At 69.6% G+C, this 57671-nt stretch carries 46 protein-coding genes (2 of these 46 running past the window's edge); 10 read left to right on the top strand and 36 right to left on the bottom strand.

The features are described 5' to 3' along the window. Positions 1-515 carry the 3' portion of an SDR family oxidoreductase gene (locus HCC61_RS17245; RefSeq protein WP_169136334.1) on the top strand. The gene continues 268 nt to the left of window position 1, outside the view, so the window shows 515 of its 783 coding nt (coding positions 269-783); its start codon lies beyond the left edge, outside the window; its stop codon occupies positions 513-515. Positions 516-838: 323 nt separating this feature from the next. Here HCC61_RS17245 and HCC61_RS17240 read toward each other — a convergent pair whose 3' ends face one another. The 8 genes from HCC61_RS17240 to HCC61_RS17205 all read right to left on the bottom strand — a co-directional run bounded on the left by HCC61_RS17240 (position 839) and on the right by HCC61_RS17205 (position 11743). Further along, positions 839-2017 (bottom strand): DNA cytosine methyltransferase, encoded by a 1179-nt coding sequence (locus HCC61_RS17240; protein WP_169136333.1) that lies wholly within the window; start codon positions 2015-2017, stop codon positions 839-841. A gap of 99 nt (positions 2018-2116) precedes the next feature. After that, complete coding sequence (locus HCC61_RS17235; protein WP_169136332.1) at positions 2117-3649, bottom strand: ATP-binding protein; 1533 nt, start codon at positions 3647-3649, stop codon at positions 2117-2119. A 147-nt stretch (positions 3650-3796) separates the two neighbouring features. Beyond that, positions 3797-4768 (bottom strand): DNA cytosine methyltransferase, encoded by a 972-nt coding sequence (locus HCC61_RS17230; protein WP_240969048.1) that lies wholly within the window; start codon positions 4766-4768, stop codon positions 3797-3799. A 115-nt stretch (positions 4769-4883) separates the two neighbouring features. Beyond that, positions 4884-7811: a Z1 domain-containing protein gene (locus tag HCC61_RS17225; protein WP_346777244.1), complete on the bottom strand. Its 2928-nt coding sequence runs from the start codon at positions 7809-7811 to the stop codon at positions 4884-4886. 424 nt (positions 7812-8235) lie between these two features. After that, positions 8236-8691 (bottom strand): very short patch repair endonuclease, encoded by a 456-nt coding sequence (locus HCC61_RS17220; protein ID WP_169136432.1) that lies wholly within the window; start codon positions 8689-8691, stop codon positions 8236-8238. Between the two features lie 113 nt (positions 8692-8804). Beyond that, positions 8805-9293, bottom strand: coding sequence for a hypothetical protein (locus HCC61_RS17215; RefSeq protein WP_169136331.1), 489 nt, complete (start codon positions 9291-9293; stop codon positions 8805-8807). Further along, positions 9277-10272 carry a hypothetical protein gene (locus tag HCC61_RS17210; RefSeq protein ID WP_169136330.1) on the bottom strand — a complete coding sequence of 332 codons (996 nt, stop codon included), beginning with the start codon at positions 10270-10272 and terminating at the stop codon, positions 9277-9279. Before HCC61_RS17210 ends, HCC61_RS17215 begins: the two co-directional genes overlap by 17 nt. Positions 10273-10525: 253 nt before the next feature. After that, on the bottom strand, positions 10526-11743 hold the full coding sequence (locus HCC61_RS17205) for an NAD(P)/FAD-dependent oxidoreductase (RefSeq protein WP_169136329.1): 1218 nt from the start codon (positions 11741-11743) through the stop codon (positions 10526-10528). Positions 11744-12142: 399 nt separating this feature from the next. Between HCC61_RS17205 and HCC61_RS17200 the strand changes: the two genes are divergently transcribed. Next, positions 12143-14746 (top strand): polysaccharide lyase family 8 super-sandwich domain-containing protein, encoded by a 2604-nt coding sequence (locus tag HCC61_RS17200; RefSeq protein ID WP_169136328.1) that lies wholly within the window; start codon positions 12143-12145, stop codon positions 14744-14746. A 202-nt stretch (positions 14747-14948) separates the two neighbouring features. Here the strand turns inward: HCC61_RS17200 and HCC61_RS17195 are convergent, their stop codons facing one another. The 7 genes from HCC61_RS17195 to HCC61_RS17165 form a co-directional block, all read right to left on the bottom strand. Then, on the bottom strand, positions 14949-16079 hold the full coding sequence (locus HCC61_RS17195) for an ABC transporter ATP-binding protein (RefSeq protein ID WP_169136327.1): 1131 nt from the start codon (positions 16077-16079) through the stop codon (positions 14949-14951). Continuing rightward, the gene (locus tag HCC61_RS17190; RefSeq protein WP_169136326.1) at positions 16076-16897 is read right to left on the bottom strand and encodes an ABC transporter permease subunit; all 822 of its coding nucleotides are present in this window, start codon (positions 16895-16897) and stop codon (positions 16076-16078) included. The genes HCC61_RS17195 and HCC61_RS17190 overlap by 4 nt, the downstream gene beginning before the upstream one ends. Further along, positions 16885-17817 (bottom strand): ABC transporter permease subunit, encoded by a 933-nt coding sequence (locus tag HCC61_RS17185; protein WP_169136325.1) that lies wholly within the window; start codon positions 17815-17817, stop codon positions 16885-16887. Before HCC61_RS17185 ends, HCC61_RS17190 begins: the two co-directional genes overlap by 13 nt. Positions 17818-17827: 10 nt before the next feature. Continuing rightward, positions 17828-18964, bottom strand: coding sequence for an extracellular solute-binding protein (locus tag HCC61_RS17180; protein ID WP_169136324.1), 1137 nt, complete (start codon positions 18962-18964; stop codon positions 17828-17830). Positions 18965-19058: 94 nt separating this feature from the next. Further along, entirely contained in the window at positions 19059-20492 is a 1434-nt protein-coding gene (locus HCC61_RS17175) for an aminobutyraldehyde dehydrogenase (protein WP_206322593.1), read from the bottom strand. A 13-nt stretch (positions 20493-20505) separates the two neighbouring features. Next, a complete protein-coding gene (locus tag HCC61_RS17170) occupies positions 20506-21732 on the bottom strand; it encodes a Zn-dependent alcohol dehydrogenase (protein ID WP_240969046.1) in 1227 nt (408 codons plus the stop codon). Beyond that, positions 21729-22931 carry a mandelate racemase/muconate lactonizing enzyme family protein gene (locus HCC61_RS17165; RefSeq protein WP_169136322.1) on the bottom strand — a complete coding sequence of 401 codons (1203 nt, stop codon included), beginning with the start codon at positions 22929-22931 and terminating at the stop codon, positions 21729-21731. Before HCC61_RS17165 ends, HCC61_RS17170 begins: the two co-directional genes overlap by 4 nt. Positions 22932-23025: 94 nt before the next feature. On the opposite strand from HCC61_RS17165, the gene HCC61_RS17160 reads away from it, so the two are divergent. Next, positions 23026-23814, top strand: coding sequence for an IclR family transcriptional regulator (locus HCC61_RS17160; RefSeq protein ID WP_169136321.1), 789 nt, complete (start codon positions 23026-23028; stop codon positions 23812-23814). 40 nt (positions 23815-23854) lie between these two features. Here the strand turns inward: HCC61_RS17160 and HCC61_RS17155 are convergent, their stop codons facing one another. The 3 genes from HCC61_RS17155 to HCC61_RS17145 form a co-directional block, all read right to left on the bottom strand. After that, positions 23855-25138 carry an FAD-dependent oxidoreductase gene (locus tag HCC61_RS17155; protein ID WP_346777243.1) on the bottom strand — a complete coding sequence of 428 codons (1284 nt, stop codon included), beginning with the start codon at positions 25136-25138 and terminating at the stop codon, positions 23855-23857. A 79-nt stretch (positions 25139-25217) separates the two neighbouring features. Continuing rightward, on the bottom strand, positions 25218-26522 hold the full coding sequence (locus HCC61_RS17150) for an MFS transporter (protein WP_169136320.1): 1305 nt from the start codon (positions 26520-26522) through the stop codon (positions 25218-25220). 101 nt (positions 26523-26623) lie between these two features. Further along, complete coding sequence (locus HCC61_RS17145) at positions 26624-27874, bottom strand: M24 family metallopeptidase (RefSeq protein ID WP_169136319.1); 1251 nt, start codon at positions 27872-27874, stop codon at positions 26624-26626. Positions 27875-28173: 299 nt separating this feature from the next. Here HCC61_RS17145 and HCC61_RS17140 point away from each other — a divergent pair, with 299 nt between their 5' ends. Then, complete coding sequence (locus HCC61_RS17140; protein ID WP_169136318.1) at positions 28174-29184, top strand: LysR family transcriptional regulator; 1011 nt, start codon at positions 28174-28176, stop codon at positions 29182-29184. A 23-nt stretch (positions 29185-29207) separates the two neighbouring features. Here the strand turns inward: HCC61_RS17140 and HCC61_RS17135 are convergent, their stop codons facing one another. The 8 genes from HCC61_RS17135 to HCC61_RS17100 form a co-directional block, all read right to left on the bottom strand. Further along, positions 29208-30386 (bottom strand): M20 family metallopeptidase, encoded by a 1179-nt coding sequence (locus tag HCC61_RS17135; RefSeq protein WP_169136317.1) that lies wholly within the window; start codon positions 30384-30386, stop codon positions 29208-29210. Beyond that, the gene (locus tag HCC61_RS17130; protein ID WP_169136316.1) at positions 30379-31047 is read right to left on the bottom strand and encodes a DUF1028 domain-containing protein; all 669 of its coding nucleotides are present in this window, start codon (positions 31045-31047) and stop codon (positions 30379-30381) included. Before HCC61_RS17130 ends, HCC61_RS17135 begins: the two co-directional genes overlap by 8 nt. Beyond that, positions 31044-31460, bottom strand: a complete 417-nt coding sequence (locus HCC61_RS17125) for a RidA family protein (protein ID WP_169136315.1) — start codon at positions 31458-31460, stop codon at positions 31044-31046. Before HCC61_RS17125 ends, HCC61_RS17130 begins: the two co-directional genes overlap by 4 nt. Positions 31461-31599: 139 nt before the next feature. Beyond that, entirely contained in the window at positions 31600-32865 is a 1266-nt protein-coding gene (locus HCC61_RS17120) for an NAD(P)/FAD-dependent oxidoreductase (protein WP_169136314.1), read from the bottom strand. Between the two features lie 102 nt (positions 32866-32967). Continuing rightward, on the bottom strand, positions 32968-33891 hold the full coding sequence (locus HCC61_RS17115) for a LysR family transcriptional regulator (RefSeq protein ID WP_206322592.1): 924 nt from the start codon (positions 33889-33891) through the stop codon (positions 32968-32970). Positions 33892-33959: 68 nt separating this feature from the next. Beyond that, a complete protein-coding gene (locus HCC61_RS17110) occupies positions 33960-35303 on the bottom strand; it encodes an MFS transporter (protein ID WP_169136313.1) in 1344 nt (447 codons plus the stop codon). 231 nt (positions 35304-35534) lie between these two features. Next, positions 35535-37178: a thiamine pyrophosphate-dependent enzyme gene (locus HCC61_RS17105; RefSeq protein ID WP_169136312.1), complete on the bottom strand. Its 1644-nt coding sequence runs from the start codon at positions 37176-37178 to the stop codon at positions 35535-35537. Between the two features lie 11 nt (positions 37179-37189). Beyond that, positions 37190-38140 carry a dihydrodipicolinate synthase family protein gene (locus tag HCC61_RS17100; protein WP_169136311.1) on the bottom strand — a complete coding sequence of 317 codons (951 nt, stop codon included), beginning with the start codon at positions 38138-38140 and terminating at the stop codon, positions 37190-37192. Between the two features lie 61 nt (positions 38141-38201). Between HCC61_RS17100 and HCC61_RS17095 the strand changes: the two genes are divergently transcribed. Beyond that, complete coding sequence (locus tag HCC61_RS17095) at positions 38202-38891, top strand: GntR family transcriptional regulator (RefSeq protein ID WP_169136310.1); 690 nt, start codon at positions 38202-38204, stop codon at positions 38889-38891. Positions 38892-38905: 14 nt separating this feature from the next. Here HCC61_RS17095 and HCC61_RS17090 read toward each other — a convergent pair whose 3' ends face one another. After that, complete coding sequence (locus HCC61_RS17090; RefSeq protein ID WP_169136309.1) at positions 38906-39664, bottom strand: ribonuclease activity regulator RraA; 759 nt, start codon at positions 39662-39664, stop codon at positions 38906-38908. Positions 39665-39874: 210 nt separating this feature from the next. On the opposite strand from HCC61_RS17090, the gene HCC61_RS17085 reads away from it, so the two are divergent. After that, the gene (locus HCC61_RS17085) at positions 39875-41278 is read left to right on the top strand and encodes an Nramp family divalent metal transporter (RefSeq protein WP_169136308.1); all 1404 of its coding nucleotides are present in this window, start codon (positions 39875-39877) and stop codon (positions 41276-41278) included. A gap of 97 nt (positions 41279-41375) precedes the next feature. Here the strand turns inward: HCC61_RS17085 and HCC61_RS17080 are convergent, their stop codons facing one another. Genes HCC61_RS17080 through HCC61_RS17070 form a run of 3 tightly spaced genes read right to left on the bottom strand, consistent with a single transcriptional unit; the run spans position 41376 to position 44505 of the window. Beyond that, entirely contained in the window at positions 41376-42290 is a 915-nt protein-coding gene (locus HCC61_RS17080; RefSeq protein WP_169136307.1) for a carbohydrate ABC transporter permease, read from the bottom strand. Beyond that, complete coding sequence (locus HCC61_RS17075) at positions 42290-43135, bottom strand: sugar ABC transporter permease (RefSeq protein ID WP_169136428.1); 846 nt, start codon at positions 43133-43135, stop codon at positions 42290-42292. Before HCC61_RS17075 ends, HCC61_RS17080 begins: the two co-directional genes overlap by 1 nt. A 50-nt stretch (positions 43136-43185) precedes the next feature. Next, positions 43186-44505, bottom strand: coding sequence for an extracellular solute-binding protein (locus HCC61_RS17070; protein ID WP_169136306.1), 1320 nt, complete (start codon positions 44503-44505; stop codon positions 43186-43188). Between the two features lie 202 nt (positions 44506-44707). Here HCC61_RS17070 and HCC61_RS17065 point away from each other — a divergent pair, with 202 nt between their 5' ends. After that, positions 44708-45787, top strand: coding sequence for a LacI family DNA-binding transcriptional regulator (locus tag HCC61_RS17065; protein ID WP_169136305.1), 1080 nt, complete (start codon positions 44708-44710; stop codon positions 45785-45787). Then, positions 45784-48090: a glycoside hydrolase family 3 N-terminal domain-containing protein gene (locus tag HCC61_RS17060; protein ID WP_169136304.1), complete on the top strand. Its 2307-nt coding sequence runs from the start codon at positions 45784-45786 to the stop codon at positions 48088-48090. The genes HCC61_RS17065 and HCC61_RS17060 overlap by 4 nt, the downstream gene beginning before the upstream one ends. A gap of 44 nt (positions 48091-48134) precedes the next feature. Here the strand turns inward: HCC61_RS17060 and HCC61_RS17055 are convergent, their stop codons facing one another. Continuing rightward, the gene (locus HCC61_RS17055) at positions 48135-49373 is read right to left on the bottom strand and encodes an MFS transporter (protein WP_169136303.1); all 1239 of its coding nucleotides are present in this window, start codon (positions 49371-49373) and stop codon (positions 48135-48137) included. A 69-nt stretch (positions 49374-49442) separates the two neighbouring features. Between HCC61_RS17055 and HCC61_RS17050 the strand changes: the two genes are divergently transcribed. Together HCC61_RS17050 and HCC61_RS17045 are read left to right on the top strand one after the other, a co-directional pair. After that, the gene (locus HCC61_RS17050) at positions 49443-49856 is read left to right on the top strand and encodes a MerR family transcriptional regulator (RefSeq protein WP_169136302.1); all 414 of its coding nucleotides are present in this window, start codon (positions 49443-49445) and stop codon (positions 49854-49856) included. Positions 49857-50800: 944 nt separating this feature from the next. Next, positions 50801-51565 carry a response regulator transcription factor gene (locus tag HCC61_RS17045; RefSeq protein WP_169136301.1) on the top strand — a complete coding sequence of 255 codons (765 nt, stop codon included), beginning with the start codon at positions 50801-50803 and terminating at the stop codon, positions 51563-51565. A gap of 121 nt (positions 51566-51686) precedes the next feature. Here HCC61_RS17045 and HCC61_RS17040 read toward each other — a convergent pair whose 3' ends face one another. The 5 genes from HCC61_RS17040 to rfbH all read right to left on the bottom strand — a co-directional run. Beyond that, positions 51687-53279, bottom strand: a complete 1593-nt coding sequence (locus HCC61_RS17040; protein ID WP_169136300.1) for an acyl-CoA carboxylase subunit beta — start codon at positions 53277-53279, stop codon at positions 51687-51689. A gap of 141 nt (positions 53280-53420) precedes the next feature. Next, a complete protein-coding gene (locus tag HCC61_RS17035; protein ID WP_169136299.1) occupies positions 53421-54179 on the bottom strand; it encodes a 4'-phosphopantetheinyl transferase superfamily protein in 759 nt (252 codons plus the stop codon). Continuing rightward, positions 54176-55219 (bottom strand): Gfo/Idh/MocA family oxidoreductase, encoded by a 1044-nt coding sequence (locus HCC61_RS17030; protein WP_169136298.1) that lies wholly within the window; start codon positions 55217-55219, stop codon positions 54176-54178. Before HCC61_RS17030 ends, HCC61_RS17035 begins: the two co-directional genes overlap by 4 nt. After that, a complete protein-coding gene (locus HCC61_RS17025; protein ID WP_169136297.1) occupies positions 55216-56625 on the bottom strand; it encodes an NDP-hexose 2,3-dehydratase family protein in 1410 nt (469 codons plus the stop codon). The genes HCC61_RS17030 and HCC61_RS17025 overlap by 4 nt, the downstream gene beginning before the upstream one ends. A gap of 169 nt (positions 56626-56794) precedes the next feature. After that, on the bottom strand, positions 56795-57671 hold the 3' portion of the coding sequence (gene rfbH / locus HCC61_RS17020; RefSeq protein WP_169136296.1) for a lipopolysaccharide biosynthesis protein RfbH. It continues 428 nt past the right edge of the window; the window shows 877 of its 1305 coding nt (coding positions 429-1305); its start codon lies off the right edge, out of view — the gene reads right to left on this strand; it ends in the stop codon at positions 56795-56797.

Raw genomic sequence — 57671 nt, 5'->3', positions numbered from 1 at the left:
TCAACAATGCCGGCCAGAGCCGGTCCATGCCGTCGGACCAGCTCACCGACGACATCTGGCAGGAAGACCTGGATCTGAAGCTCTTCGCGGCGATCCGCTTCGCCCGGCTCGTCTGGCCGGGCATGAAGCAACGCGGATGGGGCCGGATCATCAACGTGCTCAACACCGGGGCCAAGACGCCGCAGGCCAACGGCGCCCCCACGGTGGTGTCCCGTGCGGCCGGCATGGCCCTGATGAAGGTCCTCGCCGGCGAGGGCGCCCCGCACGGCATCCTGGTCAATGCCCTGCTCGTCGGCCAGATCGTCTCGGACCAGATCGCACGCCGCTACAAGACCGAGGACACGAACCTCTCCTTCGAGGACTACGTCGCCGAGGCCGGCGCCCACATCCCGGTCGGCCGCATGGGCACGGCCGAGGAGTTCGCGGCCATGGCCTGCTTCCTGTGCTCGGACCATGCGGGCTTCACGGCCGGCACGGCGATCAACATGGACGGCGGCGCCTCCCCGGTTCCCTGACGCGGCGGGCCTGCGGCGCGGCCGCGTGGTGACCCGCGGTCCAGCCGGCCGGCGCCGGACGCAGCCAGCCCTGCGCTGTGACCTGGCCCGTGAGTACGAGCCCTGGATCACCAACCGTCCGACAGGGAAGCCCAGTTCAGTGCCGTCGTCCCTCCCGAGCGACACACGACGCTTCATCGCATCGGTATTCTCGGCCTGCCACACCTACTGGAGGTGAGAACTTCGCACAAGAGTTCATCCATGCGGGAGGGGACGTACTGGGAGTCCGGCGCTCAGCTCGGACGCAGATGCTGTCAGTTCGAAGCCCGACCAGCCTGGGTCGCCTACGATCCCGCAGCGAGTTCTCCGTCTGTGCTCAGCTCGCCGGCCGGCTCCTGGCGCTGCTCGGGGACCCCGCAGCAGGGAGTGAGCAGTTCCTCGCCCTTGATCGGCGGCGTCCATTCGCGGAGTCGCTTCCACTCGACGTCGCCCGGCGGCGCCAAGCCGAGGGCGGCGCTGAGTACATGGATGCCCAGACGGGGCGGGACGGCGTTGCCGATCTGTTGGGCGATCTCTCTGCCCGACCACGGGTACGCGTCGGGGAACGTCTGGAGTCGGCCCGCTTCCTGATTCGAGAAGCGGGTCTCCTCGCCGTTCTCCATGATCACGCGATTCCGTGAGTTCTTGCCGGTGACCGTGAAGGAGGGCTCGCAGGAGAGTCGTACACCGCGGGCCTTGGGGTCGCCGCCGGTGCCGTAGTTCGAGATGACTTTGAACCGGCCTCGGGAGCGGAGAGCGGGCAACTCGTCCTCCATCGCGACCCACTTGGAGAGAACGAAGTCGCTGTCCTGCCGCCCCCCATCCTTGCGGTAGGGGTGATGCGTCGGCTGGGGAAGGTATGCCCTCCGGCCGTCCCGGCAGGCGATGAGAATCGCCCGCTTACGGGTCTGCGGGACACCGAACCGCTCTGTGCGCAGGATGCCGGTGTCGACCGAATAGCCGTTCTTCTCGAAGACCTCGCCGAACGCCTCCCAGACGGGCAGCACCGTCTGCACCTGCTCCAGCACGATGGCCTCGAACGGTCGGAGTTCGTTGGTGTCCAGGGCGTCCAGCACCCACCGAAGCGGCTGCAGAACCAAGCTGGTTCGGACGTCCATCTTCTTCAGGTCTTCGTCGATCTTCGCCCGGTCCTTGCGCTCGGCCAGCCGCGTCGTGAACTCCAGAACGCTATCCAGGGCCTCACGTCCCACGCCGTTGCCAGCGACGGAGAACGTCTGGCAAGGGGGGCCTCCAGCAAGGACGTTGGCATGGGGGAAGCACGCGGGACCGTGCTTGGTCACGTCCTCCCCGAGGGTCTTAAGCCCCGCCCGCTTACGCGTTTCGCACGCGTTCGCGTCCCACTCGACACCCGTCGACGGGATGCCGAGGACGTCCGCCGCCACGTCCAGCCCTCCGGGGCCCGCGAACAGATCCACGATACGGAAGTTCGCAGATGAGGACTGATGAGACGGTGTCACGTTCATGATGCGGCAGTCTATCCATCAGCTCTGACACTCGGTCCCGGGCGGGAGTTCGGGACATCGAGGGGACGGGTGGTGGGAGAGAGACGATCCGACGAGCAGTCAGGTTTCGCTCTCCGCGACGTGACCGAGTTCGGCGTGGGCCGCCGCCGCCAGGATCGACTGCAGCATCTGAATGTGGTCCCTCTGCTTCGCGCTCGGGCGTTCCGACTCGAAGAGCTTGTTGAGAAGCAGGTACGTCAGCGTCTTGATCAGCGGGGCGTCGTCGAGGGCCCGCTTCCGATCGCCCAACACCGCCTCGCGAAAGCGGCTGTTGAGGATGACGGTGCTCGTCTCACGGTCGATGTCGAAGAACACGTTCTGGTCGAGTTCCTCCCAGAGCACCGAGACCGGGTCGCCCCACTTCATGGGCAGTTCGGTCTCGATCGCCTCGCGAACCGCAGGAGCCAAGCCTTCTCCCGGCGGCAGCGTCTCGGGGCGTTGCACTCCTCCCGCTCGCTTGCTGCCCCTCCGGTATGCATCCTGAGCGTCTTTCAAGTACTGCCCGAATTCTCGCCCTTCGTCGTCCGTGGCCTTCTCCAGGGAGTCGGCGAAGGCGGGAGACGTCTCGACGCCGGACTTCTTCACCGTGAGCCGGAAGACGTCGTTATGCTTCGACGGCAGCTCGACGGCGACCCGGGCCAGCGCCAGGTGCTGTTCGGGCTGGCGGAAGCCGTTCCAGCCGCCGGCCTGGACGAGCCGGTCGTTCCGGTAAAAGTAGAAACCCTGCTTGTTCATGACAGTTCCGACGGCCTTGAACTCGGTCTTGCTCGACTTCGGAGGCCAGACCGCTGCTTCCAACTGCACGTCTCCGACGCCCTCGACCGGGGCGGTGAACCGACGCGGATAGTCCCGGTGTCCGCTGACCGGATGCGCGAACGGGTTCAACGGACCGACCCCGAACTGCATATAGACGTTCCTCGACCGCACGTCCTCGACGGCGATGGTGATGTTGAAGTCGTCGCGCTCCAGGAAGCGGTGCAGATGCAGGCCCAGGTGCAGGCCCAACTTGTTGAAGACGCGATTCAGGTACATATCGGTCTGGCGACTGTCCCCCGTCGACGGGAAGTCCTTCACGGCATCCCAACGCACGATCGTGCCGTGCCACAGGATGGGCTTGTCGTAGTACCGATCGACCAGCGACTGGGCGTAGTCCGGGTCGACGACGTCGCACTGGAAGTTGGAGCGAGCGCCTTCCATGGTCCAGCGACGGCCCACGGACCGAGTCGTCTTCGTGGTGGAGACGACGGTGACTGCTTCGGCGTGGGAGAGGGACGCGGACTTCAGGCCTGTGCCGAACATTCCCAGCGAGCTTTCCTCGTACGTACGTCGACCGCCGACGGTCATGGCGACGTCCAGTTGCCCCTCGTTCATGCCACAGCCGTCGTCGACGACCAGGAGCGAGACGAGCCGGGGCCCGTCGCGGAGGAAGTGGACGACGACGTCCCTGGCTCCCGCGTCGATCGAGTTGTCGATCAGGTCCGCGACTGCGACCTCGAAGGCGTAGCCCTGGCTGCTCAGTGCCTCTACGTAACGGGCGTCCGGGGGAAGATGTTTGGTCCCGGTGGTCGGTACGTCGAATCGCCAGTCGTTCATCCTGATCCTCCGCACCTGAAGGCTTTTGAGTCGATCGTACGTTCTCGCATCGATTCGGGATCGTGGAACCGACTTCTCCGCTCTGTCTGTTTCATAACGGTTGAGCACCGGCCCGAGCGCCGGTGCCCATTGGTGAGTCGACTGCCGTCAGTCTCCAGCCCCTTCGAGGGCGCGCACGAGCTGCCTGCCCACGGCCGCGGCCACGAGTGGGGGCAGTGCGAGGGCGACCTGGCGGTACGTGGATCCCTTCAGGCCGCAGAACTGCCAGTTCTGCGGGAAGCCTTGGAGATCGGCGGCCTGTCGGACGGTGATGTGCGGCAGGCCGTCCGACGCGAATCCCGGGCCCGGCACGTCGTTCCAGAGGCTCTTCCCCTCGACGCCGAGGCGGGCCCACTTCCGCTTCTGACCGGTCGGTCCCAGATCGGGACCGCCACGTTCCGCGGAGCCGCCGACCAGCGCGGGTGCGAGCGCGTCGGCACGGGCAGCCCACGCGTCGGCGCCGGGCCATCCCTTGGAGGCCATGGAGACTCTCAGGGTCTCCCCGAGCGTGGGCGCGGGATCCGCATTCGGGGCAGGCCAGTGGAAGGGTTCTGCGGCATCGTCTCGGAGGGCCACGAGGAAACCGTGGCTGCGGTCCTGTGGGACACCATGGTCGGCGGCGTTCAGGACGCCCCACGAGACCACGTATCCGAGCGCGGTCAGCGCCTCCCTCAACTCCTCCCGTATGCCGGCGAATTGATCGCTTTCGACGAGATCCGGCATGTTCTCGAGGAGTACCGCGCGCGGCCGGACGACGCGTGCGAGACCCGCCGCATCGCGGAGCACCCGCAACGGTTCGGCGTTGTCCACACGGGTCGCCGTCGCGGCGGACTGCACCCGCGGCAGGCCGCCGCTCAGCAGGTCGACCCCGCGGGTCTCTTCGAAGACGTAAGGATCGAACTCACCGATGTCGGCGTTCTCGACCCGCCAGGAACGGCGGTTCCACTTGAGCGTCCGACAGGGGTCGTCATCGGAGTCCACGAGCATCCGGGGGAAGAAACCCGCATGCTCCAACCCCGTCGCCTGACCGCCTGCGCCTGCGCAGATCTCCAGCGATACCAACACGCGTCTCTTGCTCAACCGTCCCCCATGTCAATGTTCGCAGTAGGGCCGAAGTGGGCTGTGTTGAACGTCCGTTGGACCCTTACGCTCTGCACGCGGATGTCAGTCGGGCTGTCACCATGGCGTCCTCCGCCTACGACGTGTCGATGGCCATGAAGCGCACCCACGGTTCGTCGTGTCGACGGGCCGACATCGGGCTGACGAAACTGAACGCGGTCACCATGCTCTTCGGGTCGAGTACACCCGTCTTCTGAGTCGTCTCCACGCTCTCGCCGGGCTTCTCGACCACGGGGTAGAGCAAGATCACTCCGCGACGGGAACGGACGAACGACTCTGTCGCGGAATCGTGGTAGTCGGTCGTCGCTCCGGCGATCCGCTCGGCGACAGGACGATGCCTGGGTTCGGTGATCTCACCGAAGGCGTCCCCGCGACCGCGACGGCGCTGCCGCTGGAACCACGAGAGCGTCCGATCTACTGCCTCCAACCGAGCGACGTTCCGAGTCGTCCTCTGGTGCTGTGGAGCTAGGACCAGCCAGTCGTTCAGCCTCTCCTCGGCCTCGGTCAGCTCCCGCAGATGCTGCAGATGCGGGGCGAAGTCGTGGTTGCTGAGCCACATGAGGTCCTTCGCGATGTCGAGGAACTCCTGTGGATCGATCACCGCGGTCAACGCGTCGAATGATCTGACGACGCCCTTGGTGTCCTGACCCGTGAACAAAGTCGCCTCGGACGAGAGGCGGTCGAAGACCGGCTCCCACTTCCGGGTGTTGTGAGCCAGCGCCGACTCCGTCTTCGGGAAGCACGTCAGAGTCGTGATCTTCCCGGGAGAGGCCTGGGACGCGACCTGCGTGTTGTACATCTTGTTCTTCGACGTCGGCCGCAGCCAGGGAAGGCGCTGCGACACCAACGGGGGGACCTGCGCAGGCGTGACCTGGGGCTTGCCGTTCACTGTCACCGAGTACTGGCGAAGCTGCTCGCGGAAGTCCTCTTCGTCCCGGCAGATGGCCTCGAACGCGCTGTAGAGGTCTACGTCTTCATGCTTCCTCTCGACGCTCCGGTCGATGTAGAGACGTACGAGATCCTGGTACCCCTTGCGGAACCCGAACCAGCGTCCCATCTGCATGAGCGTGGAACCGTTAGTGGCCAGACGACGGTAGTAGCTCACTGTCAGTCCTTCGACGGTGAACCCGCGAGAGAGCTTCTGCCCTCCGATGATGATCTTCCAGACATTGGTGCCCTCGAAGTCCACTTCACGATTCTCGATCTCCTTGTCGCCGTTGACCACGATGACCGGCTGATTGTCGGCGCCGATCTTCCGCCAGGCTTCACTGGCGTAGGGCTGGAGCTCGTCGTAGGACTCGGGGACCGGCAGTTCGCCCGCGCGAGCAAGCGAGACAGGTTTCAGGTCATCGTCGAACAGTCGCCGCAGGCGCTTCTGCCCTGCCTCACCCGTGTATTCGCTTCTCGTCCACAGCCTGCGGACGCGGACCAACAACTCCCTGTGGTCGTCCTGACGTTGGGACTCGTGGACGAGCATCGTGTGGTGCCGGAACGGCTTCAGCCCCGCCTTGCCTTCGCGATACAGCTTCATGGCTCCGCTGAGGACGAACATGTCCATCGCCTCGCGCAGTTCGGCGTCCTCGTCCACACGCCCGTCGGTGTTACGGATGTCCCTGACGTAGCACCGCTCGTTGGAGTTCTTCAGGGGGCGCTCATCCTCCGGACCCAGATGGAAATCGTGAAACTCCCTCGCCCCCATGTAGCCGTGCGGGCGGTCCAGGGAGACGATGAAGTCGCGGGGGAAGATGTCCTTATCGTCACTGGGATCCACAAAGACGTTGGCGTAGGGCGTCGCCGTGTAGCCGACATACTGCGCGCGCGGCAGCATTCCCAGCAGGGACGAAATATGTTGGTTGATCGCCGTGCGTTTGGAATCCCGATTCTTGCTCAAAGTCGTGTTCACGGACGCCTCGTCGGACTCGTCGTCGATGACGAGCACCGGCAGCTCCTGAAGCAGCTCGTCGCCGACCCGCTTAAGATCTTTGATCAGGTGTTGCAGCACGGTCGTGTGCTTCTTGACGACCATCAGCTGCGCGTTGCTGCTGTGCAAGTTCACGGGATCGTAGAGAGGTAGCGAGCGCTCGCGCTTGTCGCGTTCGAGCGCGCTAATGCCTTGGTTCAGCGCCCGGTAGTCGTCGTCACGTGTGGTGAGACGGATGATGTCGAACGCGCCCGCGTCGGACGGCTTCACACCGTGCTCCAGGAACTCGCCGTCTATCCAGTCCGTGTCGGCCGCATAATCCATCTCGAGCTCGTCGGTGACGTTACGGAGCAGGTTCTCGCGACCCACAAGCTCCTTGTCGATACGCCGCTGAGTCTGGGCACGGAGAAGGTTGAGCCTGCCTCCGAGAACGATCACGAGCCGGTAGCCGCCGTCCAGGGCCTTTGCGATCACCCCGGTGAAATTCGCCGTCTTCCCTGACTGCACGTACCCCACGACGAGGCCGCGGGACGCGTACGGCTTCGCTGCTGTCGGATCGGCCAGGTGTCGGACGACCCGCTCCGAAGCGCTGTCGAGGTTGCCGACAGAGTCGCTGTCCCACCCCTGCTGCTCTTCCAGGTACTCCTTGTACCGCGGCCAGTACCATTCGTGTCCGTCCCGCGATTCGGCGTCCCACACCGTGGGGGTATCACCACTGATGACGACCTCGCCCCTCACACGGGAGACCGGCGCCAGCTCGGTCAAGAGCTGGCGGGTCTCCGCTTCGAGGCCGAGCCGGTCATACACCTCAAACCGACGCTCGGCCGTGCGCGGCTCCGTCTTCGTCCAGGAGCCCTCCGCGATGTCCCACTGAAGCAATCGCGAGTTCCACAGCCGGAGGAGGGCACCCTCGCTCGGCTCCGTCAACGCCTTGCGGAAAGCGCCTTCCGAGAGATCGGCTCCGGGCTCGGCCTCTTCACCGTGGATGTCTACCAACGCGCGGAGCATTACGGGCCGCAGCAACCTACGCAGGGCGGCCTTGTGCACGGCGAGCAGGGATCGGTAGGTGGTGCCGTCAGTCACAAGACCTCGCTCAAGTGAATCGACATGTGCAGACGCCGGCAGCAGACGGCTGGCCGTACAGAAGCGGCAGTCGAGACCCGTCGAACGACATGCAGGGCCAGGGCCTCTCCGTCAGCCGAAGGCAACCCTCACCGACTGCGGTCTTCCGCCCGTCTGAGACTTCGCTGATCGCTCCCCCAGGTGCTTCGAGTATCCGCGGGTCGGAACTCCGGTGGGCAGCGCGGCAGGGAGGCGCTGCAAGCAACACCCTTGTTCTCGAACTCCCTTGATACTACTGGACGATGCGCTTACCAGACCGGACGTCACGCGAGGCCCTCGGAGCATTCACAAAATGTCTTGCAACAGCAACGGACAGTGTTCTCAAGCCGGTTAAGACTCTTCACGACAACGAGCCCATGCAAAAAGCGAATTGAGCAGCCGCTTACTAGTCTCCAAGCTCCATGCGGCTACGGTAGGCGTCCCGCACGCGAGCGGCGCAAACCGACGGATCTTCGTGCTCCCAGACTCGAAGAACCGTCCACCCCTCCGATGCCAGAAGGCCGTCGGTCTCGCGATCACGGGCTCGATTCTTCTCCACTTTCGCGGCCCAGTACTCGGCATTCGTCTTCGCGACCGTGTGGTGCTCCGGACATCCGTGCCAGAAACAGCCGTCCACGAACACGGCCAGACGGGCGCGGGTGAAGACCAGGTCGGCCGTGCGCCGAACCGATCGGATCGGCCGCATCGACACCCTGTACCGCATGCCCATCGCGTGGACTGCACGGCGCAGAGCGAGTTCGGGGCCGGTGTCGCGCCCCTTGTTGGACTGCATGCTTCGACGTGTGGCGGGCGAGGAGGCCCACGAGCCCGTCGAAGCGTGGCGATCGGAACGGTCAGTCATCGACTTCTGTTTCACAGGTGCATACGGGATGGGCGGTGGAGAGCCGCACGGCGACCGTCATGTTACGGGCCTCCGCAAGCGCCTCCGCTCGCATCCGGACAATCAGCTCCGAATCAACGGAAGTTGTTCAGGAACGCGGCTCTGATCCTACGCAGGATCATCATGAGCGTCAGAACGAAGTGTGCGAGCAGAGCGATCACGACTCCGCTCACCCAGCGGTCGATGCGTTCGACCCCCATCCCTGCCTCCACTCCCAAGACTACAACCGTGACAAGCGAGATCAGAAGCGCGTACGTCACCGTCGACTGGATCTGCTTGGCGAGCTCCAGCTTCAGCTCCGTCGAACTCGACTTCGCTTTGAGGGCGACATCGAAGAGAAGCACCAGGAGATTGAACAACAACCCGGCGAGCAGAGCGAAGGCGGCGAGGATGTTCCCCACTCCGTCCACCCTCCACTCCAGCAGAATCCCCAGAATTCCTAATGTGAGAGGCGCCCCGTAGAAAAGTGCCACGGCGTCCCACATGTATTTACCCGTACGCTGGCTACGCAGGTTGGAGAAATGGTCTTTGACGATCGGGACGACGTCAATCAGCGGACTCACCCGGGACCTCCAGTCGATAGTGATCCCAGTCGCTCGGCCAGTCGAAATTCCGGCGCATGACATCAGCGCTTATACCCATGCTCAGTGCGAGATCCTCGGCGTACTGCGCGGCCTTCCCATAGGCCCAGTCGTCCGTGAGTTCCACACCGTCCTTGTTGAGCTCTTCGTCCAGGTCGTACAGCATGGCAGGTGTTGTACCAGACGACACCGACACCGTTCGCATCGTGCCGCCGACCTTGACTTGCACCTTGACTTCGCTGTACTGCACGTCGCGCCACTGCAGGACGCTCGACACATCCCTGTCTCCGCTTAGGACGTCCTGAATCTTGTTCTTCCGGAAAGACTTGTTGCGCCGTGGCCTCAAGATCGTCTCCAGTGTGCCCATTTCTTCCTCTTCGACCTCGAAGACCGCAGCGAGGTCGTCCGGGATCGAAGTCCGCACCAGACGGATCGCCTTGATTTCGCCCTGCTCCAGGTACGTTTTGTAAGCTGCCTCGGACATCACGTTGTTGAACTCGATCGTGTAGCCCGGGTACTTCGCGTCGAACGCCTTCCGGAAGGAACTCTCAAGGACACTCCTTAGTCCTTGCCCGTGGAGGCGTTCCGTGAAGAGAAATCCTGTGTCGGCAGCCTCGGGCAGGATCAGATAGTTGCGTAGGTCGCTGAGATCCACGTGCTCTTCTTCCTTCTGGAAGAGAACCTCTCCTGTCTCCCTGTTCCGGATGCGCGATTGCTTGCCGTACGACCCGAGGGCGAGCTTCACACAGAGCCGCCTGTCCTTCCCGTCGATCGCATGAGCCTCGATCGACGCTTCCTGGGACTTGACGTCGTGCGGGCGCTCTTTGAGTTGAAGGAAGAATCCGTAGAACTCTTTCAGTAGATCCGCCCGCGCACCGTCGAAGTCATCGAGCGGCAGTTCTTCCTTTTCGCGAAGCCTGCGAACTTTGATCGCATAGCCTGCGAAAGCGTGCTTTGCCATGTCACCCCTCCTTGTGAGTCGGCGATGGTCTCACAAGCGACTCAGAGGACGACTTCGCGGACCCAAGACGTCAACTACCAACGTATTCGGGCCGGTACACGCCGAGGTACCCCTGAGGCCGGCCAATGGCAATGCGCAAGATTCTGCGATCCGAGCACGGCTGCGGCTCTGAGCGATGCAGCCTCTGAAAGCGGTCCGGGCGTCAGCTGCGCCATCCGCCCGACATCGCACTACGTTCCGCGATGCATCCTGCTCAGGGCTTGCCATACCCGGTGCGGATACGCGCAGCGGGCTCAGGCCCCGCGTATGGGCGACCGTGCTCAGGGGTGGGGAAGGATTTGTCGCCGAAGAGGACGCGGCGGGCCGCGGCTTGGCCGAGTGGTGTGCGGAGCAGCGTGAATGCAGCCGTCGCCATGGCCGGGGTACGCACGTGGGCCAGGCCTCTGCGGAGCATGAGCCGTCCCCGGAAGCGGGCGCGCAGGGCGGCTCCGTCGTAGCCGGTCAGGACGTCTCCCGGGTTTCGGGCCCGCAGCGCCTCGTCGAGGACCGCGGCCGCGTGCTCCGACAGCCGGAGGCACGGATCGAGGCCCCCGGCGGTGAGCGGCGAGACGGCGCCCGCCGCGTCTCCGACGAGAAGTCCGTCGGCGCAGCCGACGCGACGCAGCATTCCACCGACGGGAATCGGGCCTCCGCGCCGCTCCACCGCCTCGGGGCGTTCCACGCCGGCCAGCCCGGGCGCGGAGGCGCTGAACCGCTGCAACGCTCCGCGAAGCCCCGCCGGGAAGCGGTCCGCGTAGCCCGCGACGCCTACATGGGCGTGCTGCCCGTCGTTGACCACCCAGGCCAGGTAGCCGGGGGCGAGGGAGGGGTCGAGAACGCAGTGGAACGTCGGCGGCTCGTCCGTACCCGGCAGTTCGAAGACCTCTTCGGCGCCGACCAGCACGTGCCGGTTGCGGTCGAGCGCGAGGTCGCGGGCGACTCTCGAACGGGCTCCGTCGGCACCGACGACGAAGCGCGCCCGGACCGCGGTCGTGCCCTCGCGGCCGGTCAGCCGGAAGGTGCCGCCCTGCCGGCCCGCGTAGCTCGTGCCCATGGCCATCCGCACTCCGGCGTCGGCCGCGAGCTCTGCCGCTGCCGTATAGAGCGGCGCCATGTCACCCACGCGGTACTCGTCCCGGGCGCTGACCAGGCCGACCGGGCGGCGCATGCCAGGGGGGTAGAGCATCACTCGCCGGATCGGCGGCCCGAGGTGCTCCTGGGGCAGCGGGAAGTCGTCGAGCGTCTTCCGCACGAAGATTCCCGTGGTGCGGATCGCGTGGCCGAGGCTGGTCCGCCGTTCCACCAGGAGTACGTCGTGTCCTCGCCGGGCGAGGAGCGTGGCGGTGTGGAGCCCGGCCAGCCCTGCTCCGACCACCAGTACGTCGGTACTCGCCGTGGCACCGGGACGGCCGGAGGCGTCGGGTGTCCTCATCGTCTGCTCCCCACTGCGTCGCCGTAGCGTTCCGAAGGTCCAAGTGCCCGGGTCGTCGGGGCACTTCATGTGTGGCGCCGGTACGGACCGGCCTTCCGCCGGGTGGTCGCCGGACTCCCGGCGCACCAGGCCCCACACACCTCCCCCTCAATCGAACTACGATGGGAATCTATCGATATTCGATAGCAATGGCAAGGGTCGGGCCCGCGGAGAGGGACGGAGCCGTGGGGGCGCGGGGCCTCCGGACGGCCCCAAGTGCCCTGCCGATACCGCGAGTTCGGAACCGGTCATCCCGCTGTGCGGTGTCCTGCCGGTGGTGCTGACGCGTTGACACCACGGGGGCCCGTTGCTTGGATACGGCGTGCCTTTCCGGCATACGTCGCAAAGTTGGAGCCTTCCATGGAGCTGTCGCGCCGCGCCCTGCTGTCCATGGTTCCGGCGAGCGCGCTGCTCGTCCTCGCCGAGCCGCTGCGCGCACGGGCGGCAGCCGCCCCGTCCCCGCACGGCCAGCCCACCGCAGATCCGGCGGGAGACCTCGCCCGGCTCGTCGAGAACACCGTCGCCGTCCTGGCGGGCACCGCCGAGGTCGACGCACGCCCCGAGGTGGCCGCCAAGGTGGCCGCCATCACCGGTACGGCACGGGACCGGCTGGACGCGATGGACTCGGCCGGCGACGGCGAGCTGTTCCAGGGCCTCGGCGAACTCGGAGCCAGCGACGCGAACTTGATGAAGTCCTTCCAGTACCTCTACGAGATCGCGCTCGCCACCCGCACGCCCGCGGACGACAACCCGCTGCACGGCGACGAGGCCGTCCAGCGGCGCGTCATCGACGGTCTGGTCTGGCTCTACGACCACTATTACGGCGACCAGTCGAAGGGCTACTACGGCAACTGGTTCAACTGGGAGATCGGCATCTCCCAGCAGGTGAGCAGGATCCTGGTGCTGCTGAGGGACCAACTCGCCGAGTACCGACCGGACTTGGCCGCCACCTACGTCGCCGCGATGGACGGCTATCTGCGCAACGGCAAGAACGGCGACGTCGACCTCGACTCCCGCTTCCACACCGGCGCCAACCTCGCCGACATCACCACCGACCGGATCATGCAGGGCGCCGCCCTCGGCGACGACGCCCGGGTCAGCAAGGCCGTCGCCGACCAGCTCACCGTGCTCGCCACGATCGACCCGTACGACCTGCGGCACGGTGTCACGGACGGCTTCTACGCCGACGGCTCCTTCATCCAGCACGCCTCCGTCGCCTACACCGGCACCTACGGCACGGGGTTGCTCAGCCGCGTCGTACAGACCCTGAAGATCCTGGACGGCACGGCCTATCTGTCACAGGGCGACCTGGCCGGGGTGGCGCGGGGCTGGGTGGTGGACGGCTTCGCGCCGGTGATCTTCGAGGGCTGGATGATGGAGGCGGTCAAGGGCCGCGGGGCGTCACGTGAGAAGAGCGGATACGCCGACGCGACCACCGTGCTGGAGGCCGTCACCGACCTCGCCGCGCACTCCTCAGGCGACGACGCCCCGGCTCTGAAGGGGTATGTGAAGTTCGTCCACGAGGCCTCGAAGGCGCCACCGGACCCGACCGGGTTCGTCTCCCCCGTGACCGTAGCCCGCTACGCCGACATCCTCGCCGACGGCTCCATACCCGCCCGCGACCTCAAGGACGCCTCGTACACGGCGGCGTTCAACGCCATGGACCGCACCGTCCACCACCGGCCCGGCTGGGCGTTCGCCCTGGCCCGCAGCTCACGGCGGGTCAGCAAGTACGAGTACATGAGCGGCGAGAACCTCAGGCCGTGGTTCCAGGGCGACGGCACCCACTACCTGTATCTGTCGGGGCAGGACCAGACGCATGCCTTCGGCGTCGACTACTTCACGGCCGTCTCCCCGTACCGGCTGGCCGGCGTCACGGCCCCGGTGGAGACCCGCAAGACGATCCCCGAGCTATACGGCGAGGACTGGTACGACAACCCCGGCGCCGGATTCACCGCATCGTCCGAGAAGCAGAACACCTACGTCTATTTCCCGTGCGGCACCGGCTCCCACTCCGGCGGCGCCACGCTCGACGCGTACGGGACGGTCTCGCTGATCCAGTCCGACGACGCCGCCTGGGCGGCCAAGCAGGCCGGGCGGCTTCCGGACGACTTCGTGGCCTACCGCAACGCCCGCGCGACCAAGTCGTGGTTCCTGCTGGACGAGGAGATCGTGGTGCTGGCGGCAGGCGTGTACGACCCGGCGGGCCGGGCGGTGACCACGACGGTGGACAGCCGCATCGCCGCCGAGACCGACGCCGTCACCGTCACGGGACGCCTGCGCGACGGCACGCGCCTGCGCCGCCCCGGTACGGCGCCGCTCCCCGGTACGGCGCCCCTCGCCTGGCTGCGCTACGCCAACGCCGACGAGAGGACAGCCGTCGGCTACGTCTTCCTCGACGCTCCGGGGGCGCCTCGCGGGCCCCGGCCCACCGTCACGCTCGACACCGTCACCCGCAGCCGCCGGGACGTCAACGCCTCCAACCCCGACACCCGGATCACCAAGCAGGTCTTCGGCGTCGCCTTCGAGCAGCCGCCCGGCACGCCCGCGACCGCGCAGGCCTGCGCCCTGGTCCCGGGCGCCACCGAACGGCAGTTGGGCCGCTACGCGCACGGCGCGCCCGCCGTCCTCGCCAACACCACGGACCTCCAGGCGATCGTTCACCACGGCCTGGGGCTGCTCGCCGCCAACACCTTCGCGCCGGGCGCCCACTTCGCCGGGCCGCTCGCCGTCGACGGTCCCGCGTCGGTGCTCGTACGCCGCGGCGGCGACGGCATCACCGCCGTCGCCGTCGCGGATCCGACCACCGAACGCGACAAGGTGACCGTCACCCTGCACGGCCGCTCCCTCCGCCCGGTCTCCGCGGACGACGGTGTGCACGTCACCCGGCTTCCGGGCGCCACCCGTATCGAGGTCACCACCCGGCACGCGTACGGGCGGAGCTTCGTGGCCCGGCTGCGGTAGGAGCCGACTCCCGCGGGCGGGGCGGCAGTTGAAGGGCGAGCAGCCGAGCAGCCGCACCGCTCGACGCTCCGCCGGACCGTGGCGCGGTCGCCGGACCGTGGCGCGTCCGCGGGGGCGTGGCGCGGTCGCCGGACCAGGGCCGCGGTCGATCCCGGGGGGCGGTCGATCCCGGAAGCCCGGTGAGCCGAAAGGGAACGGAGACTCACCGCACCGCCCGCGTCGCGAGAGCCGGTGCGGCGGCCACGGTGACCCGTACCTGCGTGCCGGGCGGCAGGTGGGCGAGCTCGGCGCTGGAGACCTGGGCGAGCACCGTGGTGTCGTCATCGAGCCGGACCCTGACGGTGGACTGCGAGCCGAGGAAGCTCGCCGTGAGCACCCTCCCGTTCCCCTTCCCGTCGGGTGTCACCTGCACCGATTCGGGCCGTACGAACACCGTCACGGCACCGGAGCCGGTGGATCCCTCCAGCAGTGGGACTCCGACTCCGAGCACCTCGGCCGTACCGGACTGTGCCGTTCCGTGAAGCCGGTTGGTGAGGCCGACGAACTCGGCGACGAAGGGCGTGCGCGGCCGGTCGTACAACTCGGCGGGCGGGCCGACCTGTTCGAGGCGGCCGGAGCGTATGACTCCGACCCTGTCGGCCACACCGAGCGCCTCCTGCTGGTCGTGCGTCACGAACAGCGTCGTCGTGCCGACGTCGATCTGGATGCGGCGGATCTCGTCGCGCAGCTGGCTGCGCACCTTGGCGTCGAGCGCGGAGAGCGGTTCGTCGAGGAGCAGCACCTGCGGTTCGACGGCCAGCGCGCGGGCCAGGGCGACGCGCTGCTGCTGGCCGCCGGAGAGCTGGTGCGGGTAGTGGGCGGCGTGGCTGGAGAGGCCGACGAGGTCCAGCAGGTCGCCCGCGCGCCGCCGTCGCTCCTGTGAGCCGACGCGGCGGAGCTGTAGCCCGTAGGCGACGTTGTCGCGGGCGGTCATGTTGGGGAAGAGGCTGTACGCCTGGAACACCATGCCCATGTCGCGGCGGTTGGCGCCGACATGGGTGATGTCCCGGTCGCCGACGAGGATCTGCCCGGAGTCGAGGGTGTCGAGTCCGGCGAGCGCCCGCAGGGCCGTCGTCTTGCCGCAGCCCGAGGGGCCGAGCAGGGCGACGAATTCGCCGGGGCCGACATCGAGCGAGAGCCCGTCCAGTGCGCGCACGGGTCCGTAGGAGCGGCGCAGGTCGACCAGCCGGACCTGCGCCCCGGAGCGGCCGGACTTCTCGCCGGACTCCTCGCCGGAGCTCTCGTCGGCCCTCCGGCCGTCTGCTTTCCGGGCGTTGCTGGTCTGTGAGGTCACGGGACCGATCCCTTCACGGCGTCTTGGGGTGCGCTCTCGCGGTGCCGCCGGGAGGCGCCCGCGAGTACGAGCAGCAGGACGAAGGCGAATACGAGCGCGGCGAACGAGACCGCGACCGAGACGGCGGCGTCGCGCTTGCCCAGCAGGTTGATGACCACCTGGAGCGTGTCGAAGTTGAGCAGCGAGGAGATGGTGAACTCGCCCAGCACCAGGGCGACGCAGATGACCGACGCGGAGGTGATGGCTCCCCGGATGTTGGGCACGACGATGCGCAGCAGCACGCGCGTCCACGAGGAGCCCAGGCTGCGCGCGGCCTCGGCGAGCGTGACGATGTCGACCGAGGCCAGTCCCGCGTCGATCGCGCGGTGCGCGTAGGGCAGGACGAGGACGATGTAGACGAACGTCAGGGTCAGCGCCGAGTTCCCGAACAGGTAGTTGATCCAGGCGTAGATCGGGGCGAGGCCCACGACGAGCACGATCGCGGGGATCGTCAGCGGCAGCAGGCACACCGCTTCGATGAGGCGCCGCAGCCGCGGCACCCTCAGATGCACCCAGGTCATCGTGGGTACGAGCAGGACGAGCACGCCCGCCACGCTGAGCAGGGCGAGTTCGAGGGAGACGGTGATGGCCCCGAGCAGCTCGGAGTCGGTGCCCATCGCCTTCCAGGCGTCGAGTGTCCGCCCGGAGTCCGGTCCCCGCGTGGAGAATTCGAGCATCGCCAGCAGCGGCAGCAGCAGGTAGAGGCCCACCGCCACCAGCACGGTCCAGCGCACCAGCGAGTGTCCGCGCCGCTCGCCCGGAGTGGTCACCGCAGCCATTTCGTGGTCCTCCGCTGCAACAGGGCGTAGAGGGACATGACGACGGCCACGACGACCACCATCCCGAGTGCCAGCGCCTTGCCCAAGTTGGCCTGGCCCAGGGCGACTTCGCTGGTCAGATAGGTGCGGATCTGGAGCGGCACGATGGGGTTGCCCTGACTCACCAGGGCGGCGGCCGTCGAGAACGAGGAGAAGGCGTTCGCGAAGAGCAGCAGCGCCGCTCCCGTGAAGGCGGGTGCGAGGACGGGGCCGCCGACGTGCCGCCAGTACGACCAGGTGGAGCCGCCCAGGCTGTCCGACGCCTCCCGCCACTCCGGCTTGAGACTGTCGAGGGCCGGCAGGAACACGATGAGCATCAGCGGGATCTGGAAGTAGGTGTAGACGACGACGAGTCCGGCGAAGCCGTAGAGCCAGGCGCCGCCGCCCAGGACGTCGACGCCCAGCTGCTTCTGGAAGAAGAGCGTCAGCGCCCCGTTGAAGCCCATGGTGGCGAGGAAGGCGAAGGCCAGCATGACGCCGCCGAACTGCGCGAGCACGCCCGAGCCCGCCACCACCGCGCGGCGCAGCAGGCCCTCCGGTCTGCCCTCCGCGACCGCCCAGGCCAGCAGCCCGCCGAGGAGGGCTCCGGCCAGGGCGGTGGCGGCGGACAGTTCGATGGAGCGGGCGAAGGCGGAGACGTACTCGCCGTCCGCCACGATCTTCGTGACGTTCTCCAGGGAGGGCCGCCCGCCGGCGTCCTGGAAGGCGCCGACGACGACGATGTAGGTGGGCCACAGCAGGAAGACGGCGACGTAGCAGAGGAACGGCAGTGCTCCCAGATACGGGACCAGCTTCCTCGGCCGCCGTGTGACGGCGCCGCGGGCGAGCGGACCGGCGCGCTGCCGCGGAGCCGGAAGGCGGACCGGTGTCCTGGTCGTCATGGGTCTCTCCTCAGCCGACGTCCTTCTGCCAGTGCGCCTGGAGGTAGTCCTGGCCCTTCTTCAGCTGCTTCTCGGTGAGGAGGGCGGGCTTGCCCGACGCGGAGGGCAGCTTCGCGTAGGCCTTCTCGTCGATGGTGCCGTTCTTGCGCATCACGTCCGCGAGCACGGGCCGTGCGAAGCCGCGGAGCCAGATGTTGTGGCCCTCGGGCGAGTAGAGGAACTCCTGCCAGAGGCGGGCTGCCGCGGGGTGCGGCGCGTCCTTGCTGACCGCCTGCCGGTAGTACGCGCCCACGACCGCGTTCTTCGGGATGACGGCCTTCCAGTCGGCCTTGCCCTTCAGCTCCTCGGTCTGCGCCACGTTCAGGTAGTCCCAGTCGATGACGACCGGGGTCTGGCCCGAGGCGATGGTGGCCGGGGTCGGGTCGACGGGAAGCAGGTTGCCGGAGTCCTTGAGCTTCTTGAAGAACTTCACGCCGGGCGCGATGTCGTCGGCCGAGCCGCCGTTCTCCAGGGCGGCCATGACGACGCCGTGATAGCCCGCCGAGGCCTGAGTGGGGTCGCCGTTGAGCGCGACCTTGCCCTTGTAGGCGGGCTTGAGCAGGTCCTTCAGCGACTTGGGCGCCGGTACCTTCCTGGCGTCGTAGCCGATGGACATGTAGCCGGTGTAGTCGCTGATCCACTTGCCGTCGGCCTGCTTGACGTCGTCGGGGACGTCCTTCCATGCCTTGACCTTGTACGAGGCGAACAGCCCGGTGTTGGCGACCGCGACGTTGCTGCCGAGGTCGAAGACGTCGGGGGCGCGCTCCTGCCCCTTGAGCTGCTTGGCTGCGTTGATCTCGTCCTGGCTGTTGGCGTCCGGCTGGGAGGACTTGACCTCGATGCCGTACTTCTTCTCGAAGGCCTTGATGAGCTTGCCGTAGTTCGCCCAGTCCGGCGGCAGGGCTATGACGTTGAGGGCGCCCTCCTTCTTGGCGGCTGCGACGAGCTTGTCCATCCCGCCGAAGTCGGCGGCGGACTCGTGCGAGGCGGCCTTCGCGGCGGCGCCGCCGGACTCCTTGGGCGGCGGTGCCGGCGAGCCGCAGGCGGCGACGGACACCAGGGAGAGGCCGACCGCCGCGGCGGCGGTCAGTGAACGTGATGTACGCATGGAATCCCTCCACTGCGTGGGTATTTGACGGGGTGCGCGGTGCACGGGGTGCACGGTGCACGGGGTGCGCGGTGTGCGCGACGGGGTACGCCGCCTAGCCAGGCAGCTTGACCATGACGTGCTTGATCTCGGTGAACTCTTCGAGTGAGTAGATCGAGCGCTCCTTGCCGTATCCGGACTCCTTGAAGCCGCCCCACGGCATCTCGGGGGTGACCGGTCCGTGGTCGTTGATCCACACGGTTCCGAAGCGCAGCTTGCGGGCCGCCTGCATCGCCCTGCCCACGTCGCGGGTGAAGACGGACGCGCCGAGCCCGTAGACCACGTCGTTGGCCAGCGCGTACGCGGCTTCGTCGTCCTCGACGCGCTGCACCGTGATCACCGGCCCGAAGACCTCCCGCTGGACGATCTCGCTGTGCTGGTCCACGTCGGACAGGACGGTGGGGGCCACGAAGAAACCCGGGGAGTCCACCGGCGTACCGCCCGTCAGGAACGTGCCCTTCCCGGACCTGGCACGGTCGACGAACCCCATGACGCGGTCGCGGTGTTCGCGGTGGGCCACGGGGCCCATCTCGGTGCCGGGGTCCTGCGGGTCGCCGACCCGCAGGGAGGAGACGGCGGGGACGAGTTCGTCCAGCACCCGGTCGTAGCTGCCGGCGCTGACGAGCACCCGCGACGCGGCGCTGCAATCCTGGCCCGCGTTCCAGAAGGCGCTCGACCGCAGGGCCGAGGCGACCTGGACGGGGTCGGCGTCGTCGAGCACCAGCGCCGGTGCCTTGCCGCCCAGTTCGAGATGGACGCGCTTGAGGGTGCGGGCGGCGGCCTGCGCGACCTCCTTGCCCGTGGCGGAGTCGCCCGTCAGGGAGACGATGTCGACGCCGGGGTGTTCGACGAGGGGCGCACCCGTCGAAGTGCCGTCGCCCGTGAGGACGTTGAGCACTCCGGGCGGGAAGATGTCCGCAGCGAGCGCGGCGAGCCGCAGCGTGGTCAGCGGCGTCTGCTCGGACGGCTTGAGCACGGCCGTGTTCCCGGCGGCCAGCGCGGGGCCCAGCTTGGTGACCGCCATCAGCAGCGGGTAGTTCCACGGGGTGATGAGCGCGGCGACCCCGACGGGTTCGCGGCGGGTCATCGAGGTGTAGCCGGTGACGTACTCGCCCGCCGCCCTGCCCTCCAGGCAGCGGGCCGCGCCGGCGAAGAACCGGAGCCGGTCGGCGGCGCTGCGTACTTCGCCTGCCGTGGTGCCGATGGGCTTGCCCGCGTTCAGCGACTCCAGGCGGGCGAAACCGTCCACGTCGCGCAGGACCGCGTCGGCGAGGGCGAGCAGCATCTCCGCCCGCTCGCCGGGGGTCGTCTGCGACCAGTCGCCGGCGGCCCGGCGGGCGGCGGACACCGCGCGGTCGACGTCGGCCCGTGTGCAGGCCGGCACCGCGGCGATCGGCTGTCCCGTCGCGGGATCGACGACGTCCAGGGTGCCGCCGTCGGAGGCGCCCGCCCACTCGCCGTCGATGTAGTTCCTGTCGTGCTCGATCAACACGGCACCTGCCTCAGTCGGTTCGGGCGGATCGTGCGTCGTCGGTCGTCGGGGCCGCCGCGGTCCCGACGTCGGCCCCCTCGGACCCGTCGGAACCCTCGGAACCCTCGGCCCCCTCGGACCCGTCGGAACCCTCGGAGCCGTCGAAGACGAGAACGCTGCGGGCTCCCTCGCCCGCACGCAGCCGGTCGAACGCCGCGTCGAGCCCGTCGAGTCCGACGCGGTGGCTGATGAGGTCGTCGAGGAGAAGCTCGCCCGCGAGATAGCGGTCGACCAGCGCGGGCACGTCCCGCATCAGGTGCGACGAGCCGAAGTAGCAGCCCCTGATGGCCTGTTCGTTGACGAGGCGCCCGGCGTCGAGGGTGAGGGTCGCGCCGTTCCTCATCAGGCCGACGACGACGGCTTCGCCGTGTGCGTCCAGCGAGTTCCAGGCCTGCTGCACGGTCTCTTCGCGGCCGAGCGCCTCGAAGGCGAAGTCGACGCCGTCGGCGAGGTCGCGGACGGCGGCCACCGGGTCCTGCTCGCGGGCGTCCACGAGATCGGTCGCGCCGAGCCGTCCGGCGAGTTGGAGCTTGTCGGCGCTCACGTCGACGGCGACGATCCGCGACGCCCCGGCGATGCGGGCGCCCTGCACGACGTTGAGGCCGACGCCGCCGCATCCGAAGACCGCCACCCGCGAACCGGGCCGTACGCGCGCGGTGTTGTGGACCGCTCCGAAGCCGGTGAGCACCGCGCAGCTGATGAGGGCGGCCCGGTCCAGTGGCATGTCGGGGTGCACCGCGACGGCGCCGGACTCGGGCACGACGGCGTACTCGGCGAAGGAGGAGACCGTGAGGAAGTGGTTGATCCGCTCGCCGTTACGGGACAGCCGGCTCGTGCCGTCGAGCAGACTGCCCGTGCTCATGCAATCCCCGGCGACCACGCAGTAGTTGGGCCGTCCGCGCCGGCAGGACGCGCAGCCGCCGCAGGAGGGGACGATGGACATCACCACCGGGTCGCCGACCTTCAGCCTGGTCACGCCGGGTCCGGTCTCCACGACGGTCCCGGACGCCTCGTGCCCGATCACCGCGGGGAAGGGCACGAGCGAGCGTTTGGCGTCGACGACGTTGAGGTCGCTGGCGCACAGTCCGCTGGCGGCGATCTCGACCAGCACCTCTCCCCGCTGCGGAGGGGCCAGTTCCAGCTCGTCGATCTCGAAGCCCTCGCCGGGGCCGGTCAGCACGGCCGCGTTGATCTTCAAGTGGCACTTCCTTTGGAGACGCCGCGGTCTTCCCTGGCGAAGCCGCAGTCGCCCTGTTCGATGACGTGGACGGTGTGGTGCGCGATCCGCTCCTCGTCGAGGACGAATCCGAAGCCGGGCCGCTGCGGTACCTGGACGAAGCCCTCCTCGTCGACCGTCACCGGCTCGGTGAGCATCCGGTCGCGTGCGGAGGCGGTGAGCCCGCTCGGCGGGTCGTGCGGGAACTCGAGATAGCCGCAGTTGGTCAGCGAGGCCGCCAGGTGCAGGTGTACGAGCATGCCCAGGCCGTTGCCCCAGGTGTGCGGCACGACGTCGACGCCGCCCAGTTCGGCGAACGCGGCGAGCTTGCGTATCGCCGACGCGGTCTCGGACTTCACGGCGTCGGGTTGCAGGACGTCGAAGCAGCCGCGCTCCAGCAGCAGGCGGAACTCGTGCAGCCCGTGGTTGTCCTCGCCGCCGGCCAGCTTGATCGTCTCCAGCCTGTCGCGCAGCCTCGACAGCCCGTCGAGGTCGTGCCGCGGCAGCGGCTCCTCCAGCCAGTGGAAACCGAGCCGTTCGAGCTCGCGGGCGACGCCCAGAGCCGTACGGAAGTCCCACACCCGGTGCCCGCCCGTGCCGGGGTCGGCGCCGGCCTGGTTCGCGTCGGCCATGAGCTCGATCCGGTCGCCGGCCTTCTCGCGTACGGCCTCGGCCACGGCGAGGTCCTCGCGCGGATCGTCGTGGTGGAAGCGCAGCTTGACCGCGGTGAAGCCCGCGTCGGCGAGCGCCGCGACGTCCTCGGCGCGCTGCCGCGCCGGGCGCAGTTCGCCGGTGGAGCAGTAGGCCCGTACCCGGTCGCCGGCCCCGCCCCACAGCCTGTGGACGGGCATCCCCGCCGCCTTGCCGAGGATGTCCCACAGCGGGATCTCCATACAGTACGGCGGCGGTCCCAGGATCTCGGCGTCCCTGATGACGGCCGCCAGCCTGTCGACCTGTGCCGGGTCCTGCCCGAGCAGGTGCGGTGTGACGAAGCGGTCGAGCGCGACGGCTGCTTCGAGGCCGCCGTGAGCCGCGCCGTGGCCGACCAGGCCGTCGTCCGTGCCCACTTCGAGCAGGACGAGGACGAGTGAGCGCTGCACCCGGCCGCGCCCCCAGGCCGGCTGGAAGGGCCTGTCGAGGGGGAGTTGGACGACTCTGCTCCGGATTCCCGCTATTCGCATACCGTCCTCCCCTCTCCAGCGGTGCTGCTATCGTGCAACAGGCGTTGCAACATAGCAGCGCACTGAGAATTGGGGAAGCCCTGGGGAGGCGCTGGTGAGCGACCGCGTGCAGTCCGTCGAGCGGGCGTTGCTGCTGCTCGAGGAGATCGCGGCGAGCAAGGAGCCGCCCACCGCTCCGGAGATCGCGCAGCGGGCCAGCGTCAACCGGGCAACCGCCTGGCGGCTGTTGAGCACCCTCGAACACTTCGATCTCGTCGAGCGGGACCCGCACACCGGGCGCTATCACGTCGCCTACGGCACCGTGCGACTGTCGATGGCCACGGACGCCTCGTCCCTGGTGCGCCGCAGCCGCCCGACGCTGGAGCGGCTCGCCGCCGAGACCGACGGCAGCGCGTTTCTGGAGATCGCCAGCCGCGGCACGCTCGTCGTACTCGATCACGCGCGGCCGTCGAGCGCCCTCCACGTCGACCTCGCCGGACTCGAAGTGCCCCTGCACTGCGGGTCGGTGGGCAAGCTCTACCTCGCCTCGCTCCCCGAGGACGAGCTGGCCGGATACCTGGACCCGGAGCGCCCCCTGACGCGCGCCACCCCGCACACGATCACCGACCCGGAGACCCTGCGCGACCAGCTCGCCGAGTGCCGGCGCACGGGCATCGCCGTGAACCACATGGAGCACCGCGAGGAGTGGTGCGGCATCAGTGCGGCGATACGCGACCGGGCGGGCAGGGACCTGGCGTATGTGAACCTGACGCTGCCCGCCTACCGCTGGCCGCTGGAGTCGCTGAACTCCCTGGCGGAGCCGCTGCGTTCCGCTGCGGCCGAGATCGAGGGCAGGCTGCGGGCCGGTGCGTCGAGCAGCGCCGCGAGCGCGCTTCCGGGCTGATCGGAGCCTGCCCGGAGAGGCCCCCGGGGGCCGGGGGCGTTCAGCGCAGCGGGTCGAGGCGGCGCAGCAGCGGATGCGGTTCGCCGTTGCCGGTGACGGCGTCGGCGAGCATTCTGCCGGTGAGAGGTCCGAGCACCATGCCCCACATTCCGTGCCCTCCGGCGATGTGCACGCGGGGCGAGCGGCTGCGTCCGACCAGCGGCAGGCCGTCCGGGGTGCAGGGGCGGGAGCCCACCCATTCCTCGTGACGGTCGCTGAAGTCGATGCCGCTGAACATCGGACGTGCGGATTCGACGATGGTCCGTACGCGCCGCGGGTCCAGCGGGGCGTCCGGGGCGCGGAACTCCATGCTTCCCGTGATGCGGAACCGGTCTCCCAGGGGAGTGCAGGCGACGCGCGGGCCCGGCAGGTAGATCGGGCGCACGGGCATGTCCCGGGGCCGCACGGTGAAGCTGTAGCCACGGCCCGCCTGGACGCGCATCCGTACGCCGAACGGCCGCGCCAGGCGGTTCAGCCAGGCGCCGCCGGCGAGTACGACCGCGTCGGCACGCACCACGCCCTTCGCCGGCGCGGAGGGTGAGGGCACCAACTCGACGCCGTCGGGACCGAGATCGACGACCCTGTCAACGGGGTGGTCCCCGACGATCTCTCCTCCGCCGCCGCGCACCGCTTCCGCGAGGATGCGCATGAACTCGGGCGGGTTGATGAACCGCTGCCCGTACACGCGGACGCCGGTGCGCACTTCGGCACTGAGCACGGGTTCGAGGGCGCGCAGCTCCGCGCCGGAGACGGTCTCGAAGGAGGCTTCGTCGCCGCCGCTCTCACGGACGTGCGCGAACTCCTCCAGTACGTGCTGCTGTTCGTGCCGGTCGCGGCATGCGATGACGAGCGGGTCGGCGCTCTTCACGGGCGCTTCCACACCGGCCTCGGCGAGCTGTTCGTACGCCGTGAGGCTGGCGCGGTTGAGCTCGTTGAACACCTCCATCGCGCGCCGCCACCGAGCGGCGGTGCAGTTCCGCGCGAACGTCAGGAGGAACGCCCACAGTTGCCTGTCCACCGCGGGCGGTATGGAGACCGGGGAGGAGCGGTCGAGGAGCGACCTGAGGCCGTAGCGCAGCACCGAGGGTTCCGGCAGCGGCACGGTGAAGGCGGGGTTCAGCATGCCCGCGTTCCCCCAGGACGACCCGGCGGCGACTCCCGTACGGTCCAGCACCGTGACCCGCACGCCCTGTTGCTGGAGGAACCATGCGGTGGAAATTCCGGCCATTCCGGCACCGACGACGGCGACGTGTCCGGGGGCGGTGCCTCGCCCGATGGTGATCACCTCGGACTCCTCTCGGATGGGAGCGGTACGGATTCGCGGCGGCGGACGGCCACTTCGAGGGCCGTCAGTCGAGGGGCTGTCAGTCGAGGGGTTTGCGTGCGGTCTCCGGCATCGCCAGCACCGGAACCAGCGTGATCAGCGCCACGAGCACGAGGTAGAAGGCGGGCATGTCCAGGTTTCCCGTCCTGCCGACCACGAAGGTCATCAACAGCGGTGCCGTGCCGCCGAAGACCGCGAACGAGATGTTGTAGCCGATGGCCACCCCGGTCCCGCGCACCCGGGCGGGGAACAGCGCGGGCAGGGTGGCGGTGGTCGTCCCAAGGATCGGGATGTGGCAGAGGGTGAGGATCACGATTCCGGCGAGGGCGCTGACGCTGTCGGCCCGCTGGATCAACTGGAAGGCGGGGAAGGCCAGTACGACGTAGGCGATGGCAGCCCCCGCCAGCATGCGCTTGCGTCCGACGCGGTCGGAGAGGATTCCCGCGAAGGGGATGCCCGCGGTGAGCAGCGCGCCGGCGACGAACACCAGCACCTGCGAGGTGGCCGAGGTCATCCCCAGCTCCTCGGAGAGATAGCTGGGCAGATAGGTGAGCAGCACGTAGGTGCCGATGCTGGAGCAGATGACGAGGCCGCCGCAGATGAGCAACCGCAGCCGATGGCCGGTGAGCGCTTCCCGTACGGGGGCGCTGGGCCTGGCCTCCTCTTCCTCCAGCGCACGGAAACTCGGGGTGTCCGTCAGGCGTATCCGCAGATAGAGCCCGATGGTGCCGAGCGGCAGGGCGGCCAGGAACGGGATCCGCCAGCCCCAGGACTCCATCGCCGCCTCGGACAGCCCGTAGGTGAGGGCGGTGGTCAGGGCGGAGGCCAGCAGGAAGCCGCCGAGGGCCCCGCACTCCAGCCAGCTCGCCCAGAAGCCGCGGCGCTTGTCGGGGGCGTACTCCACGACGAAGGTCGAGGCGCCGCCGTATTCGCCGCCGACCGCGAAGCCCTGTACGAGCCGGGCCAGCACCAGGGCGAGGGGCGCGAACACGCCGGCCGTCCCGTAGCCGGGCAGCAGGCCGATGGCGAACGTGGCTCCCGCCATGGTGAGGATGGTCAGAGCGATCGTCCTCTTGCGGCCGATCCTGTCGTTCAGCGGTCCCAGCACGAAGGCGCCCACCGGGCGGATCGCGAAGGCCAGCGCGAAGGTCGCGAAGGAGGCGAGGAGCGAGAGGCCCGGCTCCGACTGCGGGAAGAACACCTTCCCCAGCACCACGGCGAGATAGCCGTACGTCGCGTAGTCGTACCACTCGGTGGCGTTTCCGATCATCGCGGCCGTCACCGCGCGCCGCTGCACCGCGCGGTCGGCCGTCGGCTGCCCGCCTGATTCCAGTAGTTCGCTCATCCTGATCGCTTCCTCTCCGGGAGGGAGTTCCGGGAGCCGTGGCCCGCGTGCCGGGACGGTTCAGGTCGTGCGCCGTGCGGGGTTCGGATCGTTCGGATCGTTCAGATCTCGATGGTGTCGGCGGCGCCGTGGGTGAGCGTGCGGGTGCCGTGCCGCTCCACGACGAAGGTCTGGCTCAGCCCCACTCCGGAGTCGCCGAAGGAGCGGAAGGAGCCGGGGATGTGGAACACCATTCCGCTCACCAGGGGTTCGTGGTTGTCGGGGGTGATGTAGAAGGGCGCGCCGTCCATCCAGTGGGGCTTGTGGGCCAGGCCGACGGGATATCCGAAGAGCTGGTGGAACATCACGTCGCCGGGGAGCCGCCCCAGCGCCTTCGCCGCCTCGGTGGCGACGTGCGCAGCGGTGACGCCCTCAGCGGCGGTCTCCAGCACGGCCGCCACCGCGGTACGTGCGAGTTCGGCCAGCCGCCGGCCGGCGGCGCCCAGCGGCCCGTCCCGTACCACGGTGCGCATCACCGGGGCGTGGTAGCGCGAGCGCGTGCCGGCGAACTCCATGAAGGTCGGTCCGCTCCCCAACTGCCGTCCCACCCAGCTGGAGTGGGGTATGCCGCCCCGCTGCCCGGTGGCGACGACGGGGCCCCAGGCGGAGGGCGAGTCGGCCTCGGTGTACAGCGCCGCGGCGATCGCGGCCGCCACCGAGGAGTCGGTGGCGCCGGGGACCCGGGCCGCGGCCACTCCCGCGTCCACGCCCCGCTGCGTCACCACGGCCGCCTCCTCGACCCGGCGCAACTCGGCGGCGGAGAGCACCAGGCGGGCACGCTCGACGAGGTAGCCGGGCTCCACCGCCACCAGTCCGTGCCCGCCGAGGATGTCCAGCGCCCGGGGCGGTGTGGAGGGATGTCCGGTCTCGACGCCCACCCGGGCGCGTGCGGGCAGCACCGACGCCGCGTGCTGGAGGAAGAGTTCGAGGCCGCGGAGCGCGTCCGCGTAGCCGCAGTAGTGGATGTTCCCGGCGAGCGAGCTGGCCAGCGCCCTGCCGACCTCCAGATCCGGGATGTAGAGGTGGGTGTCCGACTGCGTGACCAGCAGGGGCTGCGGAGCGGTCTCGGCGGTGTGGAAGCCGCACAGGTACTCCACGCTGGAGGGCCGGAACACCAGCATCGCGTCGAGCGGCAGCCGTGACATGCGGGCGCGCAGCCCGCTCAACCGCGCCTCGTACTCGGCCGCTTCGAAGGCGGGCCCCTCGGCGGCCCGTATCGCCTCCGCGCTGCGTTCGGTCAGCCAGCTCGGCGGCGGGGCGCCGCCGAGCCCGGTGACGTCGGGGCTGTGTACACCGTGCTCTACGCCGCCCATGCAACTGCCTTCCTGACGGAGGGACTTCCCCGGTCCTCGCTGCGTGACGCTGCCCGTGCCGTGCCGTGCCGTGCGCTGCCCTGCCGTGACGTGACGTGACGTGACGCGTCGCCGTCGCCGTGCGGTGATGCCGTGACCCGGTCGAAGGAGCGGGAACCGCCCGTTCACGACGGGGAGTTCGCGCATCCCCGGACGGAGGCGGCCAGGAGCCCTTGCTGATCGCTCTGCGGGCAGTGTGGTCCGCGGACTTTCTTCACGTCCATCGACAAGTCCTTCAGCCATCCCTTTAGATCCGGTTAATGGAACTGTCCCTGCACCGGCTGCGGATGCTCCGGGAGCTCTCCCGCTGCGGCACCATGACCGAGGCGGCCGAGGCGCTGCACTACACGCCCTCGGCCGTCTCACAGCAACTGGCCGCGCTGGAGCGCGAGGTGGGCGTGGCGCTGCTGGAGCACGTCGGGCGCCGCGTGCGGCTGACCGAGATCGGGCGGGTGCTGGCACAGCACGCCGGAGAGGTCCTGGCCGCCGAGGAACGCGCACGGATAGCGCTGGAGCAGGCGCGGGAGACCCTCACCGCCGACCTCACCGTGGGTGTGCTGGCGACCCTGGCGGGGACGCTGGTGCCGCCCGTCCTGGCGACGCTGGCCGAGCGCCACCCCGGCGTACGGGTCAAGACCCGTGAGGTCGTGCCGGAGGAGACCGAGTCGGCCGTTCGCGACGGCGACCTCGACCTGGCGTTCGTCCTGGACTACCCGGCCGCGCCCGGTTCCGGCACGCGGGACGGCGCCCTGGAGTCCACCGTCGTCGGCGTGGAACACCACCACTTCGTCACACCGCACGGAGCCCTGTCCACACCGGAGGCTCCCACGGGCCCACGCGCGGACCCGGACCGCGGGGAGGACACGGGTGCCGCGCTGGGCGACCCGGTGGAGCTCGCCGACCTGGCCGGGTGCTCCTGGATCGCGTCGGACGCCGACACCGAGTTCGGACGCGTGCTGCTCTCGGTGTGCCGGGCCGCCGGTTTCACCCCGCACATCGCGCACCAGATAGACGACCAGGCGACGGCGGTCGCGATGGTGGCGGCCGGCCTCGGCGTCACCATGGCCGCCGAACTCGCGCTGACTCCGCGGCCCGCAGGAGTGGACCTCTTCCCTTTCCGGCACCCCGTCGAGCGCCGGATCACCGTCATCCGCAGAACCTCGACCAGGGACCGCCCCTCTGAACAGGCCTTCCTCCGCGCGGCCCTGGACACGGCGGCCTCGCTCCGGCTGTTCAAGACCGCGACGCCCCGCGGGAGTTACGACGTGTGACACGCTCGCGCCGCGACCGGCGACTACGTGTACGGCCCCCGGGCCAGGTCGACGGCCGTCCAGGCGAGTGCCGTCGCGCCGTCGGTCAGGGTCCGCGCGGCGACGTCACCGATGCAGTGATCGGCGAACTCCTTCTGGTGGTTGAGAACGGGAAAGCAGTCGAGACCTATATAGGGGTGGATGGCGGGGACGACCTGCGAGACGTTGCCCATGTCCGTCGACGCACGGCACATCTCCGTCTCGGGCCCCTCGGTGACGAACCGGCGCCCCAGCTCGACGGCGTTCCGCTCGTACAGCTTCAACGCCGCCTCATGGGTGCGGAATTCGGAGTACGGCTGCGACTCGGGCTCGATCTCCAGATCGCACCCGGTGGCGAGAGCGCCCGCCTCGAAGCAGCGGCGCACCTTCTCCTCCGTCTCGGCGAGTTCGGCCATGTCCTTCGCGCGCACGTACCAACGTCCCGCCGTCGTCTGCGGAATGGCGTTGGGCGCCTCCCCGCCCGAGGTGACGATGCCGTGCACACGGACGCTGGGCGGCAGTTGCTGGCGCAGCAGCCCGATCGCGACCTGCGCGATCGTGAACGCGTCGGCGGCGTTCCTTCCATGGGTCGGGTACGCGGCCGCGTGCGCCGCCCGGCCCGTGTAGCGGACGGCCGAGTGGGAGACGGCGAAGGGCGCGGCGCGTGCGACGTCCACCGGGGCGGGGTGGGCCATCATCGCGAAGTCGAGGCCCTCGAACGCGCCGCGGTCGAGCATCTCGATCTTGCCGCCGCCGCCCTCCTCGGCGGGGGTGCCGAACACCTCGACGGTGACGCCGAGTTCACCGGCTCGCCGGGCCAGTGCGATCGCCGCGCCCACGGACATCGCCGAGATGAGGTTGTGGCCGCAGGCGTGCCCGATGCCCGGCAGGGCGTCGTACTCGGCCATGTAACCGATGCGCTTCGCACCCGACCCGTACCGGGCGTGGAAGGCGGTCGGCAGACCGGCGAAGTCCTCCGTGACCTCGAAGCCGTTCCGGCGCAGCACCTCGCCCACCTTGCTGGCGGACTCGACCTCCTGCCACGCCGTCTCGGGGTTGCGGTGCAGGTCCTCCGAGAGCGCGACCAGCTCGCCGCGGAGACCGGCGACGTCGTCCCGGACTCGGCGCTTCGCCTCGCTCGTCGCCGAATCCGCCCCGCCCGTCGCCGAGTTCGCGTCACTCATCGCCGGGCACCCCGTATGCCGGTGCCGTGCCGGGGTCGATGCCGCGGGTCACATAGTCCCGGCGCTGCGGCAGCCACATCTCGACCAGCGTCTCCAGATCGGTGATCGGTGCCTCGCTCCAGTCGACGCGGAGGTCGGTCTCGGCCCACCCGGCGTCGCGGACGACCGCGAGTCCGGCCGAGCGGAGGTCGCCGGCTTCGCCTCCGGCCGCCAGACCGGCCTTCAGCGCCGCGAGCAGCCGCTGCTCCAACTCGCCCGCGGAGGACCGGAATCCGTCCAGTACGGCGTCGACGACACCGGTGCTGTCGAGCAGGTTGCCGGCCGCCGCGGCGTGCTGCGACGTCCGCGCGTGGTGAACGCCGAGGGTCCGCGCGCCGGAGTGGACCGCCGGGGCGTCCTGCGCACCGATGACGGCCAACTGCCGGTAGTCCGTGGTGCCGTCGTGCTCGCGGAGCCTTGCCAGGGCCTCCTCGGCGGAGTCCCCCTCGGCGAGCCTGTCGAGGAGCCAGTCGCCGAAGCGGGGGTCGGTGATGTTCTGCGACGCCACGACTCCCACACCGCAGCGGAGATGGACGCAGCGCGCCGCCACGCAGGGGGAGGACGAGGTGACCGCCATCCCGAAGGCGCCGGAGTCGTCCCTGGCCAGGATGGAGAAGGTCATGCGCGCTCCCCCGGTACGGCGGTGGCGTCGATCTCCACGAGCCACTCGGGGCGGGCGAGCGCCTGGACGACGATGCCGGTCGAGACGGGGTGAACTCCCTTGAGCCAGCGCCCCATCACGCGGTACACGGGCTCGCGGTAGCGGATGTCGGTGAGGTAGACGACGACCTTGACGATGTCCTCCAGCTCGCCGCCCGCCTCGTCCAGCAGCATGGCGATGTTCGACATCGCCTTCTCCGCCTGGGCCTCGACGTCGCCGATGCCCACGCTCTCGCGGGTATCGAGGTCCTGGCCGATCTGGCCCCGCAGATAGACGACACCACCGGCGACGACAGCCTGGCACAGGTCGTTGTCGAGGTTCTGCTCGGGATAGGTGTCCTTGGTGTTGAACGTACGGATCCTGGTGTGCTTCATGGGCGTTCCCCGGTCTTCGAGAGCTTCGGGCGGCTCGGCTATGGCTTCGCTTCGGCTTCCGCGTCGGCTCCGGCTTCCACTCCGGCTCCGGCTTCCACTTCGGCCCCGGCTTCCGCTACGGCAACCGCTTCCGCTTCCGCTACGCGGTCGCCGGTGCCTCCGCGGAGTCGTAGGCGCGGTAGGCGCGACGGATCATGATGTGGTCGGCGAGGAATCCGGCGTCGTGCCAGACGCCCCAGATGAAGCTCGATCCGCGCCGTGACTGCCACGGCAGCCCGAGGAAGAAGACGCCGGGCTCCGACGAGATGCCGCGCTTGTGCCGCGGTCTGCCCTTCTCGTCGAACGCGTCGACCTTCAGCCAGCTGTAGTCCTGTGTGAAGCCGGTGGCCCAGACGATCGAGGTGACGCCGGCCTCGGCGAGGCCGAGTTCGAGGAGGGGGTTCGTCACGCACTCCGGGTCGGCCTGTAGACGGTGCGCCTCCGGCTCCTCGGGCAGCCCGAGGCCGTTGCGCTCGACGTAGGCGTCGGCCTCCCGGAGCAGCGACAGGTAATTGGCGTCGCCCTGGGCGATGTTCTGCTCAAGGTCGGGGGCGAACCGGATCTTCCCGTTCTCGTAGGACCCGGCCGTTCCGACGAGCGTGATGCCGTCCTCGGCGAGGCCGCGGAAATCCACGGTGTGGCCGCCCTGGGCGCCGCTGACCGCGATGGTGACGTGCTCGGCGCCCTGCGGCGGCGTCGCCGCCTCCCACTTGTTGAGGACGCCGAGCCACCAGACGAAGTCGCGGCCGCGGTAGCGTCGCGGGGGCCGGTCGTGCGGGCCGACGGCGAGGTAGACCTCGCGGCCCGACCGGCGGAGCTCCTCGGCTATCTGCACCCCCGAGGAGCCGGCCCCTATGACGAGGACGGCCCCTTCCGGAAGCTGCCGCGGGTTGCGGTAGGCGCTGGAGTGGATCTGGTGGACGCGGGCCTCATCGGGCACCACGGCCGGGATCACCGGCTTCTGGAAGGGACCCGTCGCGGCCACCACGTAGCGGGCGTCGACGGTGCCCTCCGAGGTCGCCACGCGGAATCCGGGCCCGCCGACGTTCTTGGTCACGGAGGTCACCTCGACCCCGGTGCGGATGGGAGCGTCGATCTTCTCCGCGTATTCGGCCAGATATGCCGCCACTTCGTCCTTGGTGGGGAAGGCGTCGCGGTCGCACGGGAATTCCAGGTTAGGGAAACGGTCGTGCCACGCCGGGCCGTTGGCGACGAGGGAATCCCAGCGGGACGTCCGCCACCGCTCGGCGACGCGGTCGCGCTCCAGGACGATGTGCGGAACACCGTGATTGCCGAGATGCTCGCTCATTGCGATCCCGGCCTGGCCTCCGCCCACGACGAGAACTTCCGTCGCTGTGCTCGACATCCGTACGTACCTCCACTGGATTCCGGTCGGCTCCCGGTCGGCTCACCACCGTACGGAGAAGGGACTTCGTCATCCAGAATGGATTTCCGCAGGCCCCTTCGGTTATCTCAATACCTCGGGCCTGAGCAGCCGCACGGCCATCTCGATGAAAGTCGCGACCCGCTTGCTGGGCATGCGGTCGCCCGGCGTGACCGCGACGACGTCCAATCTCTCGTGCCTGGCGGTGAGTTCCTTGGCCACGTACGGCAGACCCTCATAACTGACCGTCGTCTTCGGCCGCTGGCTCAGCAGCGAATACCCGGCGCCCCTGGCGACCAGGCAGCGCACCAGCTCGGAATTGGGGGTGCGGAAGCGGATGTCGGGGGTCACGCCTTCCGCCTCGAAAACGGACAGGAAGTACTGCCCGCCCGGTTCGAGATCGAAGAGGATGTAGGGCTCGTCCGCCAGATCCCGCAACGCGACGGTTTCCGCCCCGGCGAGGCGGTGCTCGGGATGCAGCAGGACGTAGGGCGGTACGGACGTCAGCTTGGTAGCGGTATGGCCGAGGTCCGTCAAATGATTCCGGAATCGGTACGCGTACATGACGGCCACATCGCTCTTTCCCTGCTCCATCCGTTCCAGGAGCGCATTCTGCGACCCTTCCGAGAAGTTCACGTCCACGGCCGGGTAATGGTCCATGAACTCGGTGACGACGGCGGGGAGGAGGAGGGGCGCGATCGTCGAATAGCACCCGATGTGCAGCTCCCCCGCCAACTCACCGCTCAGACCGGCCACACGGCGCTCCAGGCTCGACACCTCCCGCATCAGGCGCCTGGCCTCGGCGAGGACCATCTCGCCGTCACGGGTGAGCGAGAGCCCGCGGGGCTGCCGTACGAAGAGGTTGATCTTGAGGATGCGCTCGAGGTCGGCGATCGCCGACGAGACCGTCGACTGCGAGAGATGGAGCGCCTGCGCCGCGGCAGTGACCGTTCCGTGTTCGGCGACCGCCACCAGGTAGTCGAGCTGCCGCAGGGTCACGTTGATCATGAGCACTCCCGTCCGCCACGGGGAACCGACAGCGGAGCCGGCCCGTCGGCCGCCTTCATCGCTGCTGCTCAGGGTACGGGTGCGGAAAGCGAGCCTTCCGTGGAAACGTCCGACTCGTGGAGGAGGTCGGTGTTCCTGGTCTCCGGGATCGTCAGCACGGTCAGCAGCCCCACGACGCCCACGACGATGAGGGTGTAGGCGGGGACCATCGAGTCGTGGGTCACCGAGATGAGCCAGGTGTTGATGTACGGGAGGGTGCCGGCGAAGAGGGCACCGGCGATCGCGTACGCCATGGACAGGCCGCTCTGCCGGGTGCGGGTGGGGAAGAGCTCGGCGACGGTCGCGGAGTGCGTGCCGAGGATGATCGCCAGGACGGCGGCGAGGCCGGCGGTCGCCGCGAAGGCGGCGTATCCGGAGCCCTGGCGCATGAGGAGGAACAGCGGCACCGCACCCGCTATGAGCAGCCCGGCGGCGGTCAGCAGGACCGGCTTGCGCCCGACGCGGTCGGAGGCGATTCCCGAGAGCGGGATGATCGCGATGGCCACCAGTGACGCGACGGTCGACAGCAGAGCGGCCCGGTCGGCGTGCAGCCCCACGATCTCCTCCTGGTAGGTGAGGAGGTAGACGAGCACCACGTAGAACGTGCAGTTCATGAACGTCTCGATGCCGATGGTCTGGAAGAACTGCCTGCGGTTGCTCTTGAAGACCTCGGAGACGGGCGACGCCGGGACGGTGTCGAGCTCCTCCAGCGCGCGGTACTCCGGTGTGTCCTCGACCTTGAGGCGGATGTACAGGCCGACGAGGGCCAGGGGAACCGTCACGAGGAAGGGGATGCGCCAGCCGCCGGCGAGGATCGCCTGCTCGCTCAGCGCCGTGTGGAGCACCCACACGACGAACGACGCGAGCAGGAAGCCGAGGACCGAGCCGACCTCGATGGACGAGGTCCCCAGGCCGCGGCGCTTCGCCGGGGAGAACTCCGCGAGGAAGGCGGCGGCGGAGCCGAACTCGCCGCCGGCGGCGACACCCTGGATGATCCGTGCGACGACGAGGAGTATCGGCGCCGCCAGGCCGATCGTGTCGTAGCTCGGGATGAGACCGAGCAGCAGGGTTCCGGCGGCCATGGAGATGATGACGAGGGAGAGGGTCTTCTTGCGGCCGAAGCGGTCACCGAGGTGGCCGAAGACGACCGACCCGAGGGGCCGGACGAAGAACGCGACGGCGAAGACGGCGAAGACCGAGAGGAGACTGGCCGTTCCGTCCTGATCGGGGAAGAAGATGTCAGCCACCGTCGTGGCCATGTAGGCGTAGACGGCCCAGTCGAACCAGTGGACCAGGACGCCGATCGACCCGGCGACGACACTGCGCCGTAGACCCTTCTGCGTGGTCCGCTCGTCCGCAAGCGTGGTTGCCATCGGTGCTCCTACATCCGTCGGAATCCCGGCAGCCGGGAGTGCGCAGCAGCGTAGGCGTGCAGTTCGGGCCCCAACCAGAGGAAAAAATCGATGGTGCCCACGGTCTCGTCGATGCGTGAGCCAGGACGGCGACTGCTGTCGCGGCATCGCGCCGGGGCCGGGCACCGCCGGGCCCCTCCCCTCAAGGCATGGGTCCGTCAAGGAATGAGTCCCGTCAAGGAACGAGTCCCGTCAGGGCACGAGCACCTCCACCAGCGCGGGACCCTCGTGATCCAGTGCCTCCTCGAGCGCTTCGCCGAACGACTCGGGAGTCCCGGCCCGGCGGCCGTAGGCACCGTACGCACGCGCGAGCGCCGGGAAGTCGGGGTTCCGCAGCGCGGTGCCGCTCACCCTTCCCGGGAAGCGGCGCTCCTGGTGGTCGCGGATCGTGCCGAGCCTGCCGTTGTTGACGACGATCACCAGGATGTCCGCGGCACAGTCGACGGCGGTCGCCAGCTCCTGCCCGGTCATCGAGAAGCAGCCGTCTCCGGCGAAGGCGACGGCCTGCCGGCCGGGGTGGAGGAGCTTGGCCGTGATGGCGGCCGGAATGCCATAGCCCATGGCTCCGGCCTGGGTGGCGACCTGCGAGGGATAGCTGACGTAACTGCGGTGCCGCTGGTGCCATGCGGTGTAGGAGCCCGCGCCGGCGGTCATGAACGCGTCCTTGGAGACGCGCGCGTTGAGTTCCCTCATGTATTCGGCGCCGCCGCAGCATGTGCTGTCGTCGCGGGCGCGCAGGTAGTTCTCCCGGAGGCGGCTCACCCAGCCGCCGGCCGCGGGCGCGGCGCACTTCACCGCGTACGCCGACGCTCCCCTGTCCTCCGCCGGTGCTTCCGGCGATGCGCCGGCCAGAGCCGCGACGAACGAGTCGGGCCGCGCGATGACGGCCCGGCTCGCTCTGAACACCGAGTTCGGCACGGACGGGTCTGGGTGTATGTGGACCAGACGCTGGAGGGGCAGCGGCGCGCGGAGCCAGCCGCCCTCCGCCGCAGTCAGACCGTCGGGCCGGCTGCCCAGCAGCACGACGACATCGGCGTCCCGGAGCAGGTCCGCGAGCCCGGCCGTCGTACCGAGTCCGAGGGTCCCGACGTACGCAGGGGAGTCGTTGCGCACCAGGTCCTGCTGCCGGACCGCCGTGACAAGCGGCAGGCCGCGTGCCTCGGCGAAGCCCCTGAGCGCATCGGTCGCCCCCTCGTCCCAGCAGCTTCCGCCCGCGACGATCACGGGACGCTCCGCAGCGCTCAACTCGGCCAGCACCGCCTCGACTTCCGCCCGGCCGGGTTCCGTCGCCGCCGGGAGCGCGGCCGGTACCGCCGGGGCGTCGGTCGTACGGAGGAGGACGTCCTCCGGGAGCGCCACCACCACCGGTCCGGGCTGTCCGCTGACAGCCGTGTTGAAGGCACGCGCGACGACTTCGGGTATGCGGTCGGCGCTGTCGGCCTGAAGGACGGCCTTCGCCAGCGGGGCGAACATCGCACGGTGGTCGACCTCTTGGAACGTGCCGCGTCCCAGCTCTCCCGTGGCGACGTGCCCTACGAACAGAACCATGGGTGAGGCGTCCTGGGCCGCTATGTGAACGCCTATGCTCGCGTTGGTCGCGCCCGGACCGCGGGTCACCAGCGCGACGCCGGGACGGCCGGTGAGCCTGCCGTGTGCCGCGGCCATCATGGCGGCACCGCCCTCGTGCCGGGTGGTGACGAGCCGTACCCGGTCCCGGACGTCGTACAGACCGTCCAGGACGGCGAGGTAGCTCTCCCCGGGAACGCAGAACGCCAACTCGACCCCGTGTTGCAGCATCTGCTCGACCAGAGCATGGCCTCCGAGACGTGGATGCAAAGCCGTCCTCCTCATTCGTCCGGGGCGGCCTCGGGGGAGTCCCCCGCCGGTCCGCGGCGCGGGCGAAGTCCCCATCCGGCGAGGATCTCGGCCACGGCCTCCCGGTCACCGTCGTCCACGGGCGTGATCGGCGGACGTACCTCACGCCGGGACAGACCGAGCTGGGCGAGTGCCTCCTTGACCACGGACACGTTGTTCTCCGCCCCGTTGCGGGCGCGCAGTTCCTCGAACCGCCGGATCTCGCGCCACAGCCGCATCGCCTCCGCGTTCCGGTGCTCCGTCAGCGCCTGGAACAGGCCGACGCTGCGCCGTGGATCGACGCACGCCAGCCCCGAGGTGAAGCCGGCCGCACCGGACAGGGCGAAGTACGGCGCCCACAGCTCCGCCACCCCGCACAGCCAGACAAGGCCCAGTCGGCCGAGTTCCTCGACGAGCACGGCGAGCCGGGGCGGGTCGGGAACGGCGTACTTGACGCCGACGAGCCCGGGGCAGGCCGCCGCGAGCGCGGCGAAGTCGTCGCTGCCAAGGGTGGCGTCCTTGACGTAGGCGACGATGGAGACGCCGGGCACCGCTTCGGCAAGGGCCGCGTGGTAGGCGATCCATCCCGCGACGCTTCGGTACGGATGCACCGGCTGGTGCACCATGACGGCGCCGGCACCGGCGGCGTGCGCGGCCTGCGCGTCGGCCACAGCGCTCGCCAGATCGAGACCGACCCCGGCGATCACGAGTGCCCCGGGGGCCTCCCTGACCGTGAGTTCCACGAGACGGCGCCGCTCGTCCGGGCTGAGCGCGTAATACTCTCCGGTGTTCCCGTTGGGCGTGAACGCGCGGATGCCCGCGCCGGCCATGCGGTGCAGGAGAGCCGAATACTCCTCCTGTGCCACTTGTCCGTCCGGGCCGAACGGCGTGACCGGTACGGCGACCACGCCGTGCAGGGACCGGGCGATCGCGGTGCTGCTCATCGGCAGGTGCTCCCTCTCCCGTCCCGAACTCGGGATATCAGTGCTGTGGTATACCAAAACCATGGCGATGGACACCGGGGCGGCGGCTCGACCAGATCTGCTGGGCAGAGCGACATCCCAATCGGATCTGGTGGTGCAATGGCTGCGGACGGCCATCCTGACCGGCCGGTTCGAGCCGGACGAAGTGCTGGTCGAACGCCGCCTCTCGGAGCAGCTGGGGATCTCCAAGACCCCCGTCCGCGAGGCGCTGATCATGCTGTCGACGACCGGCCTGGTGACCGTGAACCGGAACCAGCGTGTGCGGGTGCGCCGCCTCACCGTCGAAGACGCACGCCACGTCTACGAGCAGCGCATACTGCTGGAGCCCTGGGCGGTGGCCGAGGCGTCGCGGTCGGGCCGGGCGGACTTCCGCGAGGCCCGGGACCTCATGGAGGACGCCGAGCGGCTCGCGACGACGGACGACACCGCGGCCCTGGTGACCACCAACCGCGACTTCCACCGTGCGCTGTACGCCCAGTGCCAGAACCGTCTGGTCGTGGGGACGCTGGACGGGCTCCAGGATCTGACGGCGCTGGCCGCGCTCACGGTCTTCTGGGAACTCGCCCCGACCTGGCAGGCCGAGTCCGTCGAACACCACGACATCTACAAGGCCGCCGTCGACGGCCGCGCCGACGAGGCCGGTGCCCTCATGCGCAAGCACATCGAACGGTCCCTGGTCAGACTCTCGGAGCACACCGGCGCCGGCGGCTGAGACGGTTCGCGACGTCACGGCCGTGAGCCGGGCACGTCCGTCACGGTCGCCCGGTAGTCCGCCATCGTCTCCTCGTCGGGCGGGTAGTTGCCCCGCAGCGGGTGGCCGGCCTCGATCCGCTCGAGAACGAACTCCTCCAGCCGCTCCTGCTCGACGGCGTCCCGGGCGACCTGAGCCACGATGTCGCGTGGGACGCACACCACGCCGTCGGCGTCACCGACCATGATGTCGCCCGGATAGACCGGCACTTCGGCGCAGGCGATCGGCAACTGCATGTCGACCACATGGTGCAGGGCGAGGTTCGTGGTCGGGGCGGCTCCAGCCGCGAAGGTCGCCAGGTCCAGCTCCCGGAAGCCTGCGAGGTCACGGACGCTGCCGTCGGTGACGATCCCGGCACCGCCTCGGCGTGCGAACCGGGTGCCGAGTATGTGCCCCAGGGACGCGGCCCGCGTCTGCCGCCTCGCGTCGACGACCAGGACGGAACCGGGCGGAGCCGTCTCGATCGCACGTCGCTGCGGATGATCGTAGTCACGGAAGACCGACAGGACGTCGATGTCCTCCCGTGCCGGAATGCAGCGAAGGGTGAACGCCTCACCGACCATCTTCGCGCTTCGCGGATTGAGGACCTGAGGGCCGGCCAGGAACGTGTTCCGCAGGCCTCGGTCCATGAGCTGCGTGGTGATCGTGGCCGTACTGACCGTCCAGAGCGCCTCTCGCGTCTCGTCGTCGAGAGGCGGGGCGGCGAATGCACCGTTCGTCGGGCTGGAGGTCAAGTGCGCTCCTTCTTCCGGCTGTTGGCGTACGACGGGGATCGGGGGGAGCCACCCCGCAGGCCGGGCCCACCCCTGGATTGTTTCGCGGCTGTTGCCTCCCCTTTGACATTTCGGTATACCAATATATCAACTCGGGGCCGGCGCACCACTCTTCCCACGTGATGCCGCTGCATCTGCTGAACCGACCCGCCCACCGGGAGGACAGGATCCATGAGCGTCTTCCGCAGCGGCGCCTCCCGCGCAGGCGCCGGCAACAGCGGAGGCCCGGTCGACCACCGTGCTTCCGCCACCGTCGACGACCGCGGAGTCCCCGTCCCGCCGGGCGCCGGGATCGCGGAGGGGTCCGCTCCCGTCCCCGTGAAGTCCTTCTGGAAATACCTGAGATCGTTCGGGCCCGGCATCGTGGTGGCCCTGAGCTGGGTGGGCACCGGCGACCTGATCGACAACTCGGTCGCGGGAGGCAACTACGGCTACGCGCTGCTGTGGGTACTGCCGCTCACCCTCGTCTTCCGCTTCGTCTTCGTGAACAGTCTCGGCAAGTACCCCCTGTTCAACGTGCAGCGCGACCCGAGCATCGTGCGCGGCCTGGCGCGGACGCACTGGCTGTTCGGCTGGTTGATGCTCGTCTCGTTCGTGATCTACACCCACATCCTGATGGCGTTCACCTTGAGCGGCGTGGGTGTGGCACTGCACGGGCTCTTCGGTGGCCTGCCCGCGTTCTGGTGGACGCTGATCGGAGCCGCCTCGGTCTTCGTGGTGACCTTCAAGGGCGTATACCGCCTCATCGAGCGGCTGTTCAAGGCGATCCTCGCCGTGATGGTCGCTTCCTTCGTCATCGGCATCGTGATGGTCGGGATCGACTGGGGCGCTCTGCTACAGGGCTTCGCCTTCGAACTACCCGAGAAACAGGGCCTGTTCGACTCGGGGCTGATCGCCTCCAGCCTCGTGCTCGCCACGCTTGGCTCGATGGCGAACCTGTTCTACCCGCAGTTTCTTCGGGAGAAGGGGTGGACCACCCCCGCGCACCGCAGGGTGCAGCAGTACGACCTGCTCTTCGGCACTTTCGTCGTGCTGTTCCTCGCCGCGGCGATCTGGGCGATCGGGGCCGAGGTGCTCCACCGCGACTCCGGGGTGGGGGACGCCGACGCGATCGCGCGTGCGCTGGGGACGGCCATCGGCCCCGTCGGGCCATACGTCTTCTACCTGGGGCTCCTCGGTGCGGCCTGGACCACGGTCTCCGGCTCGATCTTCGCGCTCGGCAAGATGACGGTGGAGGCGTTGCACGTGGTGCTGCCGGAGCGCGCCGTCCGCCGGGGCGGGGAACCGGGCAAGGACCCCTTCTACAAGGTGATGGTCGCCTGGGGACTGCTGGCAGTGGTGTGGTCGCTTCCCGGAATGCCCGGCTTCATCGTGCTCGTGGTCGTCTCCCACGTACTGACTTCGCCGTTCCTGCTCGTGATCGCGATCGGGATGATCGGCATGCTCAACAGCGAAGCCATCATGGGGACTCACACCAACAACTGGCGGGAGAACACCGGCCTCGTGATCATCACCCTCTTCGTAGCGGCGGCCGCCTGGCAGGGGCTGAGCGACGCGGTGAAGATGATCGCCTGACCCGGACACGGACCCGGACCCGGACCCCGGCATCCCGCATCCGCGCGGAGACGGCCGGACCGCCGTGGAACTCCGGGGACGCCGCCTTCCCGAGGGGCTATCTGCTGAAGCCGGCGGTGAGGCCGCTGACGAGCTGGCGCCGGCCGATGACGTACAGGACGAGGATCGGGAGGGTGGAGAGGACGACGGCGGCGAGGACGGCGGGGACGTTGATGGTGAAGTCGCCCTGGAAGCTCCAGACGAACAGCGGCAGGACGCGCTTGTCGGGGCTCTGGGTGAGGATCAGCGGGAAGAGGAAGCCGTTCCAGACGTTGAGCGCGTCGTAGATCGTCACGGTGATCAGGGCGGGCCGGGACAGCGGCAGCGCCAGGTGCCACAGCATGCGCCAGTGCCCGGCGCCGTCCGCGCGCATGGACTCGTACAGTTCGTCGGGGATGTCCCGCAGGAAGTTGACGAGGATGATCACGGTCAGCGGGATCGCGAACGCCGCGGAGGGCAGCACGACCGCCGCCAGGGTGTCGTACATGTGGGCCTTGGCGATCAGGTAGTACACGGGGATGATCGTGGCCTGGAGCGGGATGGCCAGCCCGAGCAGGAAGAGGCTGAAGGTCCATCGCAGCGCCCGGCCGGTTCCGCGCACGATGGCGTTGGCCGCCAGGAAGGACACCGCCAGGGTCAGCAGCGTCGCGCCCGCCGTCACCACGACGCTGTTCAACAGGTAGTGCGCGAAGCCGTTGTCCAGGACCTGCCGGTAGTTCTCCAGGGTGGGGTGCGACGGAACGGCGAGCGGATCGGCGTCGAAGAAGCCCTCGCGGGTGCGGAGGCTGGAGACGACCGCCCAGTACACCGGGACGACGACGACCAGCAGCCAGGCCAGACCGCCCAGCGCGCCGAGGGGGTTGGTGCGGCGCATCGACGCGAGGCGCCCTCCGGGCGGTGCCGCCGACCTTTCTGTCTTCGGTGGTACGGGTGCCTTCCGGTCGGTCGCGGTGGTGCGGGAGAGCACGGACATCACATGCCTGCCTGCTGGCTTCGCATGCGGGAGAAGCCCGAGAAGCGGACGAGGAGGAGGGAGAGGAGGAGCCCGGCGGCGACCAGGAGCACGGAGACGGCGCTGGCCAGGCCCATCTCGTTGCTCTGGAAGCCCGTGATGTACATGTCGAGGGGAAGCAGCCGGGTGGCGTAGCCGGGGCCGCCGCCGGTGAGGACGAAGACCAGGTCGAAGTAAGTGAGCGACCCCACCAGCATCAGCGTCGAGGACGTGACGATCGTGTGGCGCAGCTGGGGCAGGGTGATGCGCCGGAACTGGGCGAGCCGGCCGGCACCGTCGATCGCGGCGGCCTCGTACAGCGAGGCGGGTATCTGCCGGGCGCCGGCCTGGTAGAGCAGCGTATGGAAGGGCACGAACTGCCAGGCGATGATGAACACGACTGCGTAGAAGGCGAGTTCGGGATCGCCGAGCCAGTTCTGGTTCAGCGGAGGCCAGTCGAGGGCCGCACCGAGGCCGAAGGTGGGGTCCAGCAGGTTCTTGTAGATGATCGCGATCGCGGCGGCGGATATCAGCAGGGGCACGAAGTAGAAGACCGCGAGCAGGGCGCGGTAGCGCTGCTTTCCCGCGACGAAGACGCCGAGGAGCAGGCTGACGGGCGTCTGCACCAGCCAGGAGAGGAGCATGAACTTGAGCGTGAGGCCCAGTGCGTGGCGGATGACGCCGCTCTCGAACGCCTTCTCCCAGTTCTCGGCGCCCGCCCATGACGGGCTGCCCAGGCCGTCCCAGCTGGTGAAGCTGAGATAGACGACGATGGCCATGGGGACGAGGGCGAACAGGGCGAACAGCAGCAGGGCGGGCAGCGCCATCACGAACGGCGGACCGCCCTGCCGGGGCGCCGCACCGCGCCCGGCGGCGGTCAACTGGCCGCCTTGTCCATCTGCCGGCAGAACTTCTCCGGGCTGATCTGGCCGAGGAAGAGCTGTTCGAGGTGGGTGAGCAGGGCGTTTCCGAGCCCGGGGCTCAGCGCCTGGTCCCAGGAGAGCTGGAAGTTCTTCGCGTCACGGGTCATGCCGTAGACGTGGGAGAGCCAGTCGGCGTTCTCGGCGCGCTTGATCCTGGCGTCGAGGCCCTTCACGGGCGGGACGTTGCCCGTGGAGAGAAGACGGTCGACGTAACTGTCGTCGTAGACGCCGTCCTTGAGGTACGACACCGCGGTCTTCTTCTCCTCGGCCGTGGCCTGGGCGGACAGCGAGTGGAAGTTGGCGGGGTTGCCGACGACGTCCGCCGCCGCTCCCTTTCCGCCCTCGACGGCCGGGAAGTCGCTCCAGCCGAGGTGTCCCCCGGAGATGAACTTCGGGGAGCCGGTCTGGATGTTGGCGTAAGCCCAGCTGCCCTGAAGGAGCATCGCGGCCTTGCCGGTGTACATCTGCGCCTCGGCCTGGCCGGTGTCGGCGGAGACGGACGCGAAGCCCTTGGCGAAGCCGCCCGCGTCCACCAACTGCTCGATCTTGTCGGCCGCTTCGAGTACGGCCGGGTCGGACCACGCGTTCTTCTCGCCGGCCGCGATGTGCGCGAAGACCTCGGGTCCGCCGATGCGGTCGACGAGGTACTCCAGCCACATCAGGTACGGCCACTTCGAGGAGCCGCCCATGGACAGCGGGGCGATGCCGCGGGCCTTGAGCTTCTTCACCGAGGTGAGCAGGTCGTCCCAGGTCTTCGGCGGCCGCACGTCCGCCTTCCGGAACAGCTGCTTGTTGTAGTAGAGGACCACCGGCTGGACGCCGTTGATCGGGACGCCGTAGATCTTCCCGCCGAACGTGGTGGCTTCCAGCACCGAGGGGATGATGCGGTTCTTCCACTTCGGGCTCTTGTTCAGCTCGGGTGTGAGGTCGGCGACCTTGCCCGCCTTCACATAGTTCTCGAGCACCCCGCCGCCCCAGTTCTCGAACAGTACGGGCCCGTTGCCGGCGCCGACCGCGGCGCGGAGCTTCTGCTTGTAGGGGTCGTTCTGGAAGTACTGGATCTCGACCTTCCGGTCGGGGTGCGCCTTGTTCCAGTCCTTGGCGGAGGCGCGGAACGTCGACTCGGTTCCCTGGCTCAGTGCCCACACGAGCGTGCCGCCGCCGGAGCCGCCGCCCTCGCTGGTGCGGCCGCTCTTGCCGCAGGCCGAGGCCGTCAGGGCGAGTGCCGCCGCGCAGGCGGTGACCAGGATGCGGCTGGGGATTCTCGTGGCCATCGTGAGCTCCTTCGCTCCTCAGAGGTTCGAAGACGCGTCGGCGGCCCGAAAAGTTTCGAAACCTCTGCATTCAATGGCCGACAAAGTAGAAGCCCCCGAGGACCGGGTCAAGGTGCCTGCAAGCCCTGTTCACCGGGGAGTTGGCGTCTGGACCCGCTCCGAAAGGTTGCGCTACCTTCCTCGTAACCGCGAAAGGACCAACATGGCGAAGAGAGCCGTCGAGCGGAGCCGGACGACCCTGACCGGCATCGCCCAAGCGGCCGGGGTGTCGGTGGCCACCGTCTCGAAGGTGGTCAACGGCCGCAGCGACGTGTCCCCCGGGACCCGCGCGCGCATCGAACGGCTGCTGGTCGAGCACGACTACGTCGCCCGCGGGCCGGGCGCCTCGCGGTCGCCCGTCCGCACCGTCGACCTCACCTTCGACAAGCTGGTCGCCCCGAACAACCTGGTGATCACCCGAGGGGTGACCGAGGCCGCGGCGGAGGCCGGTGTCGACGTGGTCATCGGGGTCACTCCCGACGATCCTGCGGGCACCGCCTGGTCCCGGAAGATCACCAACGCAGGGCGGGAGGGCGTGATCCTGGTGACCTCCGAGCTGACGCCCCGGCAGCGCGCCCGCTTCGCGAAGGACGGCATCCCCCTCGTGCTGATCGACCCGATGGGCGTGCCCGACGAGAGCGTGCCGAGCATCGGCGCCACCAACTTCACCGGCGGCATGGCCGCCACCGAGCACCTGCTGAGCCTCGGCCACCGCCGCATCGCGATGATCGAAGGCCGGCACGACGCGCTCTGCAACACCGCCCGGCTGCACGGCTATCAGGCAGCGCTCCGCGGCGCCGGCATCGCCCCCGACCCCGGCCTCATCAAGCGGGGAGCCTTCCACTTCGAACCCGCCTACGAGGCCGCCATGGAGCTCTTCGGCCTCGACGACGTGCCCACGGCCGTCTTCGCCGCCAACGACTCCGAAGCGTTCGGCGTCATCGAGGCCGCCCGGGTCCGCGGGCTGCGCGTACCGCAGGACGTGAGCGTCGTCGGCTTCGACGACACCGACGCCGCCTCCACCTCCGCACCTCCCCTGACCACCGTCCGCCAGCCCTTCGCCGAGATCGGCCGTGCCGCGCTTCGCACCCTGCTACAGCTCGCTGCGGGGCGGCCCCTGGACAGCCACCGAGTGGAACTGGCCACGCAGTTGGTGGTCCGGGCGTCGACGACGTCACCGCCGAGCCGCCCCCGGGCTCCCGCCGCGGCTCCGAGCGCCGCCGTCTCAAGGGACGCACCATGACCGCACGTTGGGCCGATCCGTCATGCCCTCGCGACGAGAGGGCCGAGTCGCTCCTCGCAGAGATGACCCTGGAGGAGAAGCTCGCCCAACTGGGCAGCGCCTGGCCCGGCGTGGAGCGCGTCGGCGGCGACGTCGCACCTATGCAGGACCTCTTCGCCCGGCACGCCGGGTTCGCCTCCGCCTGCAAGCACGGCCTGGGCCATCTCACCCGGCCGTTCGGCACCCGGCCCGTCGAGCCGGCCGATGGCACACGCCGACTCGCCGCCTTCCAGCGCGAGTTGATCGACGGCACCCGCCTGGGCGTCCCCGCGATCGCGCACGAGGAGTGCCTCACCGGCTTCACCGCCTACCGCGCCACCGTCTTCCCCACCGCACTCGCCTGGGCCGCCGCCTTCGACACCGGCCTGGTCGAGCGGATGGCGCACGCGATCGGCACGAGCATGCGACGAGTCGGCGTCCACCAGGGGCTCTCGCCCGTACTGGACGTGGTGCGCGACTACCGGTGGGGGCGGGTGGAGGAGACGCTCGGCGAGGACCCCTACCTGGTGGCCATGACGGGCACCGCCTATGTGCGCGGCCTGGAGAGCGCCGGGATCGTCGCGACCCTCAAGCACTTCGCCGGATACTCCGCGTCGCGAGGCGCCCGCAACCACGCGCCCGTCTCCATGGGGCGCCGGGAGTTCGCCGACGTGATACTGCCGCCGTTCGAGACGGCGCTGCGGGACGGCGGCGCCCGCTCGGTGATGAACTCCTACGCCGACGTCGACGGCGTCCCGGCAGGCGCCGACCCGCTGCTGCTCACCCGGCTCCTGCGCGACGAGTGGGGGTTCCAGGGCACGGTCGTCTCCGACTACTGGTCCATCGCCTTCCTCCGTACGATGCACCGGATCGCCGCGACGGACGGCGACGCGGGCGCCCGGGCCCTGGAGGCCGGCATCGACGTGGAACTGCCCAACACCCTCTGCTACGGCGAACCCCTCGCCGGGCTCGCCCGCAGCGGCGTCGTCCCGGAGGAGCTCGTCGACCGCGCCGTGCGCCGCGTCCTGCGCCAGAAGGCCGAACTCGGCCTGCTCGACGCCGACTTCAGCCCGGACGGCACAGGCGAGGAGCCGATCGACCTCGACCCGCCCGCGCACCGGGCCGTCTCACGCGAACTCGCCGAGAAGAGCATCGTCCTGCTCGGCAATCGCGACGGCGTCCTGCCGCTCGCCCCGGACACCCCGTCCATCGCTCTCGTCGGCCCCTGCGCGGACGACCCGAACGCCCTCTTCGGCTGCTACTCCTTCCCCAACCACGTCCTCCCCCATCACCCCGGCCACGACAACGGCATCGGGACGCGCTCCCTGCTGGAGGCGCTCACCGCGGAGCTGCCCACCGCCGCCGTCGCATACGAACGCGGTTGCACCGTCACGGACTTCGACCGCGGCGGCTTCGAAGCGGCGGTCGGCCGGGCCCGCAGCGCGGACGTCTGCATCGCGGCGGTCGGCGACCGCGCCGGGCTCTTCGGCCGCGGCACCTCCGGCGAAGGCTGCGACGTGGAGGACCTCGCCCTGCCCGGTGTCCAGGGCGAGTTGGTCGACGCGCTCCTGGCCACCGGCACCCCGGTCGTGCTGCTCGTCGTGTCCGGCCGTCCCTACGCGCTCGGGGCCTTCAAGGACCGCGCGGCCGCCGTCGTCCAGGCCTTCTTCCCCGGCGAGGAGGGCGGACCGGCCGTCGCCGGGGTGCTCTCCGGCCGGGTCGCCCCCTCGGGCAAGCTGCCGGTGCAGATACCGCGGACGCCGGGAGGCCAGCCCGGCACCTACCTGCACCCGCCGCTCGGCGGGAACAGCCAGGGCGTGAGCAACCTCGACCCCACACCGGCCTACCCCTTCGGACACGGCCTGTCGTACACGGCGTTCGCCTACGAGGAGCTGCGCCTGAGCGCGGCGGAGACACCCACCGACGGACAGGTGGAGATCAGCTGCCTGGTGCGCAACACCGGAGAGCGCCCCGGAGCAGAGGTCGTCCAGCTCTACACGGCCGACCCGGTGGCCCGACTCCCGCGCCCCGTGACCCAGTTGACCGGGTTCGCACGCGTGGACCTGGCCGTGGGCGAGCAGCGCAGGATCACCTTCCGGCTGCACGCCGACCGGCTCTCCTACACCGGACCGGACATGCTGCGCATCGTCGAACCCGGCGAGATCACAGTCGCCGTCGGATCGTCCAGTGCGGACATCCGCCTGAGCGGCACGGTTCTCCTCACCGGCCCCGTCCGTACGGTCGGCCACGAACGCCGCCTGCACACCCCGGTGCACATCGACTGAGCGGCGCGCGCGGCCACCGACGGCGAGCCCCCTCGGCACGGGGTTCAGCGGGGCCGGCGGAGTGCGGGGAAGGCGTGGCGGCGTGCGAGGGCGACGACGAGCAGGGCCGCGGCCACGAGCGGAAGGGCCGTCCAGGGCAGGCCCTGCGGGCCCCAGCCGTCCAGTACGACGCCGCCCGTGAGGGAACCGGCCGCGATGCCCGCGTTGTAGACGGTGGCCTGCATGGACGTGGCCGCGTCGGCGTTCTCCGTGCCGGAGACGTCGATGAGAGCGGTCTGAATCAGCGTCGGTGCGCCGCCGAAGGCGACGCCCCAGAGGGCGACGGCGGTCAGCAGTGCCACCGTGCCGCCTCCGTGCAGCCCGAGGGCGAGCATGGAGACCGCCGTACCGGCCAGGCAGCACAGTGCCGAGAGCCGGAGGCGGCGGTCGGCGAGCGCGCCTGCGACGCCGATGCCGACGACGGTGGCGGCGCCGAAGACGAACAGGACCAGCGCCGTGCGATGGAACCCGGCGGAGCCCGTGAACGGCGCGATGTAGGTGTACATCGCCTGGTGTCCCGTCAGCAGGAGGAGCGTGACGCAGAGGATCGCCGTCGTACCGCGCAGGGAGACCACGCCGCGCAACGGCAGCCGCTCGCCCGCCGGTTCGCCGCTGAAGCCGGGGACCTTCCAGCGCACCCAGGCCACCAGCAGCACGGCGGACACGGCGAGCGCGGCGAAGCCGGTGCGCCAGCCGAGTACGGAGAAGAGCGCCGTGCCCGCGGGGACGCCGAGGGAGAGCGCGACGGTGATCCCGGCCAGGACGACCGCGATGGCGCGGCCCCGGAGCCGAAAGGGGACCATGCGGGCGGCGTAGCCCGCGAGCATCGCCCAGAGCACGCCGCCCGCGGCGCCGGCCAGCAGCCGTGCCGCGAAGGCCGACTCGTACGCCGGGGAGACGGCGACGACGGCGTTGGAGACCGCGAATCCGATGAGCGCGCCGATGAGCACCGGCCGGCGCGGCAGGCTCCGCAGCGCGGCGGTCAGCGGTATCGCGGCGACGAAGGAGGCGGTGGCGTATCCGGTCACCAGGAACCCGGCCCGCGCTTGGGACACTTCGAAGCTGCCGCTGATCTGCGGCAGCAGGCCGGCCGGAAGCAGTTCGGTCAGCACGGCGGTGAACGCGGCGGTGAACAGGGCCAGTAGCCCCGGCCAGGGCAGTCCGGCGGCCTCCCCGGCGGCCACCCCGGTGGCAGGGCGGCCGGGGCGGCGGGCTGCCGGGTCTGTGCACGGGATGTCGGTCATGTCAGCATGGTGAAACCCTCACATCAGTGTGAAGGCAACCGCGGACGGCCGCGGCCCGGAGGGGGCGCCATGAGGATCGGTGAGCTGTCCCGCCGTACGGGCACTCCGCCCAGGATGCTGCGCTACTACGAGGAGCAGGGGCTCCTGCACCCGGAGCGTGCCGCCAACGGCTACCGCGCGTACGGCACTTCGGCCGTCCACCGGGTCAGGCAGATCAGGGGCCTGCTCGACTCCGGGCTCACGACACAGATCATCCGCAGGGTGCTGCCCTACCTCGACAAGCCGGACGACATCCACCTGCACCCCGACTGCCTGACGCAGGAGACCGCGCAGCTGCTGCTGCGGGAGATCGAACGGCTCCAGGAGCGCATCGACTGCCTCACCCGCAACCGGGACGCGCTGCGCGCCTACCTCGCCGTCGTACGGCCGGAGCCGGAGCGGGAGCCGGAGTGCGGGGAGCGTGCCGCGTCGGAGTGCGCGTGAGCCGGCGCCGCGACTGAGCCGGGCCGGGCCGGGCCGGGTGAGGGTCGCCCCGGGCCTCCTGTCCGCGGAGCGGCCGCCGGTGAACTCCCGGCGCGCGCCCGGGAGTACGGGCGGTCCGGGCGGTCCGACGGAAGGGAAGTCGTGGTGCGCCACGCTCACTTACCTCTCGCCGTCCACTGCGCGAGGAGACTCCGCGCATGCTCCCGCGCGAGCCGGATCGGCGCGACGGACCGGCTGAACTTCGACCCGGCGAGCGCACCGTCGTAGAGCAACTCGACGGTCCCGGCGCGCTCTTCGGGGTCGTCCGCGCCCGCGGCCCGCGGCGCGTGGACGGCAGCCGCGGCACGCCTGAACAGGCTTGCGCGGCGCCCTGCTTGAACCGCGCCGGCCGCGGCGACCGGGCAGGAGACCCCCTCCCGGACTGCACGGGCAGCGCGTGCGGAATTGCCACGTCCGGCGGCCGGAACCTACCGGCTGGCCGGAATGGATCGGTGTACGGGGGAAACGCACAGGCCCCCTGCACGAACCGGCCACACACCCCAACTCTTCGTCCACTCCTCCGGGTTGACGAACCTGAAACCCTGTGTGCACCGCAGCGGGCGTGTGTACACTGATTGCGTGAGTGTCTTCGTGTTTGGCTTTCATGACACGGGGAAGCGCTCATGGCCGATGTCATGACATCGTCGGCGGACCAACGGGGAACGGGGGCAGTGTGGCCGAGGCACTTTTCTTGACAAGTTGACGGGCGTGGGCCGGTTATCCAGTGGCCCCGGTGCGCATCGGCATTCACCTCGTTCCGATGCGATCCCGGACCCCTCTTTCCTTCACCGTTCGCCAAGCATCCGGTCCCAGCCGGATTCCGGCGATGCGCGCTTTCGTGTGCGCGCATGGAGATGCTTACTCAGACTCCGTTCTACTGGACGAAAGTGGAGGCTGTCCCCGGTATGAAACACCAGCTCACCAAAACCGTCACGCCTTGCATTCCACAGCAAACGTCCGCACCGGCCGCTTCCGCTCGGCCGCAGGAAAGGACGGACCGCAAGGCAGTGCGTCTGCTGGCCGTGGAAAGCGAGTCCGAGGACGCCGACCTGCTCATTCTGGGACTCCGCAGGCACGGGTACAAGGCGGAGCAGGTACGGACGGGAGCCGAGGCGCTCCAGCAGCACAGGACGGCGGACCTCCTCCTCGTCGACCTGGACCTTCCGGACCTGGACGGCGTGGAGTTGTGCCGCAGCATAAGGGCCGTCTGCGATGTCGCCATCATCGTCGTCACCGCTCGCGACACGGAACTCGACAGGGTCCTCAGTCTCCGCGCGGGAGCCGACGACTATGTCGTCAAGCCGTGCAGCCTGACCGAATTGACCGCCCGAATAGAAGCCGTGATGCGCAGGGTCCGGCTCCAGCCGTTCGTCCCCGAGGACGTGATATCGGTCGGCTCGCTGCGCATCGACCACCGGGCCCGCGAGATCCGGCTCGACGGCCGCTACATAGAAGTGACCCGGAAGGAATTCGACCTGCTCTATCTGCTCGCCTCACGGCCGGGCAGCGTTTTTTCGCGCAGACAGATAATGACCCAGGTCTGGAGCGATCCCAAAGCGAAACCGGGCCGCACCATCGACACACATGTCAGCAGCCTGCGCAGCAAACTCGGTTCCAGCCGCTGGATAACCACGGTGCGCGGCGTAGGTTTCCGTTTCGGCCCCGCCTGACCCTTTCGACGGCGGGGCCGCACGCTTATGGTCCCGCTTAATTTCCGGCAAAATCTCCGGGAACTCCCGCGCATCTCCCGGACGTTGGGCCTGAGCCGCCGGACGAGGCGGCCGGCGGCGGTCAGAGCGGCGGGTTGCCGTGTTTGCGTGAGGGCAGGTCGGCGTGCTTGGTGCGGAGCATCGCCAGGGAGTCGATGAGGACCTGGCGGGTCTCCTGGGGCTCGATGACGTCGTCGACGAGTCCGCGTTCGGCCGCGTAGTACGGGTGCATCAGCTCGGCCTTGTACTCCTTGACCATCCGCGCGCGCATCGCGTCCGGATCGTCCGCGCCCGTGATCTCCCGCCGGAAGATCACGTTCGCCGCGCCTTCCGCGCCCATGACCGCGATCTCGTTCGTCGGCCACGCGAAGGTCAGATCGGCGCCGATGGACTGCGAATCCATCACGATGTACGCACCGCCGTACGCCTTGCGCAGCACCACCGAGATCCGCGGCACCGTCGCGTTGCAGTACGCGTACAGCAACTTGGCGCCGTGCCGGATGATCCCGCCGTGCTCCTGGTCGACGCCCGGCAGGAAGCCCGGCACGTCCAGCAGCGTCACGATCGGGATGTTGAACGCGTCGCACATCTGCACAAAGCGAGCCGCCTTCTCGGAGGCCTCGATGTCCAGCACCCCCGCGAGGGTCTGCGGCTGGTTGGCGATGATGCCCACCACCTCGCCGCCCAGCCGGGCCAGGGCGCAGATGACGTTGCGGGCCCAGCGCTCGTGGACCTCCAAGTAGTCGCCCTCGTCGACGAGTTCCTCGATGACCTCGGCCATGTCGTAGGGACGGTTGCCGTCGGCCGGCACCAGGTCGGCGAGCGCGGTGCACCGGCGGCGGGCCGAGTCGTCCGAGTCGGCCGCCGGAGGCAGTTCGCGGTTGTTCTGCGGAAGCATCGACAGCAGGTAGCGCACCTCGGCGATGCACGTGTCCTCGTCGTCGTAGGCGAAGTGGCAGACGCCGCTCGTCCCGGCGTGCACGTCCGCACCGCCCAGCCCGTTCTGGGTGATCTCCTCGCCGGTCACCGCCTTTACGACGTCCGGTCCGGTGATGAACATCTGCGAGGTGTCGCGGACCATGAACACGAAGTCCGTGAGCGCGGGGCTGTATGCGGCACCGCCCGCGCACGGGCCCAGCATCACCGAGATCTGCGGGATGACCCCGCTCGCCCGGGTGTTGCGCTGGAAGATCCCGCCGTAACCGGCCAGCGCCGAGACACCCTCCTGAATACGGGCGCCCGCACCGTCGTTCAGCGAGATCAGCGGAGCCCCGGCGGCGATGGCCATATCCATGATCTTGTGGATCTTCGAGGCGTGGGCCTCGCCGAGGGCGCCGCCGAAGATGCGGAAGTCGTGGGCGTAGACGAAGACCGTGCGGCCCTCGACCGTGCCCCAGCCGGTCACGACGCCGTCGGTGTAGGGCCTCTTGGCCTCCAGACCGAACCCGGTGGCCCGGTGCCGGCGCAGCTGCTCGACCTCGTTGAAGGACTCCGGGTCCAGCAGCAGCTCGATGCGCTCACGGACGGTCAGCTTGCCCTTGGCGTGCTGCGCCGCGGTCGCCTTCTCTCCGGGGCCGGCCGACGCCCGGGCACGGATCTCGTGCAGCTCGGCCAATCGCCCGTCCGCGTCGTCGAGTCGGGGCCTTTCCCCCGGGCGGTCGTCCAGGACGGTCATCGGTCTTCCTCCTCACAACTGTTCGGGGCTTTCGGGCCGCGCCCGCCTCGGCGGCGCCCCGGCACGTCAACTGACGCGGTACGTCCGCTGACACGGCCCGTCCACTGACACGGCAGGTCACTGACGCATCCGTTTGACGCGTCAGTGGATTCGTCCACCTGCGAGCACCGCCTGTGGCGGCAGCCGGCGCACGGTCTGCCGGGGCGCACGCCCTCGCACCGCGGCCGCGGCCGCGTGGTCCGCGCCGCAGGGCACGTCAACGACGCTCCATCCGACGGGCCGTGACGGGGTACCGGAGCTGTCGTCGCCCAGGTACACCTCCGACGTCCAGCCGCCGACCCCGACGCCCGTTCCCTTGAGATAGGCCTCCTTGCGGGCCCACAGCCGGGCGAACGCGGCCGGGCGGTCCGCGAGCGCGTGCCGCTCCAACTCCCGCCGCTCGCCCGGGTGGAGCGCCGGAGCGCACACGTCGACACGCTCCGGCCGCGGTAGCCGCTCAACGTCCACGCCGACCTGCGAGCGGGCCACGCCGATGAGCACGGCGCCCCGGCTGTGCGACAGCGAGAAGTGCGCGCCGCCGCTTGCCAGTTCAGGGCGTCCGTGCGGAGCGCCGCACCGCGGACAGTCCGCGCGTGCGAAGGCGATGTCCTGCGGCGCCGTGCCCGAGTACGCGGCGAGCAGCCGACGCAGCGCGATGTGGGCGGCCACGTACCGCTCCCGGTCGGCGGCCCGCCGGAACGCGTCCGCGCGACCGCGCTCGGCCTCGTCCAGCTCGTGCAGCGCGAGCGCGCCGTGCAGTCCGGCCGTCTCGGGCGCGGGCAGCAGCCAGAGGTCCACCGTTCCCAGCCGCAGGCGCGGCCGCGGCATCGCGGCGTCGAGCGGTGACCGCGGGGCGGTCACGCGGCCCGGTCGCGTACGTCGTCCAGCAGGCGGGCCTGGCGCAGCGTCTCATCGGCGGGAGCGGCGCCGGCGCGTACGGAGGCGACGAACGCGGCGATGGTGGCGGCCACTTGGTCGTGGGGTTCCAGCCGGATCTCCTCGCGGCCACCGTGCCGGTGCAGTTCGATCACGGGGACGAAGTCCGCCGGCGGCGTGAACGCACGGTCCACGGTGATCCGCCCCGCGCTGCCCCACAGTTCGTAGCGTGAGACGTACGAGTGCTCCATGCCGAAGGTGATCTGGGCGGTACTCCCCTCGCGGGTGCGCAGGAGGACGGCGCCCGCGGTCTCCACCTCGCGGCCGCGGCCGCACATGAGTTGGGCCCCGACGACCTCCGGCCCAGGCTCCGGTCCAGGACCCGGTCCGGAGCCCTCCGGCCCAGGGCCTTCCGGTCCAGGCCCCGGTCCCGGTCCCGGCCCCGGTCCCGCGCCGAGGAAGTGCAGGGCCGCCCGCAGCGGGTAGAGGCCGACGTCCGCCAGCGCACCTCCGCCGAGCTCGGGCCGGTGGCGGATGTCCGTGTCCGGCGGGGCCGGGATGGTGAACGCCGCGTGCAGCGCCCGCAGTTCGCCGATCGCGCCGTCCGCCGCCAGGCGCCGTACGGCCTCGTGCCGCGGATGGTGCACGAACATGACGTTCTCCATCAGCGCCAGCCCGCGGCTGCGGGCCAGGCCGAGAAGCCGCCCGGTGCGGGCGGCGTTCGTCGTCAGGGGCTTCTCCGCCAGCACATGCTTGCCTGCGTCGAGAGCGGCCTCGACCCACTGGTCGTGCAGCGCGGCGGGCAGCGGCACATAGACGGCGTCCACCTCGTCGAGGTCCAGCAGTGCGGCGTAGCCCCGTACCGGCCGGCCGCCGAAGCGCTCCGCGACGCGTTCCGCCTTCTCCCGCGAGCGGCTGGCGACGGCCGCGATCTCGGTGTCCGCGTACGCCTCGAAGCCCGGGAGCATCCGGCGCACCGCGATGTCCGCGCAGCCGATCACCCCGACGCGCACGGGTCCGCTCATCGGGCGGTCACCGCCGTCGCGTTGAGGCACGCCAGCAGGGTGCGTCCCTGGACGTTGAGGTAGTGGCCGTGCCGTACCAGGGAGGTGAGCTGTTCCGGGGTGACCCAGGCGTAGCCGGGCGGCGGGTGCTGCGGTGCGTCGGCCTCGTCCGCGTCGACGATCAGGTAGCGGCTCTCGGCGTCGAGGAAGCGTCCGCCCTCCTCGGAGTGGACGGCCTCGTAGCGGATGCGGTCCGCGCGCGCACCCAGCACCGTGTCGAGGAAGCGCGGCCGGTGGGGCGCGTCGAGGTGGGCGTAGTTCTCCGGGGTGTACTGCACGGTGGGGCCCAGCTCCACGGTGTCGAGGAAGCCGCCCTCGACGCGGGCGTGCACCAGGACGTGCTGCACGCCCCCGAACTCGCGGGTGAGGAAGGCGGTCACGCCCCGGCCCACGGGTTCGAAGAGGGGCTGGGTCCAGCTCGTGACCTCGCGGTTGCCGGCCCGCACGGACACCGCGACCACCCGGAAGTAGCGGCCGTCCTCGTGCTCGACGGCCTGCTCGCCGCGCTTCCACCCGGGAAGGTTCGCGAGCGGCACGCGCTCGGCCCGCACATCGTGCCGGGCGCGTTCGCCGGTGATCCAGGAGAGCAGCTCGATGTCGCCGAGCAGGGCTCCGGATCCGGTGCCGGGGTGGGGCAGGCAGGACAGCACGGTGCGCGAGTCCATGTTCACGACGTTGTCCCGGTGCAGCAGTTCGCCGATCTGGCCGAGGGTGAGCCAGCAGAAGTCGTCGAGCAGCGGCACGTCACCGGAAGCTTCCACGATCATGTTGCGGTTGGACTTCCGGTAGAACCACGAGCCGTGTTCGGACTGGAGCACGTCGGCGATGACGCGCCCGCGGCGCGGGCCTACGAAGTGCTCGATGTACTTCACGTCCGCGCCCTTGTGGACCTTGGTGTAGTTGCTGCGGGTGGCCTGGACCGTGGGCGAGAGCTGGAGCAGGTTCGGGTTGCCCGGCTCCATCTTGGCCTGCATCAGGAAGTGGAGCACCCCGTTGAACTCCTTTACGAGGATGCCCAGTACGCCCACCTCGGGCTGCCGGATGACGGGCTGGTGCCAGTCGGCGTACGGGCCGTCCCCGTAAGGCCCGTCCTCCTCCGTTACGTGCAGGCCCTCGACGGTGAAGAAGCGGCCGCTGCGGTGCGCGAGGTTCCCGGTGCGCTCGTCGAACGACCAGCCGTCCAGCTCCGCGAACGGTATGCGCTCCACGCGGAACTCGCCGGCCCGGCCGCGCTCGGCCAGCCACCCGGCGAAGTCCCCGGTGCGCAGCTGTACGCCTTCCGCGGCCGCCGCGGACAGCGCGATGCGGGACGGCAGACGCACGTCCGCGCGTGCCTTGAGCGGAGGACGGGGGGACGGAGAAGGCATCAGGGACTCCCTGGGTCCGGTGGCACCGGACCGCGAGGGCCGGGCACGACGCGTGGGTGAGGTCGGCGGGGGTTCGCGAGTCTCGGCGGGGTTCGCGAGTCGGTGAAGCCGGCGGGGTCCGCGAAGTCGGCCGGGACCGGGGCACGTTGGGTTCAGCCGTGCCGGTGGCTCAGCCGTGCGCGGCCACGAACTCCTTGATCGATGCGGTGACGTAGTCCAGCATCTCGTCGGTGAGCGCCGGATAGACCCCGATCCAGAAGGTCTGGTCCGTGATGACGTCGCTGTTCGTCAGCTCGCCCACGATCCGGTGCGGCCGGCCGATATAGGCGGGGTGCCGGGTCAGGTTGCCGGCGAACAGCCTGCGGGTGCCGATCTTCCGGTCCTCCAGGAAGGCGACCAACTCGGCACGGCTGAACGGCGCTTCGGGGTCCACCGTGAGCACGAAGCCGAACCAGCTCGGGTCGGAGCGCGGTGTGGCGTCCGGGAGCAGCAGGCCCGGTACGCCGTCCAGACCGTCCCGCAGCCGCCGCCAGTTGCGCTTCCTGGCCTCGATGAAGCCGTCCAGCTTGGCGAGTTGGGTCAGCCCCAGGGCCCCCTGGATGTCGGTCGCCTTCAGGTTGTAACCGACGTGGGAGAAGATGTACTTGTGGTCGTACCCGGCGGGCAGGGTGCCCATCTGGTACGTGAACCGCTTGAGGCACTTGTCGCTCTCGCCGGGCTCGCACCAGCAGTCACGTCCCCAGTCCCGCAGCGACTCCACGATCCGCGCCAGCGCCAGGTTCGAGGTCAGTACGCAGCCGCCCTCGCCCATGGTGAGGTGGTGGGCCGGATAGAAGCTGACGGTGGTCATGTCGCCGAAGGTGCCGGTGAGCTTCCCGTCGTACAGCGATCCGACCGCGTCGCAGTTGTCCTCGATGAGGAACAGGCCGTGCTCCTCGGCGAGTCGGGCGATCTCGGCGACGGGGAAGGGGTTGCCGAGCGCGTGCGCGAGGACGACGGCACGCGTCTTCGGGCCGATCGCGGCGGCGACCCGGTCGGCCGTCGCG

Source organism: Streptomyces sp. HNM0575, assembly GCF_012726265.1.
Classification (GTDB): domain Bacteria; phylum Actinomycetota; class Actinomycetes; order Streptomycetales; family Streptomycetaceae; genus Streptomyces.
This window is presented reverse-complemented; position numbering and strand designations above follow the sequence as displayed.

Excerpts from the sequence above, each read along its gene's own strand:
- HCC61_RS17240 (WP_169136333.1), bottom strand. The coding sequence starts at position 2,017 with ATGAACGTGACACCGTCTCATCAGTCCTCATCTGCGAACTTCCGTATC.
- HCC61_RS17235 (WP_169136332.1), bottom strand. The coding sequence starts at position 3,649 with ATGAACGACTGGCGATTCGACGTACCGACCACCGGGACCAAACATCTT.
- HCC61_RS17220 (WP_169136432.1), bottom strand. The coding sequence starts at position 8,691 with ATGACTGACCGTTCCGATCGCCACGCTTCGACGGGCTCGTGGGCCTCC.
- HCC61_RS17210 (WP_169136330.1), bottom strand. The coding sequence starts at position 10,272 with ATGGCAAAGCACGCTTTCGCAGGCTATGCGATCAAAGTTCGCAGGCTT.
- HCC61_RS17205 (WP_169136329.1), bottom strand. The coding sequence starts at position 11,743 with ATGAGGACACCCGACGCCTCCGGCCGTCCCGGTGCCACGGCGAGTACC.
- HCC61_RS17200 (WP_169136328.1), top strand. The coding sequence starts at position 12,143 with ATGGAGCTGTCGCGCCGCGCCCTGCTGTCCATGGTTCCGGCGAGCGCG.
- HCC61_RS17190 (WP_169136326.1), bottom strand. The coding sequence starts at position 16,897 with ATGGCTGCGGTGACCACTCCGGGCGAGCGGCGCGGACACTCGCTGGTG.
- HCC61_RS17185 (WP_169136325.1), bottom strand. The coding sequence starts at position 17,817 with ATGACGACCAGGACACCGGTCCGCCTTCCGGCTCCGCGGCAGCGCGCC.
- HCC61_RS17180 (WP_169136324.1), bottom strand. The coding sequence starts at position 18,964 with ATGCGTACATCACGTTCACTGACCGCCGCCGCGGCGGTCGGCCTCTCC.
- HCC61_RS17165 (WP_169136322.1), bottom strand. The coding sequence starts at position 22,931 with ATGCGAATAGCGGGAATCCGGAGCAGAGTCGTCCAACTCCCCCTCGAC.
- HCC61_RS17150 (WP_169136320.1), bottom strand. The coding sequence starts at position 26,522 with ATGAGCGAACTACTGGAATCAGGCGGGCAGCCGACGGCCGACCGCGCG.
- HCC61_RS17145 (WP_169136319.1), bottom strand. The coding sequence starts at position 27,874 with ATGGGCGGCGTAGAGCACGGTGTACACAGCCCCGACGTCACCGGGCTC.
- HCC61_RS17140 (WP_169136318.1), top strand. The coding sequence starts at position 28,174 with ATGGAACTGTCCCTGCACCGGCTGCGGATGCTCCGGGAGCTCTCCCGC.
- HCC61_RS17135 (WP_169136317.1), bottom strand. The coding sequence starts at position 30,386 with ATGAGTGACGCGAACTCGGCGACGGGCGGGGCGGATTCGGCGACGAGC.
- HCC61_RS17130 (WP_169136316.1), bottom strand. The coding sequence starts at position 31,047 with ATGACCTTCTCCATCCTGGCCAGGGACGACTCCGGCGCCTTCGGGATG.
- HCC61_RS17125 (WP_169136315.1), bottom strand. The coding sequence starts at position 31,460 with ATGAAGCACACCAGGATCCGTACGTTCAACACCAAGGACACCTATCCC.
- HCC61_RS17120 (WP_169136314.1), bottom strand. The coding sequence starts at position 32,865 with ATGTCGAGCACAGCGACGGAAGTTCTCGTCGTGGGCGGAGGCCAGGCC.
- HCC61_RS17115 (WP_206322592.1), bottom strand. The coding sequence starts at position 33,891 with ATGATCAACGTGACCCTGCGGCAGCTCGACTACCTGGTGGCGGTCGCC.
- HCC61_RS17110 (WP_169136313.1), bottom strand. The coding sequence starts at position 35,303 with ATGGCAACCACGCTTGCGGACGAGCGGACCACGCAGAAGGGTCTACGG.
- HCC61_RS17100 (WP_169136311.1), bottom strand. The coding sequence starts at position 38,140 with ATGAGCAGCACCGCGATCGCCCGGTCCCTGCACGGCGTGGTCGCCGTA.
- HCC61_RS17095 (WP_169136310.1), top strand. The coding sequence starts at position 38,202 with ATGGCGATGGACACCGGGGCGGCGGCTCGACCAGATCTGCTGGGCAGA.
- HCC61_RS17085 (WP_169136308.1), top strand. The coding sequence starts at position 39,875 with ATGAGCGTCTTCCGCAGCGGCGCCTCCCGCGCAGGCGCCGGCAACAGC.
- HCC61_RS17080 (WP_169136307.1), bottom strand. The coding sequence starts at position 42,290 with ATGTCCGTGCTCTCCCGCACCACCGCGACCGACCGGAAGGCACCCGTA.
- HCC61_RS17075 (WP_169136428.1), bottom strand. The coding sequence starts at position 43,135 with ATGGCGCTGCCCGCCCTGCTGCTGTTCGCCCTGTTCGCCCTCGTCCCC.
- HCC61_RS17070 (WP_169136306.1), bottom strand. The coding sequence starts at position 44,505 with ATGGCCACGAGAATCCCCAGCCGCATCCTGGTCACCGCCTGCGCGGCG.
- HCC61_RS17065 (WP_169136305.1), top strand. The coding sequence starts at position 44,708 with ATGGCGAAGAGAGCCGTCGAGCGGAGCCGGACGACCCTGACCGGCATC.
- HCC61_RS17060 (WP_169136304.1), top strand. The coding sequence starts at position 45,784 with ATGACCGCACGTTGGGCCGATCCGTCATGCCCTCGCGACGAGAGGGCC.
- HCC61_RS17055 (WP_169136303.1), bottom strand. The coding sequence starts at position 49,373 with ATGACCGACATCCCGTGCACAGACCCGGCAGCCCGCCGCCCCGGCCGC.
- HCC61_RS17050 (WP_169136302.1), top strand. The coding sequence starts at position 49,443 with ATGAGGATCGGTGAGCTGTCCCGCCGTACGGGCACTCCGCCCAGGATG.
- HCC61_RS17045 (WP_169136301.1), top strand. The coding sequence starts at position 50,801 with ATGAAACACCAGCTCACCAAAACCGTCACGCCTTGCATTCCACAGCAA.
- HCC61_RS17040 (WP_169136300.1), bottom strand. The coding sequence starts at position 53,279 with ATGACCGTCCTGGACGACCGCCCGGGGGAAAGGCCCCGACTCGACGAC.
- HCC61_RS17030 (WP_169136298.1), bottom strand. The coding sequence starts at position 55,219 with ATGAGCGGACCCGTGCGCGTCGGGGTGATCGGCTGCGCGGACATCGCG.
- HCC61_RS17025 (WP_169136297.1), bottom strand. The coding sequence starts at position 56,625 with ATGCCTTCTCCGTCCCCCCGTCCTCCGCTCAAGGCACGCGCGGACGTG.